A 57671-nucleotide genomic window follows, 5' to 3' on the forward strand; every position below is an offset into this window, starting at 1 on the left:
TTAGGGGGTTGAGTCAGGGAAATTGATCTAATCTCACGACTCTTCATTTCTGTTATCAGTGCCAAAATAAATGCTTCCAATGAAGCAGAACTTAGGTTCGATTCCGTCCAAAACCCTCCAAACGGCACTTGAGGAAGAGACAGAGCCAACCCCGAATCAGATAGTACAAAGGTGATACTAGCTTTGATTTTTTGATTTTTCTCCCAAAAGAAATCCAGCTCAGATGAAAAACCATCATAAGGGAAATTACTTAGAAAATAATCCTTCTTCTGCACCAATGCAGAAGTCACCCGAAGGCGATGAGAATCACGAGGTTCTTTGCTGAAGTTGTTCAAAATAATCTAAGTCTCTGATATAATCCTCTTCTGAAAATGCCCGATCTGACATCCCAAGAAGCACAGCCTCTGGTGAAAAACTCGCAACTAACCAATTCAAAGGCGGTATAAACACGGTTTGTCCTGAAGAAGAAAGCTCAAAATCAAAGTGCTCTCCCTGAACAGATTGAATCGCTAAGTGAATAGTACCAGCTACGGCCACGATCACCTGAGACTCTTGCCAGTGAGCATGAGTTGCACGTGTTTCTCCCGGTTGCACTCCAGATATCCAAAAGCATCGCTGAATCCCATCTGGAAAAAGTGCGAGATTTTCCCAGAAGTGGAGATTTCCTCTTGCAGTGGAACTACCTGGAAGGGTAAAGGCATAGGGCTTTTGGGCGGTATTAAAGTGGTGCATTTTACTATTTGTGACTATCAGCTTCTCTACCTGTAAAGAGCGAAAGCAATCTAGTAAATGTAAATCATACTAAGTGAGGCCACTTCGTTCATCGGTCTTCCATCCTGATGAGGAAAGAATCTAAGGCCTCTGATATCCTAACGGATGATTACATTACTGAATTACTCTTGTTAAAATTAAGATAAATCAAGTGGATTACCTGTTACACAAATGTTAATTTTCTAAATTCGCTGCTCATCTACACCCTCCAATCCATGTCCGATCTCGGAGAAGAGTCTGCATTCGAAGATACATTTTTTACCCTTTCCGGAAGCAGCGAAGGAATGTTCAAAGACAAAGGAAGTAAGTTTTTTTACTTTGCTTTTCCCGTGAAAAACGAGGAGGAAATCAAACTTCACTTGGCTGACCTTCGCAAGAAATATTATGACGCCAGGCATCATTGCTTCGCATGGATGCTGGGTAAAGATGGGGAACAATTCAGAGCCAATGACGATGGGGAGCCTAACCATTCCGCAGGAGATCCTATTTTAGGACAAATCCGATCTAATAACCTAACCAATGTGTTGATTGTAGTCGTCCGGTATTTTGGTGGCACCAAACTCGGAATGGGTGGTTTGATCCAAGCTTATAAAACTTCAGCCGTGATGGCTATCGAAGAAAATGAAATCGTAGAAAAACAGGTCAAGACTTCCGTAGCTATTCATTTTCCATACCCTGTCATGAACGATGTAATGAAACTTATCAAGACCTACGAACTGGAAATTACTTCTCAAAAGATGACCCTGGACTGCCAGATGACCTTGGAATTCAGGAAAGGATTGGAAGAGTTAATCGTCGCTTCTCTGGAAGAAATTGACGGTCTCAAGCTAACTATTGGTTAAAGAGTTCATCCAAATAACCCTCCGATTTGAGTTTTTTGAAGATCTCCAAACATCCCCATGCGTCCGTAGCAGCATAGCGTTGCTGTTTGGTAGTCAATGTTTCCGCCTCCCAATTCGATACTTGCTCTGACTTAGAAATGCGAATGCCAAGCACCATAGCACAGAGATTGCGCACGCCAATATTGATAAACCCCACTCGTTTCAACTCATCGTTCAAATCAAAAAATGAGTTGGGATAAAAAGAGTCCGTGAGTTTTGCAAGTCCTTTAATGTCGTCATGAACCGCTGCTCCAACTTTGACTATACTTTCTTTTTCCAAAATACTACGAATAGAATCCGGAAAGCCAATCTTATTCAGTCTGAAGAGAAAAGCCTGAGTAGAGGTAGAAAGCTGAAGCAAAGAAACCTGATTCGTCACTCCTTTTTGAAATGCGGGCTTAGTCTCAGTATCAAAACCAATTAACCGCTGCTGCACAAGAAAGTCCGCCACCTCCTCAACATCTTCAATTTTATCGATTAAAAACATCTCTCCCTCGAACTGTCCCAGTGAAAGTGAATTTACCTCTTCTTTCGTAATCTTAAATGGAATCATACCAACGTTTCTTCTTCTACTTCATCGTAATAAGAGATCCCAATTTTGAAATAACCATAAAGAATGGTCATAAAGGGGCTTATAACGTTAAAAAAACAATAGGGCGCATAAGTCAAAGTAGCTACCCCTAACACCGAAGCCTGAGTAGCTCCACAGGTGTTCCACGGCACTAAAACAGAGGTGACAGTTCCTGAATCTTCTAAGGTTCTACTTAGATTTTCGGGAGCTAGTCCTCTTTTCTTATACACGTCTGCATACATTCTGCCTGGCACCAAAATCGCCAGGTACTGATCGGAGGTTGTGATATTAAAGAAAACACAAGTAACAACAGTAGATGCTATCAAAGAACCTATGCTGTGCACTTTACGGATGATCGCCTCAGCCAAAACTCTCAACATACCGCTTTCCTCCATAATACCGCCAAACACCATCGCTGCAATAATCAACCAAATGGTATTCATCATTCCACCCATTCCGCTGGTGATTAATAATTCATTCACTACGTCATTGGTAGTAGTGATGCTGATTTCTCCGTACAATGACATCATTACTGCTTTGAAACTCTGATAGGCATAGGATGCATTTTCCGCTGCGATCAATCTGACTATTTCTGGCTGAAAAATAACGGCGAAAAGTCCTCCCAAAAGGGCTCCAGTGAGTAAAGCTGGAATTGCAGATACCTTCCTCACGATCATTACGATCACTAGAGCAGGCACAATAAACAACCATGCCGACACATTAAATTTCTGCCTAATAATATCAGAGATGATTTGTACATCGTTGACATTTCCGCTAGTCTCATAGTTTAATCCAATCACCATGAAGATGATCAGCGTAATGGAAATAGATGGAACGGTCGTCTTGGCCATATAGCGAATATGTGTAAACAAATCTGTCCCTGCCATGGCTGGAGCGAGATTAGTAGTATCCGAAAGCGGCGACATTTTGTCCCCAAAATATGCTCCTGAGATAATCGCTCCAGCGATAATCCCTTCTTCAAATCCCAAAGCCTTTCCAATTCCTAAAAGCGCCACACCTACAGTTGCTACGGTGGTCCAGCTACTTCCAGTTGCTACTGATACAATGGCACTTACGATACATGCTGCTACCAAAAATATGGCAGGACTCAATACCTGAAGCCCATAATAGATCATGGCTGGCACTATTCCACTAAGCAACCAAGTGCCTGCCAATGCACCTATCAAAAAAAGAATAAGGATACTTGACATCGCCGCGCTGATACTTTTTATAACTCCATCTTGGAGAGTTTCCCAATTGAATCCCAATCTAAAAATTGCCACCAAGGCAGCTACCATGGAGGAGAGAATAAGTACTATTTGGTTGGAGCCGGAAAGTCCATCAGTGCCAAATACCTGGATGTTCAATACCAAAAGGACAATCAAAAAAACCAGCGGAATCAGTGCGTCTAGCACTTTTGGCGTACGAGTTAAACCTTGCATTAATCGGGGTTTGGTGAATTTAGAGTCTGAATCTAATCAAAAAATATGAATTACATCTTGGACAAAACAAGGGATAGTTCCTTCCCTACTTGCCAACCTATCGCAACCCCCATTCCGCCAAGACGAACAGCTACAGCAGTTTTATCATCTACCTGCTGGATAATTGGAGATTTAATTTTGCCAAAGGCCATTATCCCAGTCCATTCCATCTCCCACTCCATTTTCCTATTGGGAAAAATCACCTCCCTCGCCAAACCTTCTAAATGCAATTTTATTTTTGGGTTTACCGAGAAATCCATGGAGCACTCACCCTCCAAATCTATATTTCTTCCTCCACCAAGTAGCAGCCGTCCAGCTAGCTGTCGAAAATACACATAGCCCCTGTCTAGATGAAAGCTACCATTCCACGGAATATCAAAATCCAAAGGCTTAGACAAAAGTATTAAGCCTCTACCCGGTTGCAAATCTGGAGCAGTCCAAAGCTTTTTAGTAAATGCATTGGTGCAAAGTGCGATTTTTTTCGCCTTGAACTCAAGGTGAACCTGATCAGCACCTTCCGCTAACACTTTCCCTTCCTCTCGCAAAAGCTCCTTCACGGAGACTCCGGTCAATATTCGAATGCCGGCTCGGTGAGCCAATTCCCAAAGCGAATTCATATACCTCCCAGGATCTAGCTCACCTTCAAATTTATTCTTAACAACTGCTTTCACCTGATCAGAAAAACCCATTGCGGCAGGTTTCTGAACCAAAGAAAAAACATCATCCTGAAAAACCGGATATAGAAATTCATTAATCTCACTCAGCCGAACCAATGCGCCCAACTGCCTGTCATCAATTAACTCGTAGCCAAAGAAATGAGAATACCCCAATCTTTTGTCCCCAAACTGCTTTCTAATTGCTTTCAGACCATTGTATCTACGCTCCACCAGCCCCAACACCTCATCCTTACTCATGTGCGTGAGATCATCTAGGATCTCTGTCAAACTTCCAAAACAGGCAAAACCTGCATTTTTGGTACTGGCCCCTGACGGAAAAACCCCGCGCTCCAACACCAGAACAGTTGCCTCTGGGTTTGCGACTTGGTAATGAATTGCGGTGGATAGTCCAACAAAGCCAGCTCCAACGACAATTAAATCATACTTAAAAAAGTGAGTTTTCTCCCAATAGCTGAACATTTCAAATTTTTGAAAAATGAGTTATATAATGATCCACAATTTTGCCAGTACCTAAAATCCCTTTGCTCAATGGACAAAAATCCGAAGACCGAAACGAGCTCAATTTTCAAGGGTAACCTACCCAACATGGCTCATGCTTCCAGCCCGGCAACATTGCGAATTTTCATCTAGATTTATTATTTTAATTCAATCTAAGCGATATAATTCCAATTTACCATGAGAAAAATAGATGTTTTATTCAACGAATATGGGCTGAGCCATCAAAACATGACTAATAAGCTCATTCACTGGTTCTGTGTTCCAGCAATTTTCTTTAGCATCGTCGGCTTGATTTTCAGTATTCCAGTAGGCCCGCTTCCTGAGTTGCTGCCTTTTCTCGGCAATTTTGCTAATTGGGCAACGGTGGTTTTGGTCTTAATCCTGATTTATTACCTGATGCTATCCACTCCACTTGCTGTTGGGATGTTTTTCTTCTCCGTACTCTGCCTGGCATTAGCCAACTTCATAGACCTCACCTTCCCTGGAAAATTATGGATGATTAGTCTCGGGATATTTTTGATCTCATGGGTTCTGCAGTTCTATGGGCACAAGATCGAAGGCAAAAAACCTACTTTTCTAAGAGACATTCAGTTTCTCCTGATTGGCCCGGCTTGGTTGATGCATTTTATTTATAAGAAGTGGGGGCTCTCCTATTGAATGCTATCTGCTAGGATTGCTTGATTTTTGGTAAAAAGCTCTTCCAATCGCTGTAGTGAACTTTGATTTTTTAGGGTATAGACACTTTCCAAAATCGACTTTTTTTCGCGCGCTGTTAACCGCCAATTCAACGATGCCCGCTGCATGGTTTCCTGAGTTTCTGTCAATTCTTCCGCTTGAACCTTTTCTGGTGCATATTCAAACTCAATTCTTTCCAGATCGAAAGGCATCGATTCAGCCATGTAATTGAAAAGAACTTCGTTTTGGATGGTCTGAATGTTATCCCAATTGGAATAGATATTTTTCAAAGGGGTAAATACTTTTTCGAATATTCTAGGCGGAAAACTAGGAGCTATTTCAGTTATTTTTTCTGAATCTCTGATCGTAATCAACACAACTCCACCTGTGTTTTCATTAATCCATGACTGGAAAACGTACATAAAGCGCAGTGCATCCTGAATCCCGAAATTATCAGACAATCCCGTGTCCATCGTTTTCATCACCGGATGAGTTGGTAATTCTATGTTTGGAGTGATAAAAGGAAAGGTAGCACTCATGCGCAAGGCAGAGAGAAACCTCAAATTTCCGGAGTCATGATTTTCGAAAAATCTCAAGAAATCTATGGTCTGTTTTTTCTCATCCGATCTGAACTTCCCTAGCATTGCTGTGCCAAAAAAAGACATGGAGTGAGGTGATATTACGAGTTTGCGACCATCATTAGTAATCAAAGTCGTTAGCGGAAGCAGGGGGATTTTGCCTGAAAACTCAGGTTCCCTATAGGCAGAAATTGGCTTGTCCATCACCCCTTCTGTATTTTGATTCAGCTGACTTTCAAACGCATAACCTCTATCTTTAAGGTACTTATGCCCATTGTAATGATAATATTGATTCCGAATCAGTAAGTCATTCACAAGCAAGGTGAAAATTATAGGATTGAGATTATCTGCAGAGATTTGATGCAAGTATTTTTCATCTAAAGGATCCACCTCAGGGTCTGTAAGTGATCTCAGGTAAACCTCTCTAAAAAAAGCTTCTCCCAACACGCCCCCTGAAGCTCCCGTGAACAGCTCTGTATGTTTTAGCACTTCACCGTCTTCTATTTTGTAGATTTCCTGTAAGACTTTTACTGTCCAGAGAGCAGCTCGCTGTCCGCCTCCACTTGCAGCCACCATCACTAACTTCGGCTTTTTTTCCTCCGGAAACTTTGCCTTCCAATTATCCAGGATTTTCATCACATGATCCCGATCCTTGGTTATAAGTTCAGGAGTCAATAGCGAATCCATGTGAGCGAGACTGTAAGTCACTGGAGGAACAGAATAATCCAAGCCATAGGCTTCATGAGGACGATTAAGGAAACTAAAATTACTGAAATAGTTCGCCAAAATAAGAAATGTAAACACTGCAAAAGTGGACCATTTTCTAAGCCAAAAACTCACTGCTCCTACTAACATAATGAGGATAGCAAAGAGTAATGTAGAGCTCATAGCAGCAGGAAGCTGCAGGTATGGATTCTCTTTGAAAAAGCCTAAAAACAAGACAAACAGGATCAATATGACCTGAATGATGAAGAGATTCAAATGATTTTGATCGAATACACGAAGCAACTTGGTGCCTTCAAATCTGGAGATATCAGGTCTTATTTTTTCAGGGCGAAGGTTAATTTTTAAGTAGTAAAGTACCTTGTATTTGTTTGTTTTTAATTCTTTATACTGACTCATCACATTAGCTCTGGTCAGCCGGACTTTGCGTAGGCGCTTGTCCACAGTTCCGGCAAAGAGGACAAAGAAATCCTTATTCGTCAGTGCAAAATACCCAAAGATAACTGTGTATGTGATCACACCTCCGGCAGCAAATCCTAGAAAATAGTAGAGCGCATCCCAATCATTGTCCAGGTTATTATCAAGTTGGAAACCAATGAATCTGACCGTATAGACCAAATAGAAAATAAGTGGGATTATCCCATTATTGACGCAGTAATGGATAAAGGGCCGATTGAGAACAGCCAGGAAAGGAAAATGTCTCCCATCCATAATGTAGGTGGACATGTGGAACGCCATAGTCAAGACAGCAAATCCCACCCCCATTAAAAAAAAGCTCACCCACGATACCTGATGTAAATATTCAGGGTCAAGAAACAGAAAAGGGATACCAAGCATCACCCCGAAATATTCCAAAATCACTCCCATGAGCACTACCCATATGAGCACTAGGCTTAGGTTTTTCCTGAGGTGTAAGAGAAGTAATTGTATAGGAAAGCTGTACCAGATTTTATCCCTCATGCAGTAGGTTTTGGGATAATTTACTGCTTTTCTTTCACTCCCCACAATTACAGGTGATTTCTATGAATTCAAATTATACAGTGATTTTTTCATCAAATAATTAAGCTTGACAATCAGTCATTTACTTCACCAGTTTACACTTTCAGGATTTCTTTGAGAAGAAATTGCCTTGCCCTTTTAAGTATAAATTTTACCTTCGAAATTCTAAATAGATAAATATGAGAACCTGGTTTTTGTGCAAAGTCAAATACGCGAAAGAAAACGAACAAGGATTGCTGAAGAATATTTCTGAGCAATACCTGGTAGATGCGGTATCCTTCACTGAGGCGGAGGCTATTCTATACGATAGACTAGCTTCGCAGATCAGGGGCGATTTCCAGGTCACTGGCATTAGCAAAAGTAATATTGTAGATGTGTTTTTCTACGAAGATGCTGATATCTGGCACAAGTGTAAAATATCCTACATGGTAGCTGATGGCGAAAGTGGCAAAGAGAAAAAAGTGACTCAATACATGATCGTGACAGCCAATGACGTCAAAGAGGCGTATGATAGAATTCAGGAAAGCTTAGGTAATATGCTCGTGAGCTTTAGAGTACCGGATATAGTGGAAAGTGCTATCGTAGAGGTATTCCCCTTTGAGAGAGATGAGGTAGCGGATCAATTACCCGCTGGGAATTTCAGACCTGTATCAGAAGTGAGACAAGAATCAGAAGTCGATCAAGAAACGGAGTAGAAACTACTTCTTAATCAAATGCAGAAAGGCCGCAAGTTGCGGCCTTTTTGTATTTGATCAGTGCTATCACTTAGCCTTCTTCTTCTACCTGGACGATTTCATACGCGTCCTTTCCATCCACTTGAACAGGCTGGTAATACGTATCTCCGTACTTAACGTAGGTTTGATCTCCCACTTTCACTTCTTCAGAACCTTCGGGTAGCTTATCTACAATTGCTCCTGCCGGAGGGGCAACCACAGTATATTCTCCATTTTCCTTTTCGTAGTAAGTCCCACCATAGTAATAATTATTTACTGTTGGGCTAACTTCTACTATCTGAGCATCGCTGGGGATTACTTTTACTGTTGCGCCTTGAGGAGCTTCTACCACTACATAGCCATCATTAGACTCTTCATAGAAAACCCCCTCATCGTAATGGTATTTCTGGTTCTCTACACTTACGATAATAGCTGTAGTAGCTAGAGTAGCTACGAAGAAGCCCCATGGATGCCACATTGGCCCCCAGTAAAAAGGTGTAAAAGGGTGATAGTAGTAAGGTCTGAATGCATAAAAACCGAAACCTCCGTATCTGTAAGGAGGTCGCACATAAGGTCTATAAGGAGGCCTGTATCCTATATTCCTATTGTTCCTCACGTTAATATTGTTTCTGTTATTCACATTGACATTGACATTCTTACTGTTGTCAATATTCACCTTATTTCCAATATTGGTATTGTTGCCAATCTTATTTCCAGAGTTGTTACCAATCTTATTATCCTTAATGTTGGCTACATTACTGGTATTTTTTGGTTTTTTAGTTACACGATTTGAGCCACCATTGACAGTAGGTCTGGTACTGCTGTTTTTAGGTCTGCTTTGAGCAGTAGGCCTACTTGCTGAGGGTCTGGAGGCAGGTCTAGCTTGTGGGCGAGCCATTCGATTAGGTGCGGCTCTAGTAGTAGTTGGTCTTGCTCCGCCTCTGGCTCCTCCTCCTCTCATACGTTGAGCTTCCACGATATCTGGCATGAGAATCATTGCAAGTACCCCCAGCAGTATGATTGATAACTTAATCTTTATAGCTTTCATAGTCTTTAATTTTAATCCTAATTAATTTTTCTTCAACCAGGTAATCTGTCTAGCGCCTGGAGGAGGCATAAATTCAAAAATTGACTCCGGATATTCTTGGTTTAATTCCCAATCTGTGAAATCTGTCTGAAATTGATGCGCATACTGTCCTTCCAAATAAGTGATTAGTGTTTTTCTGGGTAAATAATACGCATCATCAGAGATCCACAATTGGACTGTGATCTTGTCATTAGCACCTGCTATGTGGAAAACCCGCTCTCCATCAATGTGAGTGACTCCAAGAAACTCAATGTAATCCATATACTCTGCAAAATCAGCTGAGAAAGAAGGGTAGAAAAGATCTGCCGTAGCAAACTCAACATTAAAATCCGTGTATAACCAATCAATCGTCTCAATCACATTGTCTGGCGCATCGGCTACAGTATAGATGTTATTTTTGAACGAATAATAAACTACCTGACTCCCGTCATAGGCATATAAGTCGTCCTTATTCTCACCTGAAAGGCGTATGGAAAACTTATTCGGGCCAGTAATCCGCACTCGACTAGAAGTAAACTCTTTGATGAAAAGGTCTTCAGAGTAAGCAACATCATTGGCAATGGTGGAGGTAAAACCTACAGATTTTAACTCACCTAAAACCCCACTCATTTTATCCAAAATCATCAGAGCGGTAGTATCTGTCCTTGATTCCTGGGCTTGGGCTATTAATACGGATAAAAACAGGCCTAATCCAAAACAACATTTTTTATACATAAAATTTAAGTTTGATTAAAAACGACTACTAAATGTAATAAAAAGAACATACTAATGAGCTCCAGGCAGCTAATTTGGACATAGGAAAATTTGCTTCTGAAGATTAAACGTCCTATTGAAAATGTCAATTGAAACTTACATTATCCCATCCAAAACTCACCTTTCCTCTCTTTACAGATCAAAGTTTTTAATTCGACATCCTGTACTAAAAAATTTTATTTAAAATCACCAATTGATTTTTCATAATCTATAATATGCATTTCATACTATTTTTTTTGTTTTTTAAATCAACTAATGAAAGAATTCATACCTTTACAGGATGAACAATTATGATGCTATTCAGGCACTCAGTCACCTGGCAGTAATTTCCGAATATTTTCTCCAAATCACCTTGGACAAAACTGGCCGAGTTATCAATTCAGACTCAGGAATCGGGCCTGTCCCTACATTTTTCGACAACAAAGAGAAACCGATCCATTTTGCTGATTGTTTTGTAGCTTCAAATTGGGCCAAATACGAGAGCCAACGAATCAAAGCCTGGAAAAATTCTCACCAATCTTTCACCGTGGATCTTCAAAAGATTGTACATCCACAAGGAGACTTAGTTGATACTAAATGGGAGTTCTTTTTCATATCAGAAGATTTCGGTACATGCTTAGGGATCGGACACCCCGTCATGCAAACTATGCCCTACAATATTGGTCTAGGAGACTTTTTTGATAGTACAACACATGAAGGAAGAGAAATTATTGATAGCATTTTAGAAGACAAATTACTGGGCTTCTGGGAATTTGACCTGTTAAGTAAAGGAGATAAAATCAGCCAAGGTTTGGGGCAGATGCTGGGTTATACCCAAGATGAATTATCTGGTGCTACAAGTATCTCTTGGCAAAAACATATCCACCCAGAAGATTTCTCCAGTCTATTGAGAGACCTGAATGGACATTTTAAAACCACTGGAAACATCCCTTTCAAAAGGGAGTTCAGAATAAACCAGAAATCTAATCAGACAATCTGGGCTTTAGGTTTTGGTAAAACTATTGAGTGGTCAGGCGCTGGATTACCAACTAAGATACTCGGATGTATATTGGATATTTCCGATAGAAAAAAACAAGAAATTTGGCTGAAGGAACATCACTATTTCCTGAAAGAACTGGCATTCGAACAATCCCATACCCTACGCGCAAGAGTAGCTAACATCCTTGGGGTCCTAGAAATCCTAGACTGTGAACCTCAAAACGATGAATCAAAGAGACTCGTGCAATTAATCAAAAAAGAAACTAAACTTCTCGATCAATCCCTCAAAAAGAGCATAAAGGAGTCGGTTCAAAAAAATAGATCCATAGAAAATGAGCTATCCTCCGACACCAACTCCTCAAGTTTATATTCATAGAGCCCTCAGAAATTACAGATTCCTGATTTTCCATTTTGCTTTTAGATAGCCCCAAATCACTTTGGGGCTCATGCTTTTTTTCCTCTTGAGGCTTCCATCATGTCCCACATCTCATCCGGAATCGCATCCAGGTTATTGAACTCTCCCGCCCCCTTGAGCCATTCCCCTCCATCGATAGTCATCACTTCTCCATTGACGTAAGAAGAATAATCTGAAACCAGATAGGCAGCCAAATTTGCCAATTCCTGATGCTCCCCTACTCTCCCCACGGGTACTTTTTTGGCAGGGTCAAACTTCTTCACCAAATCCCCCGGCAATAACCTACTCCACGCACCCTCGGTAGGAAAGGGCCCAGGTGCAATAGCATTCGAGCGAATTCCATACTTCGCCCATTCTACTGCCAGCGAACGAGTCATTGCCAGAACTCCAGCCTTAGCCGCTGCAGATGGGACTACATAGCCAGAGCCAGTCCAGGCATAGGTAGTCACAATATTGAGAAAAGTACCAGCCTGTTTTTTAGCAATCCAATCTTTCCCTGCAGTCAGCGTTACTTGTGAAGTCCCTTTAAGGACAATATCCAACACAGTATTGAAGGCATTTGTAGATAGTCGCTCTGTGGGACTTATGAAATTTCCCGCAGCATTGTTCAACACCACATGAATCTGCCCCAGCTGAGCTGTAGCTTCCTTCCACACAGTCTCTACTTGTTCTATATCTCTCACGTCACACGCGATTGGAATTACCTTTCCACCTTTGGCAGCCATCATCTCCTTTGCAGTTTCTTGGAGGACATCTAGCTTCCGGGAGGTAATCACGAGATTCGCTCCTAGTTCCAAAAAGTACTCGCCCATAGATCGCCCTAGGCCTGTGCCACCCCCTGTTACCAGTATATTTTTATCTCTCAATGCTCCTGGTTTGAGCATCCCTTCTGCTAAAATCATAAATTTGTGGTTTATCGTCGATTTCGAAGATAGGTATTTCGGCTTGGTAATTGAAGAAGAAATAACTTATCCAATTCCGCTATTTTCAACTACCCGTTAATGAGAAAATTAATTTTAGGCTTCTTTATCCTTCTGCCTATTCTGATGAGCTGTGAGGAAGATGAGGACAAAATGATACAAACTGATTTGACCAAAGAAGCTGGAGAACTTTTTAGTATCACCCAAGATTGGAATGAAAGCCTTTATTTTGCGATGATCTCTTGGGAGCAATATCATCAATTCGATACGGTTGGCCTGCCCGGATGCCCCGATATTTTGCTGGATGAAAAATTCAAAAGAGTAACCTTGAGCTTTCCCGGGAGTTCAGCCTGTCTTCAAGCAGGACCTTATCAGCGAGCAGGTGAATTAATCATCCAATTTGACACGGCTGTAGCTTCGCCTAGGCAGAAGTGGACAATGGAGTACAACAACTACCTTTTTGAAGAAAATTCGCTTCAGGGAATCCGTACCTTTCGCAGTGATAATCAAGCAACTTTTGTGGAGAATTTCACCAATGTCTTTGAAAAAACTGAGACCGAATTGAGTACTGAGTTTTCGGGAACTTTCCTTCACGAAAGAAAATATACCAATGACTCTTTAACTAGTTTCTCTTCTACAGGAAAAATCAATGGAGTAAATGCTGCTGGACGAGAATTTGAAATCGATATATCCACCCCTCTCTATCATACAATTTCTTGCTACGAGCAAAATGAAATTCTACCTAAGACTGGAGCAGAGAATTGGAAAGTAGCTCGAGGTGCAAATTCAAGCGTGACGTATAAGGTCACCTATGACCCACTCACAGAGGAGTGCAAAGTTGCAGCTAATGCGATTTTGCCAGATGGAAAGAAGTTACTACTTAACCAAAGTAATTAGCTGATAAAGCTTACCCAAACAACACGTGATTGATGGATTAAAACGAGACAAGTAAGTTCTAATTCTCTCACCAGCTAAGTTTGCTACTCCTCGTAATCAAAGGTTCTTTACCTGAAGAAAATCTGCCGAACCGGCCCGGCTATTCTAGTTCTTCACCCAAACCCTCGGATCCTGCCGCATCAATCTTACCAAGGTCCCGTACAATTCGGGATTGTACCTAAAAAACTCTTGGGGCTTTTCGAAGAAAGTCTCCAAGGCAACGGCAAAAAATTCATCAGCATCAAAACCACCCCTCGAACGAAATACTGTAGGGACACCTGAATTGATCCTGACTATTTCCTCGTCCGCCAACAGCTGAAAGGAGTGATAAACTTCAGGGTTGAAGAAGTCACTCTCTTCATTATAGAATATTTGATTTTCCAGTTTTAAGGCATGGGCAATCTCGTGGATTCCTAGATTCACCCCATCTTTTTGATCTTCCATTCCCTCCAGAAAACAGCTCCAAGACAACACAATAATTCCATGCCGTGGATTAACCTCACCACGATGATATTGCTTAGAAATCGTGCTGTAATAAGTAGTTGGATAGATCAGGATCTTTTTGAAATGAGGCAAACGAAGGTCATTCCAGCCGAAAGTTACCATCACGATGGTCGCACCTATTAGTATTCTCATCTCAGTTGTTACTTCAGTCATAGCTCCCCGAGGCACAAAAGTTTTCCCAGCCAATACCAGTTCTAGTTTTTTAATGAATTCCTCCTGATGATTATGATTGAGCCGCTGGTAATAGATGAATTTATTTTCCAAAATAGTCCTCTCCAGATTCGTGATTCTGATCCTTCTCAAGTGAGTAACTCCGTCCGAGAGCCAATCGAAAATCTCTGATAAAAGCGAATGCAGAAAAAGCATATGGAAATAAATAAGGTGGCAGTTATCTAATCAATTACTAGTCTCAAAATAAGAATTAACTCCTAAGTTAACTTACGCCACTTACGTTTAGTATTTGCTTTTTTATAGATTATTACATCTCACAACCTAAAACAGCAATTGGTCTGTCTGACACAAACCAAGGTAATTTCGATAAAAAAAATGACAGCCACTTTTCAGTAACTGTCATTTTGATTTAAAATCTAGGTACGGCAAACGGTATAAGTATGGACATTCTTATGTCTCCTGTCTTCCAGCCCTATTTTATCTAGCGTAATTAACAGATCTCATCTCACGGATTACTGTGATCTTAATTTGTCCAGGGTACTGCATTTCTTTTTCTATTTTCTGAGAAATATCAAAAGAAAGCTTGCCTGCTGTGGAGTCATCTACATTGTCGGCATCCACCAACACACGCAGCTCACGTCCTGCTTGCATCGCAAAGCATTTGTTCACTCCATCAAAGCTCAAGGCTAGCTCCTCCAAATCTTTCAGTCGCTTGATATAACTATCCATTACTTCGCGTCTCGCTCCCGGTCTCGCACCTGAAATAGCATCAGAGGCCTGGACAATTGGTGAAATCATAGAAGTCATCTCGATCTCATCGTGGTGAGCTCCGATGGCATTGCAAATCTCCGGGTGTTCTTTGTAACGCTTCGCAAGCTCCATACCTAACACAGCATGTGGAAGTTCCTGCTCCTCATGCCATACTTTACCGATATCGTGAAGTAAGCCTGCGCGCTTAGCCATCTTCGCATTGAGTCCCATTTCGGCTGCCATGGTAGCACAAAGCTTAGCCACTTCTCTAGAGTGTTGCAGTAAGTTCTGACCATAAGATGATCTGTATCTCAAACGTCCAACCATTCTGATCAACTCAGGGTGAAGACCGTGAATACCGAGATCAATACATGTTCTCTCACCGATCTCGACGATTTCCTCTTCGATGTTCTTTTCAGTTTTGGCTACTACCTCCTCGATTCTAGCCGGGTGAATACGTCCATCCTGCACCAATCTGTGGAGTGAAAGCCTTGCGATCTCTCTTCGCACCGGGTCAAAACCGGAAATAATAATAGCCTCTGGCGTATCATCAACCACGATCTCCACACCGGTAGCTGCTTCCAGCGCTCGGATGTTTCTACCCTCTCTACCGATGATTTTACCTTTGATATCGTCGCTTTCTATATTGAAAACAGACACGCAATTCTCCACGGCATGCTCAGTGGCAGTACGCTGAATAGTATCCAACACGATCTTTTTTGCCTGCTTAGTTGCGGTTAGTTTTGCTTCGTCCAGAATGTCTTTGATCTGAGAAGATGCTCTTGAATTAGCTTCTTCAGTCAGCATTGTCACTAACTGATCACGGGCTTCTTCACGGGTAAGATTGGCCACTTTCTCTAGGTCTGTGATCCGCTGATTGGTGACACGATCGAGCTCTTCTTTCTTCACTTTTACAGAGTGTAGTTGCGCATTCAGATTCTCAGATTTGCTTTCCAATTCTGCTTCTTTTCGCTTTACCTGCTCCAATTCTTTGGAAACCTGCTGCTCCCTTTGCTTGACTTTATTCTCGTTGGTGATGATAATATTCTTTTTATTATTCATCTCCTCATCAAACTCCGACTTGAGTTTGAGGTACTTTTCCTTCGCTTCTAGAATTCTGTCTTTTTTGATAGATTCTGCATTGATTTCTGCTTCTCTAAGCATGGATTTCACCTTTTCACGGGTTTCTTCCTCCAGTTTAGCATTTTTATTCTTTATCAATGCGCCAGCAATCGCGGCTCCTACACCAGTCCCTACGAGGGCTGCGAGGACAATATATAGTATTTCTCCCATGGGTATTTTGGATATAATTTAAACCTGGGGGAATCTGAAAAATCTTCTGATGTTTGTGTGATGAATAATTATAACGCTTTGGTTAGAAGAGCGTTGATGTGAGAAATACTGGATTTTATGTGCTCGGAATCATCTGTATTTACTTGACTAGTTTCTAAGGATTCCACCATGCAATCGAAGGCTACCATCGCCAAAAGGTCTTGGTGGTCGTCTAGTCCGTACTCCTCTTTATACTTTTTTAATTTTTCATTAATCAACTTGCCCGCATGGCGGATTTTGGATTCATCCTCAATCTTTACGCGCATAGGATACTCTCTATCTCCTATTTTTAATCTGATGGCAAGTGTTTTCTCCATTTCACTCGGATAAATAGGTGATTAAATGATCGATTTCTTGTATATAATTATTGATTTGTTCACTCATTTCAGTTGACTGTTCCGGATTCACCGGTTGGTTGTCCACAATGTTACTAATTTTAATTTTATTTTTAAAATGTTCGATTTCCTGCTCTTTTGTATCCAAAGCACTACTGACTTCGGATAATTTTTTCTTCAATTGCTCATTTTCCTCGCGCATTTCAAGCAATTTACTACTAGCCAGTATTGCCAGTTTCTCTAATTTTTGCAGTTCCTCTTGAATCATTTCTATGTTCTTATCAAAGCACCTACCTCTTTCTCAAAGGCTTGAATCAATTTACTCATAGTTTTGTCAATTACCTTATCGGTCAGAGTATTTTCCTGATCCTGTAAGTGAAAACTTAACGCATAGGCCTTCTTGCCTGCATCAATTTTGTCGCCTTGGTACACATCAAAAACTCCAATTCTTTTTAATAATTTTCCTCCAAACTTCGTCGCAACGGCTTTTACTTGATCATAGCTCACCGTTTTGTCAATTACTAAAGACAGATCTCGACGCACTTCTGGGAACTTTGAGATCTCCTCAAACTTCTTCAATCCTGAAGCTTTTTTGCAAAGCAAATCCCAATTCAACTCGGCATACCACACTTCCTGACGTACTTCCGCTTGCTTCAAAATCTTCTCATCCAGCAACCCTATTGTGGCCAATTCCTTCTGACCTAGCATGATCTTCAAACCGTAGGCAAAAGGCGCTGCTTCTACCATTGAAATCTCACCTGCTGCAATATTTAGCTTCTCCAAAATGCCTTCAACCGTAGAATAAATATCTGCAAAGGAAAAGGCTTTGGTAGGTTCCAACCAGCTTTCAGCAGTCTTTTTCCCACTAAGAAAAATTGACAACCTTCTGCTCTCGGCATACCCCTCTACAGTCTTTTGATAAACGGTGCCAAACTCGAAGTATTTCAAATCTGTCTGTCGCCTATTGATATTCCTAGCCAAAACTTCCAGTCCAGAATACAGCAAACTCTGTCGCATCACATCAAGATCCTCGCTGAGTTTGTTGTAAATGACTACGTTTTGCTCAGGATTCAAAAAGCCGGATTTCTCGGCATAAGTTGATTTCGTCAAACTATTGGTGATCATCTCGTAATATCCCTGACCAGTCAAAATTTCCGTCAATCTATACTGCAACTTGTTCAGATCTTTCAGAGGATGCTCCGCCAAATAATCAGTCTTTAGATTCTCAGAAAGCTCCACATTATGAAAACCGTAGATTCGCAAAATCTCCTCAATGATGTCCGCTTCACGAGTCACATCAACCCGGTAAGGTTTTGCAATAGCAGTAAACCCTTCGGCAGTTTCATTTGTAACTTTGATCTCCAGACTCTCCAGAATAGATTTCACCCGCGAAGGCTCAATTTTCTTCCCGATCAGACGATCAATATGTCCATAAGTCACCTCAATCACAAAATCCTGAATAGGCTCTGGATAAATATCAATTAGCTCAGAGCTCACTTTTCCCCCTGCGATTTCCTGAAGTAGTTTCACCGCCATTTTCAGCGCATAAACGGGCATATTTGGATCAGTTCCCCTTTCAAAGCGGAAAGACGCATCCGTCTTCAAGCCATGAAACTGGCTACCCTTTCTAATTATATCTGGGGAAAAATAGGCAGATTCCAAGAAAATAGAAGTGGTGCTTTCTGAAACACCTGAGTCAGCTCCACCAAAAACACCAGCGATACACATCCCGCCTTTAGCGTCCTTAATCATCAACTCCTCACCGGACAACTTTCGTTTCTTTTCGTCTAAAGTCACGAATTCCGTATTCTTTGGAAGCTTGCCTACGATGATTTTCCCTTCGGAAATTTTATCTGTGTCAAACGCATGAAGTGGTTGACCCAAATCATGCAAAATGAAATTTGTGATATCGACCACGTTATTGATCGGTTCCAAATCCAAGGCTTTCAGGAAATTCTGAAGCCAGGCTGGAGAAGGTCCAACTTTCAACCCAGAAATCACCACACCAGCATAGCGCGGGCAATCAGAAGCATTTTCTACCTCCACCTGAATAGCAGGAGCAGAAGCCTCCATGATGAGCTCAGGAGCAGAGTCAATTACTAATTCTTTTCCCAAAAGTGCTTTCAAATCACGAGCAACCCCTAAGTGAGAAGCTGCATCGGCACGGTTTGGTGTCAACCCGATTTCTAAGACCTGATCCAGACCAATCTCAATGTATTCTGAAGCTGGAGTACCATTTGGCAAATCCGTATCCAAAACCATGATCCCTGCGTGACTCGCACCAATTCCAAGTTCATCTTCTGCGCAGATCATTCCTTCAGAAACTTCACCTCTGATCTTAGCTTTTTTGATCTGAAATGAATCGCCTGAGGAAGGATATAGCGTAGCCCCGACAGTTGCCACTAAGACTTTTTGGCCTTTGGCTACATTTGGCGCTCCGCAAACAATCTGAGAAGGCTCCTCGCCTCCAATATCTACGGTAGTCAAGCTCAGCTTGTCCGCGTCTGGATGCTTTTCGCAGTTCAACACTTCTCCAATCACTATGCCTTCAAGACCTCCTTTGATGGAAACAAATTCTCCCAAACCTTCTACTTCCAAACCTGATTGAGTCAGCAATGCGCCGATTTCCACTGGCGATTCTGTATGAGGGATATATTTTTTTAATCTATTGATTGAGATTTTCATTAAAAGCAACTATTACCAATTAGCACAAAACAGAAAAAGGGTTTGAAACCCTTTTTCTACAACTCAACAAATTTAGAAAAATCAATTCACTTATTCAGCTTTAAGCCTTATCGATCTAAAGGAAAGTCAGGCAGGCAAATCAAAAACAAAAATTTGTTTTGAACTCAGTCCCTGTGTATACAATTTACCAGCGTCGGAATCCACATGAAAATTAGACGGATGATACCCGTCATCCTCATTGCCGGTTTTAAATTTGTATATTTTCTCTAACTGACATTTAGTTTCATCAATATTGAATACCAAAAGATTTCTTGCTTTTGAACGGTCATACCCTACCCTGTCGACAAACGACATATAAAGCTTTCCTTTATCATACTGAACCCCCATAATCACCATTGGAATATTACTTTTAGAAACAGGACTTCTAATCAAATCATTTTCTAAAGAATCTAGTGCAAGTCGTATTGGCTCAACATCTCCTATATTAAACGTAGTTATACTTTCTCCTGAAGAATTTAACAACTCAACATACGGAAGGCTTGCTCCAACAATTATAAAATTTCCTTTTTCATCAAGTTGAAAATGTTTCACCTGCCGATTTTCTCCTATTCTTGAATTCCCCGGAAACGAAGATTTAAATCGATCAATCTGTTTACCATCTTTATTCACTTTTAAAACTACATTTTCATCAAAAGGCGAAAATATTGGATAATAAACATTCTCTTGTTCATCCACACTAATCTTAAAATCAAAAATCTGCTCAGGAATTTTAGTTGAAGACAAGAATTTGACCTTATCCGCATCAAAACGCTTAATACTTTGATTGCCTTGATCTACAATGTAAACAACTCCATCATAAGCCATTCCCTGAGTTGGAAAACTAAACTCATTAGGTCCAGCTCCACGATCAGCAGAAACCTTTAAAAGATTTAATTCCTTATCTGTAGCTGCCAAAAAGGCAGGACTATGACTAAGAAAATAGACATGATCCTTATCTGAAAATATTGTAACATTGGTAAAAAACAGCGTGTCAAGTTGAGAAATGGAATTGCTTGGCACCAATTCAACCACTTCAATTTTCTCTATCTCTTTCTTTTGGCAAGAAATAATTATGTAAACAAAAAATAGTATAAAAGCATTTTTCATAAATCAATGGAAAATAAAATTGGTCATTACAAATGTGCATGACCAATTTTAAGTTAATAATTTGGAATTATCCTCCTAAACCGCACCTATTATACTGGGTACCCCCACCTGATGACGTACATGACACCCAGTCGGGTCCTGAGGTGCAAGAATAATTTGCAGTACATGAAATATACTCTTCACCACACCAAACCTCAGCAGTACATGGCACTGCTTCGACGCTAAAAAGGAAAACGAATCCTAATCCGAGAAACAAAATTTTTTTCATGGTAGTAAAATTTTAAATGAAATAAGTATTTATGAATTAAATCTAAAAAAAATTAAAAACCAAATCTTTACCCTGATATTTAATCACTTACCGTAATCTTTCTCCCCTACTGGAATAGCGATTTCCAACAAATTTTCTCGAGGAGGTAAAGGACAACCATAATCAGGATTATAAGCGCAATAGGGATTGTAAGCCATATTGAAATCTATCGTAATACTGTTTTTGCCATCTTGGCGAGCATTGATATACCTACCGCCCCCATAGGTCTCTACTGCACTGGTGCTATCTGCAAATGCTAAAAAGAAATTCCGTTTATCTGGTTCATTGATCGCTTGAAGCAGTAAGAGTTTTTCAGGCTTGCCATTCAGCTCAAATTCAGCCCAGGAGTGCTCAATATATTTTTCTTTGGTACCGTCCGTCAACGGAACTTCTCGCACTTTTCTCCCCTCGATCTGCACCATTCGAGCCTTCACTCTATAAGCTGGATCAATAGGGTAAAAATTCAATTTCTTAAAAGATGCCTTTTGCTCATCCGTCAGAGGTGATTCAAAGTTGAACCGGATGAATTTGAACTGTCTTTCTCGTTCAGCCTCGATTTTCTCTATGTAATCCTCAGGGCTTTCAGTTGCCGTCAGGGTATAAACTACGGCTGCCAAAACTACGACTGAGATAATTAGAACTAAAATGGTATTGTTTTTCATGTGTATTTACTAGGTTTTTCCGCCCAATTCCGGCTAAAATCATAGTGTGCCGTCATCGGCGAAGCTAAAGTAGCCACTATCTGCAAAAATCACATGATCTAGCACGGTCAAATCCAATTCCCTACCTATTTTCACCAGTCTTTGCGTGAGTCTGATATCTTGCTCTGAAGGAGAAATACTGCCACTCGGATGATTATGTACTAGAATAATCGACTGGGCAAGATGCTCTAAAGCAATTTTAAACACGACTTTTGGATCTACAACTGTTCCGGCTGTACCACCTTGAGAAATCAATTGTTTTCTCATCACTCTATTGCCTCGATTCAGTAGTATCAAATAGAAATATTCGATTTGCTCACCTAGTAACTCTGGCTTCATCAAATCATATATATCATGCGAACAAGCGATAGTTGGTTTCAGAGCAGGCTCGGTATCTTTTCTTCTCCTACCCAATTCCATCGCAGCAATAATTGAAATCGCTTTAGCCTCACCTATTCCTTTAAATCTCTTAAGATCCTGAATAGACAACTTAGCCAACTCACGTAGATCATAATTAACGCTGGCGAGAATATATTTAGAGAGGTCAACCGCACTTACCGAAGGAGTGCCAGAACCTATCAGTATCGCGATGAGTTCAGCATCTGTGAGTGCAGATTTACCTTTGAGTAAAAGCTTCTCGCGAGGTCTGTCTTCTTCGGCTAATTGGGAGATTTTTATAGAGGAGTAAACATCCATAGCTTTCTATTAAAAAGTGAGCTATGAATTTAATTATTTCTAAGCACAAAAAAAACCCTGACCAGCAGGGTTTTAGAGATTATAAAAATCTGTACTAATTAACCTAGAGCAGTAACGAACTTGGCCAATCTTGATTTTTTGTTGCTTGCGTTGTTCTTGTGAATCACATTCTTCTTAGCCAACTTGTCCAACATAGAAGATACTTTCTTATAGAGCTCAGAAGCTTCTACTTTATCGGTAGTTGCTTTCAATCTCTTGATGAAAGTTCTGGTTGTCTTAGCCTGATATCTGTTTCTCAAACGCTTAGCTTCGTTTGCACGAATTCTCTTCAGAGCTGATTTGTGATTTGCCATATCTTAATTATAATTGAATTTCTTTTACGTGTCCCTATTCCGAATCGGAGTGCAAAGTTATTGTAATTTATTAATTCTGCCAAAGGAATTTTAAACATTCCTTGTGTTGCAAGATTTTTTCAAATGCAATATTCTTGACAAATCCCTGTTAAGGCTGCAAATATACCTTTTATCCAGGCATTTTCCTGATAAAGATTTTGATTATTTTTAGATATGAAAATTTTTATAGCCTCTGTTATTCTAATCTTTTTAATGTCCGTTACAACTTCAACATGGGGTTTTTATGCACATTCTCTTATAAATAGGCTTGCTGTTTTTTCTCTGCCCAAGGAAATGATCGCCTTCTATAAACCTCAAATCCAATACATTACTGAGAATGCCGTGAATCCTGACCGAAGAAGATACGCGGTGGAAGGCGAGGCAGAAAAGCATTTTATAGACCTGGATTACTATGGAGATTCAGCCCTGCAAATTCTTCCAAAATATTGGAATGAAGCCGTAGAAAAATTTTCTGAGGATAGTCTTAGAGCAAACGGAATCGGGCCTTGGTCGGCATATTTTACTTTTCTCAACCTAACAAAAGCTTTCGAAACGAAAAACTCAGCTGCCATTTTGAGACTTTCTGCCGACCTAGGTCATTACCTCGCTGATTTGAATGTCCCACTACACACCACGGTGAATTATAATGGGCAGCTCACTGACCAGGTTGGAATTCATGGCTTCTGGGAAAGTCGCGTACCTGAGCTTCAAGCTAAGGATTATCCTCTTTGGGTAGGTCAGGCAGATTATGTAGAAAAACCTCAGCTCGCAATTTGGGAGGCGGTGGCGGCGGCTCATGCGCAAGTGGATAGTGTGCTGAAAATAGAAAAGGAGCTGACTAAGAACTTTGCTCCAGATCAAAAATACAGCTATGAAGAACGAAATAACCTTACCGTCCGCGTTTACTCCCGAGAGTTCACAGAAGCATACGCACTTGCTTTGGATAACCAAATAGAGCGGCAAATGAAAAAATCCATTAAGATGATTGCTGATTTTTGGTTTACCGCCTGGGTCAATGCCGGGCAACCGGATTTGAGTAGTTTTTCGAATGTGGTAGAAGAAGATGAGAAGTTGGAGGCAAATCCAAAGATTAGAGTTAGAGACCATTGAAAGTCAGAAAGATGAAGTCAAAGAGCTAAAAAAGCAATCATCAAACAATTGAGGGTATTTATAATCAGATTGTTGAAATTTAGTACCTAAAAAATCAATCGCATGGATAAAGACCTAAAACAAAGAACAAAAGCATTTGCTTTGGAAATTATAAAGCTTGTTTCAGAACTACCCAAAAACACGGTTGGGTTTGAACTCGGAAAACAAATTGTCAGATCTGGCACCTCTATTGGAGCAAATTATAGATCTTCTCAGCGCGGTCGTTCTAGAGCTGAATTTATTTCAAAATTATCCATAGTTCAGGAAGAAGCTGATGAAACCGTTTTTTGGCTTGAATTAATCTCTGAATCCGGACTTTCTTCTGAAGAAAGGACAAAACCTCTACATAAAGAGGCTTGTGAGTTAACCGCAATTTTCACCACCATGGTCATCAACGCCAAGAGAAACTCTTAAGAGCTAAACAGTGGGGGTTTTGGATTTTTCACTTTAAAGTTTTGAATTCCATTCTATAAGGTAACATAACCTTCAGCTCCTAAAAGTGGTTTTAACGTTTTTAGATTTCTGATTTTATATTTCAGACTTTAACTTTAAACCTTTACTTCCGACTTCAAATACTCCTCAATCGCCCTTCCAATCCTCCTAAACGTACTTTTGAACACCTCCTCATTTTCCTCCAAAAGAGTAACTCGGAAACCTCGCAGATCTGAGCAAAAGGAAGAAATAGGGACTACGCAGATTTGCTCAGCAGCTAACAGGTTATAAACAAATCGCTTGTCCAAAGGCATATTATTTTCCTGCAACCAAGAATCCAACAGGTCTCGAAGTTTCTCATCTTCTATTAGAAGTGATTGCCCTTCTTTCAAAACTCCCTCATCAAATACGATCGTATTGTAAAAAGCTCCCTGAGTGGGGTTGAACTTGATCCCGGGAATATTTCCCAAAATCTCGCGCATCCAATCGCTCCGCTTGCCAATTTGGGCATTTGCCTCTTCCCTGTATTTGAAGTATGCTGGATGCTTCATGATTTTCGGAATTGCTAGCTGCGGCAATATAGTCGAACAAACTTCGATCATCTTGGCATTTTCCAGCGTTTGACAAAGCTTCGAAAATTCCTTCGAAGACTCACGGTTATAAAACTCCATCCAGCCACATCTCGAGCCAGGCCAAGGAAATTCTTTTGAGATTCCTTTAAGTGAAATTGCTGGACGATCTCCGATCACTTCAGAAAGCGGAACCGCTGTGATACCATTATAGGTGATATTCTGATAGATTTCGTCTGTGATCAGAAGCAGATTAAACTCCTCAGCTATTTTCACAAAAGCCTCCAAAACCTCCCGTGGATACACCATGCCCGTAGGATTATCAGGATTGATAATTAAGATTCCCACAATAGAGGGATTATAGCGGACCTTCAAATACAAGTCTTCCATGTCCGGAAGCCATTGATTGTCTGGATCAAGTTTGTAGGTAATTGGGGCAGCGTTAGCATGCGCAGCCTCAGCCGAACTATGCGTGGAATAAGCCGGTGAAGGACCAATAATTCTTGCAGTAGGGATCAAAAATTGATACAGCTTTGCGATCGCGTCCCCGAGCCCATTGAAGAACAAAATATCTTCCGCTGTGATCTGCGCGCCTCCACGTTCATTATTAAGACCCGCCAGGAATTTACGCGTCTCCAACACTCCTTTGGAATCCGCATATCCGTAGGTTGTATCCTCCTTCAATAAATCAGCAATGATTTGCTTCATCCAATCGGGCACTTTATTACTTTTTTGGATCGGATCTCCGATGTTTTCCCAAGTCATCGTATAGCCCAATGCTTCTACTTGACGGGCTTTTTTTACGATTCCACGAATTTCATACGTCAGTTCTTCGGCTCCGGATCTTAGGAGTTGCTGTCTCATAGGTTTGTTAGGCTGAATTTCAACTAATTCGGGTGTAAAGAAACAAAAAAGAGGAATGAATGTAAGGTTTGGAATAGAAATCCTGAGATATAAGATTTCACGAAATGATAAAATTAGCCTTACTTACTTTGATTAAAGGCTGGAAGACCGAATATGGGTGACCGAAGTGGCTTTGATATAGTGTTCATCTTCTATTGAGCTGTATTCACGTCCTTACTGTCAGTAAAGCAGATAATCCATTAGTGTAATGAGTATAAAAGGCTGCCAAATGTAATTTGGGCTTACTTTGTTACAACAATTAATAGAAACTACCCCGACTTTATAACAACACTGGTGAAATCTACCCTGACTTTGACAAAAAATATTGGTTTATATCAACTGATTCATTTTGTATTCTTAGAAAGGGCTGTCTGGAAAAAGCGTCAGTTGGGGCTGTATGATCATGAATATCAGGGGACACAGCCGACGACAAATTAGAGCAGAGAATTAATAATTAGCGCTTTGACCTACACATGTATTCTGAAATTCCTGTAGCTATCACAATCATTTAGCCATTTTCTTCCGTTGCGTGTTTAATCTATATTGGCCTCCCTAGCAAGTCATCTTAATACCACAATTAAACAAATTTCACTTGGTTCGCATTGCAATCGTCCTAGTCATCGTAATCCTTATCGACTGGTATTCCTATCAGGCTTTCAAAACAGTATTTACTGAGCATAGCTGGATTAAGATCGGCTTTTGGGTGTTTTCTATTTCACTATATCTATTTGTCGCCTATGGTTTTCTGACATTCAGCAGAAGTAATCTGGGTCCCAACTTTGGAAGACTGATCTCCCTGCTGGTGTTATCGTTGATTCCTAAGCTCATCGTCCTGGGCTTTATGTTTGGAGAAGATATCTTACGCTTTTTAACCGGGATCTTTTATTCAGTCGCTGGCCATCAGGAAGGGGGTTTTCTAGCGGATAGAAGAAAATTTGTAAGCCAAACTGCACTGATAATTTCTGCTATTCCTTTTTTGGGAATATTGCATGGCGTATTAATAGGCAAATACAGATACCGGGTAATAAACCATACCCTTGAATTTGACGATTTACCCGAGGAGTTTGATGGCTTCAAGATTACCCAGATTTCAGATATACATTCCGGAAGTTTTGATAATAAAAAGAAGCTGGAATATGGCATTGAGCTGATAAATGAACAAGAATCGGATATTATCCTATTTACGGGTGACTTGGTGAACAACCAAGCAACAGAAATGGAACCTTGGATCGACACATTCAAAAAGCTGAAAGCTCCCATGGGCAAGTATTCCATCTTAGGAAATCATGACTACGGAGATTATGTTTCCTGGCCGAGCAAGGCAGCCAAAGAAGCCAATATGCAGCGTCTGTATGATATTCAGCGGGAATTGGGATTCAAGCTTTTACGGAATGAAAACGTAAAAATCGAAAGACTAGGAGCAACCATAGACCTTATTGGTGTGGAAAATTGGGGAAAGGGATTTGGGCAATATGGAGACCTAAAGAAAGCTGCTGCAAACTTGAGTGATCAAAGCTTCAAAATCTTGATGAGCCATGACCCTTCCCACTTTGACGAGCAGGTAAAAAATTTCTCTCAATTTATCCATCTTACTCTAAGTGGCCATACCCATGGAATGCAGTTTGGGATAGAGATTCCGGGTTTTATCAAGTGGAGTCCAGCTTCTCTTCGTTATCCGAAATGGGCTGGACTGTACGAGGAACTAGGCCGCTACTTACATGTCAACCGTGGATTTGGATTTTTAGCCTTTCCAGGAAGGGTAGGGATCTGGCCTGAGATTACGGTGATTAAGTTGAAGAGGAAGTAGTGATGTTGGCTGAAGGGTGTTTTTGAGAAAGTAGTTTAAATTAAAAAAAGAATACTTCTGATTGGATATCAGAAGCCAATTATAAATTACTCAAGATATGAGGGTGGAATAACAAATCCCACCCAGTCCAACTTGACATTTGACTTCACCCAGAGGGGCGTAAAGTAACAAAAAAGTGAAATGAAAGCGTGGCTTGGATTAGATTTCTTGAGTTTTTCTTTGGTCAATTGCAAATAGCCAACTATAATTCGGGTCTATTTTGTGGGAAGAAATACAGAATAACTTTCTGTCTTTTTGATATAAGTCTTCTACCGCAATAAACTTTAGAAATATCTACAAAATGAAAACTTCTTTAAGTCTCGGCCTGGCATTTATGCTTTTTCCATTTTTTAGCTTCGCTAAAAATGATTCTACTTTGAAGAAACCAACTCATTATAACCTAGTATTGATCGTAGCAGATGATCTGGGTTATGGTGATTTGGGATTTACGGGAAGCACCCAAATCAAAACACCTCATATAGATCAACTTGCAGCAGATGGAGTCACCTTTACCCAAGGCTACGTTTCTTCGGCAGTTTGCAGCCCTTCCAGAGCAGGATTTATCACTGGAATCAATCAGGTGGAATTTGGTCATGACAATAATCTAGGAGGGGTTGAGCAAGGTTTTGACCCTGAATACAACGGGCTTCCTTTCACCCAACAAACAATCGCTGATCATTTAAACAAGCTTGGCTATGTGAATGGCCTGATTGGGAAATGGCATTTGGGAAAAGAACCTCAGTTCCATCCGCTAAAGCGAGGTTTTGATGAGTTCTGGGGATATACGGGAGGTGGACATGACTATTTTGAATCCCATCCAGATGGTAAAGGATACAAGGAGCCTTTGGAAAGTAATTTCAAAACTCCAGATCCTATCACCTACATCACAGATGATGTTGGAAATGAAAGCGTGGACTTCATTACTAGACACAAAGGCGAGCCATTCTTCCTCTTTGCAGCATTTAATGCACCCCATACGCCCATGCAAGCGCTGGAAGAGGATTTGGCATTATACCAAAATATAGAAGATAAAAAGCGTCGCACCTATGCAGCAATGGTTCACAGACTGGATCTGAACGTCGGTAAAATCATGCAATCATTAAAAGACCAAGGACTTAGCGAGAATACACTAGTCGTATTTTTCAGTGACAATGGAGGTCCTGCAGATAGCAATGCTTCTATCAATGCTCCTTATCGGGGACAAAAAGGCATTTTGCTGGAAGGCGGAATCCATGTTCCTTTTGTGATGAATTTACCAGGTTTACTTCCAAAAGGCATGATTTACAATGAGCAGGTCACTTCATTGGATGTAGTCCCTACATTTCTTGCATTAGCTGGAGACAAAGAAACCGACATGAATATGTTTACTGGAGTGGATTTACTCCCTCACCTGACTGGAAAATCTGCTCCGCTTGCCAATCGGGAAATGACGTGGAAATTCACCATCAGTCGTGCTATTCGGGAAGGCGACTGGAAACTGGTAAGTATTCCAGATAGACTTCCTATGCTTTATAATCTTGCGGACGATCCTTCAGAGGAAAATGATTTGGCACTGAAGAACATAGACAAGACTACTTACTTATTGAAAAAGTTAGGTACCTGGGATGTAAACCTTCCGCATCCTGTATTCTTGGAAGGAGCTGCTTGGAAAAAGCGACAGTTGGAATTGTATGATCATAAGTATCAGGTGAGGCAGCCTGAGGTGAAATAATATTGTAAAAAAACCACCTCCACAGACTTTATAAAAGTAATGGAGGTGGTATATAATTTTGATCTTTAAATCTGCTTGATCTTTACTTCAAATTCTTATACCGTATCCGCTTCGGTTCCACATCGCCCAATCTTTTCTTCTTATTCTCTTCGTAGTCGGAGAAGTTACCTTCAAACCACACCACCTGAGAATCACCTTCAAAAGCCAAAATATGTGTACAGATTCTATCCAGGAACCATCTGTCGTGGGAAATTACCACAGCACAACCACCGAAGTTTTCTAATGCTTCTTCCAAAGCTCTCAACGTGTTCACGTCCAAGTCATTGGTTGGCTCATCGAGAAGCAACAGGTTTCCGCCTTCTTTCAGCGTCAAGGCTAAATGAACTCGGTTTCGTTCTCCCCCGGAAAGTATTCCTACTTTTTTCTCCTGATCACCTCCACCGAAGTTGAATTTGGAAACATAGGCTCTGGAATTCACTTCTTTATTTCCCAATTTCATTAATTCGTTTCCTTCGGAAATCGTCTGGTAAACTGTCTTATTTGGATCCAAGATATCATGTCCTTGATCTACGTAAGCCAATTGAACAGTCTCCCCCACTTCGAAATTACCAGCATCAGGTTTTTCCTGTCCAGTGATTAGTTTGAAAAGGGTTGATTTACCCGCACCATTTGGCCCGATCACTCCGACGATTCCACCTTGTGGCAAAGCAAAAGTCAAGTTTTCAAAAAGTAATTTATCACCATAGGCTTTGGAAACCCCATTTACTTCGATCACCTTCGCTCCTAAGCGCGGTCCTGGAGGAATAAACAATTCCAGTTTTGCTTCTCTTTCTTTGGATTCCTCTCCGACCAATTTATCATAAGAATTAAGACGGGCTTTGCCTTTTGCCTGACGGGCTTTTGGAGACATTCTAATCCACTCCAATTCGCGCTCCAATGTCTTCTGACGCTTAGACTCTGTTTTCTCTTCCTGCTTCAATCGATTCTGCTTTTGATCCAGCCAAGAAGAATAATTCCCTTTCCACGGAATACCTTCACCCCGATCCAGTTCAAGAATCCAGCCGGCCACGTTATCCAAGAAGTATCTATCGTGAGTTACGGCAATGACAGTTCCCTTATAGTTTTGCAAGTGTTGCTCCAGCCAATGCACAGATTCCGCGTCCAGATGGTTGGTAGGCTCATCGAGTAACAGCACATCTGGCTCTTGAAGAAGAAGTCGGCAAAGCGCAACTCTTCTTTTTTCACCACCGGAAAGGTTAGCCACATTGGCGTCACTAGGCGGCAGTCGAAGTGCATCCATAGCTTTCTCCAACATCGTATCCAATTCCCACGCGTTGGCAGCGTCTAGCTTGGTCTGTACTTCACCTTGCTTTTCGATCAGCTCATTCATCGCATCCGGATCTTCCATCAAAGCTGGATCCATGAATTGCTCATTGATTGCCTCGAATTCCTTTAGCAAAGCTACCGTCTCAGCAACTGCCTCTTCCACTACTTCCTTTACCGTTTTGGTAGGATCAAGCTTGGGTTCCTGCTCGAGCATTCCCACCGTGTAGCCGGGAGACCAGACTACTTCGCCCTGGAATTCCTTATCCATGCCTGCAATGATTCTGAGGAGAGAGGATTTGCCAGAGCCGTTCAAGCCTAGAACACCGATTTTGGCTCCGTAGAAAAATGAGAGATAAATATCCTTAAGAACTTTTTTCTGTGGAGGGTAGATTTTAGAAACCCCTGCCATAGAAAAGATGATTTTTTCTGAACTCATACGTTATATTTTTACTTTAGAATTGCACATAAATTTCAAAGATGGCAAAAAAACCGCTTTCTTAGGATAAGTGCTTTTGAATTAATTAATTTGCGGAAATTTGAAAACCGCCACCTAACCTATTGTAGAAGAATGGAGCATCCGTACGGATATATCAAGAACGACAAAGTTTATTTGAGGGGTTTTTTGGGTCAAGAAGATCGAATTATTGGCGAGGTAAAAGAAGATGAGGACTCTACACTCAAGTATTTTGAAGATCGATTTGTACTACTCCAGGAGAAAGTAGCCAAACTCAAAAGGGACATTCAGGAAAATCAGAACAAAGGATCTTTCCTGATGAAGCTGATTCACCTGAGAGAATCTTTATATCAATCCGATGCACTTGGCGATTTTGAGCCGCTTATAGAAGAACTCAAAGAACAAGAAGAAGCCCTCAACGAAATAATCCAACAGAATAGGAAAAAAAATCTGGAGGTAAAAAGAGAATTAATCCTGGAAGCTCAGGAGAAAAAAGACGATACAGACTGGAAAGAAACGACTGAGTTCTATAAGGATCTTAAGCTTCGCTGGATCAAAACCGGACCGGTTGACAAAGAATATCAAGAAGAAATAGAGAACACGTTCAATGAGATCGTGCAACATTTCTTCGAAAACAGAAGACATTTCTTTGAGGGACTGGCACTTCAGGCTGATGAAAACATCAAAGTCTATGAAGCTCTTGTACTTCAGGCCAGAGAAGCGCATGATTTTCCGGACGCAAAGACTGCCTTTGATATCTCAAAAAAAATCCAAAAGCAGTGGAAAGAGGCGGGAAAAGTGCCGGCAGAAAAACGTCAGCCTCTCTGGGACGAGTTTTCCAAATTGAACAACCGGATTTTCTCCAGATATAAAAGAACATTACAAACAGGCCCACAAATGAATCCTAGGGAGCTCATGCGGAAAGTGGAGACCCTGACTGAGGAAATCAAAAATCTATCGGGAAAACCAACCTCCTATGAACTGATAGGAAGAGCAAAAGAGATTCAGGAAGAATGGAGAAAATTGCCGCCTCGTAAGCCCAAAGAAGCAAACCTGATCGTTAGATCATTCCAGTTTTTCTCTGACATCGTCTTTGAGAAGGCTTTTCTAGAAAAACTTGTCCATGGAAAATATCCTGATTTTGACGAAAAACCAAAGGCAGAACAAATTCAGATAAAATCTGCTTTATTAAAAGATTTATTGCGTAGAGATCAAACTGAGCTGGAAGCGGCACAACAAAATACGGAGAATTTCCGCGTTCAGTCAGCTGATTTTGATATCATGATGAAGAAAAAACTATTTGCGGTAAAGCGTAAAGTGGATGTTAAAAATTATATTTTGAAACAACTTTCTTTTAATTAGTCTTACACCGCTGATAATTATAAAAAAAGAATAATTTTGCACCCTTTAAACTCCGGAACTCCTTTAAAATAAACACTATGTACTGGACACTCGAATTAGCATCCTATCTAGAGGACGCACCATGGCCAGCCACCAAGGATGAATTAATTGATTATGCCATCCGATCCGGCGCACCTATGGAAGTAGTAGAAAATCTACAAGAATTAGAAGATGATGGGGAACCTTATGAGACCATCGAAGAGATTTGGCCGGATTACCCGACTAAAGACGACTTCTTTTTCAACGAAGACGAATATTAATGGAAAGCCCTGAGTGATCGGGGCTTTTTTTCTTCTATACTAATTTCTCTGTTTTAAGCGCGGAGTACCCAGAGGTTTCGCAGAGCACACTATTTTTCCATACAAATCTTGATAAAGGCTAAGTAAGGTTATAGTCTCATGCTTTTGATCCCTTTCATTCAATGTCCTCAGAAATGCCTGCCGCTTGGCAGTCTCGGACCAGAGATAATGAAGCCTCCTGGACTTCTATCTCAATTTCTCAACCTAGCAACCTGAAGAATGTATTAAAAAAACAAAGGACTGAATACCTTCTCTCAAATCCAGGAATGATCAGGGCAACTGAATTATTGGGAATATAAAATGGGACTGATCACTGAAAATTATACCCCAAGCACCTGTCTCAGCCTACTATACCCCGTTTTACTCACTGGTACTTTTGCGCCAGCTCTCAGTAAAACCAAATAAGTATCTCGCTCGTAAGGCTCTATTTTGGTAATTTCATTGAGGTTGATCAGATAAGATCTATGCACCCGGACAAACTTCGCAGGGTCCAACGCTTCCTCAAGCGACTTCATCGTCATTTTCTTAAGGTATTTCCCTGCTCCGGTATGTATGGCGATGTAATCATCTTCTGCTTCGAAAAAACTAACCTCGTGTGTGGGAATAATTTTGATTTCATTCTTGACTCGGACGACTAGTCGATTGCTCTTTTCCGCTAACTCATTGAATCTCTGGGTAGATTGACTCGTAGAGCCTTTTTGCACCAAAAATTTATCTAAGGCTTGGGCAAAACGCTCTTGCGAGAAAGGTTTTAGCAGATAATCAAGTGCCATCGCATCAAAAGCCTTCAATGCATACTGATCAAAAGCTGTGGTGAATATCACCGCAGGTGGCTCATCCAATAATTCCAGCATCTCAAAACCCGTAATCTTCGGCATCTGTACATCCAGAAATATCAAATCTGGCTCATGCTCTTGGATAGCTTTGAGTCCCTGAAACCCATCGCGACACACAGCCACTACCTCAAACTTGGGGTTGTCAGCTAAAAACTCTTGGACAATAGAGGCTGCCAAAGGTTCGTCATCTATGATTAAAGTCTTGATCATTTATGTTGGGGGATTTTTAAAATTACCGTGAAAACTGACTCCACAGCTTTCGATTCTAACAAGTCTTTTCTACCAAAAAGCAAAAATAAACGGCGTCCGACCGAGCTCAATCCGAACCCGGTGCCCTTGGGTGCTGCGACCTCAGGGTCAAAAGGATTCTCTATTTGCACCATTAGATAGTTCTGCTCTTTGTATGCCCGAAGGATAATTCTCACATCTTCTGTGATACCGTAGAGGCCATGTTTTATCGCATTTTCCAAAAGGGGTTGTATCAATAGCTGAGGCAAACGCAATTGCTTTACTTCATCCGTCACATCGAAAACAACTTCCAAACGATGCCCAAATCGGACATGCTCAATATCCAGATACATTTTCAGGTAAGTCAATTCTTCCTCTAAAGAGACCCACTGCTGATGATCCTTTTCCATAGTCCCTCGCAAAAAGTCCGATAACTGAAGAACCATTTCCCGGGCTTTTTGGGGTTGGGAGATGGTCAGCGCAGAGATCGAGTTGAGACTATTGAACAGAAAATGAGGTTGCAGCTGCTGACGAAGCTGGCTCAGCTCAGCTTCTCTGGAAAGCTCATGCATCATCACTTCCCTGTTTTTGATTTCTTTTTGCTCTTCGAGTTTGGATACAGCTAAAGCCAGTAGGGCTACGAGGATTTCTGCCATTCCCAAAACGGCCCAGCGAAGCAAAAAAACTTCACGCAAAAAAACCAAATAGAGGCTTTCTTCATCAAAAATCCACCTCAACAGTTGGAAATGAAAGTAGCTAGCCACCAAGCTGAACAACAAAGGAAATATCAATAACATGCTGTTGTTTCGCCCTGAAGGAACGTAAAAATTAAATGTTTGATCGATGATATTCACTCCGAAAATAAAAAACAAAGCAAAAATTAAGGCATCAACTATGGCTACTGCCTGACCGACTCCATAGTACATAAGTAATCCGAACGTACCAAGGAACCAGATTATTCCGGCTCCTTGGACGATCCATTTACTGATATAAGGATTTGAAAATGCTCTTGAAAACAATTGGCTAGGGTTCTATAAAGGAATTTCGTTAATAAGATTTGATTTCCAAACCACCAAAGAAGACTGTACCTCTGATTACTAATATTTTATCAGAGTCAGTTTCTGCTTGGCGATAGACTCTTTTGTCCTCCACACCCGCAGCGATATTTGTCACCTCTACTCGAATATCCCAATGCGGAGGAACCACCAACTTGATCGCACCGAAGATGACATCTACCTGGAGGTTGATCATTCCCGAGAAATCAGATTGGGTAAGGTCTAAGTCGATGCCTCCGAAGGCAGCAGTCAGTTTACCACCTTGAAAATTCTTTGTAAGCATACGCTTATTAATTCCGCTCAAAATCGAGTCTATCGAGACACTGTCAGAGTAGCTTGCGCCAGAGGTGCCAGACATTCCTGAGAATGACTTATTTCCCGTCGTTTGTCTTGAGAAAGCAGTCTTTTCTTCCTTATGGTATGCTTGATCTGAGACTTTATCATCAGTGGAAGTTTGATTAGCAGCATTTTTCGCGTTCAGTTTATCCTGAATACTCGTCAGTGCCTGCCGTTCTTGTTGCTTTTTGGTAATGAGGTAGATACCCACTAAAATCAGCGCTATCGGGAAAATGTAATTTTGCAATCCAAAGTGGAAATCAAATTCTCTTTCTAACAGGAAGAACACCCCTAATCCGAGCATTAACAGTCCAAAAAAACTTTTGAATTCATGCTTGACCAAAGTGATCACTCCAATAGCAATCAAGATCATAGGCCACGACAGCAGCCAGTCAGGGTAGAAAATATTAAGTTTTCTGAGTAGTATTAGTACACCTACTGCCAGGATAATGAATCCGAAGATCATTCCTCCGTCATTGTTGTTTATGCGATTTCGTTTCATTGAGTTTTGATTTAAATGATACTCGAAAGTAATTCAAGCACCTAACCTCTGAAATACACAAAAGGTCAACACTAGCAAAAAGTCGGTGAAACCGCCTAAAAAGTAGGTGAATTTTCAAGCTGAGGTTTTACCGATCTGAAGATTTTCCAGAAGCAATAAACTCCGCAAAATCCATGTCAGCCGGGGTCGTGATTTTGATATTCTCTTCGTTTCCGGCGATTAAAGTCACTTGCCAGCCTTGGTTTTCATAGACAGTGGCATCATCCGTAAACTGCGACTTTTCGCTGGCGGTGAAGGCCTTCTTGATTTTCTCTACTTGAAAAGTCTGAGGAGTCTGTACCAATCTATAGAACTGTCGCTCCTCGAAAAAAGAATGTCCCTCGGAATTAACCTTTCGGATAGAATCCTTCAAATGGATCACGGAAATAGCGCTACCGGTACGTTCTGCTACCTCAAAGCTTTCTTCAATCACTTCTCGTTTTACAAAAGGCCTGACTCCATCATGGATTGCAACCAGCTTCGCATCTGAACTGAGAGCATCCAATCCATTCCTAACCGATTGAAATCTTGAATTACCTCCCGCAACGAGACGATGAGGAAGTTCGAATTTATATTCCGCACACAATTTTTCCCAGTAGAAAAATTCACTTTCAGGCAAAACTAGGATCAAATCGGTGGAAGGATCAGCACCATAAAAAACAGAAAGCGTTCGCATCAGAATCGGCTGTCCCGCAACAGGTAAATATTGCTTAGCTATAGGGCCTCCCATTCTTGTTCCTTTTCCGCCTGCTACCAGGATCGCTGCTTTTTTTGCCATACTTATTTTCCGCAAACGTAAGAAATCATACTCCTCAGTATTTTTTTTGTAAAGTTATGCCGAAGTGAAAATAAACCAACTACGAATCAGGCAACAAAGCAGGGTTCGCAGACCATTACTTCGAGTGACAGGGAAATTACCTAGAAGAAAAGCACAGTCAGCTCCACTTCTAGGGTAGCTGATGCCAAGCTGCAATCTCTGCAAAACTTTGCGACACCCATGTGGTAGTTACTTTTTCGCATAAAAAAAGCTCCTTTCGGAGCTTTCTAATATTAAAGAATCAGCATTGCATCTCCATAAGAGAAGAAACGATACTTTTCTTTTATGGCTTCTTTGTATGCTTTCATCACTAAATCGTATCCTCCAAACGCCGCTGCTGTCATCAGCAAGGTGGATTCCGGTAGGTGAAAATTGGTGATCAAAGAATTGGCAATTTTGAAATCATAAGGAGGAATGATAAACTTATCAGTCCAACCGTTGCTCGCTTTCAATCGACCATTGGCAGTCACCGATGACTCTATCGTCTTCAATGCGGTGGTACCTACAGCTACCACTCTCTTTTTAGCATCCAAGGATCTATTGACCAACTTTACGGTTCCATCTGGGATCTCGTAGTTTTCCGAATCCATTTTATGCTTAGTGAGATCTTCTACGTCCACTTGACGGAAAGTTCCTAGTCCAACATGAAGCGTAATTGGAGTTACGTCCACGCCCTGAAGCTCCAGTCTTTTCAGCAAATGAGGAGTAAAGTGTAAACCAGCAGTAGGTGCTGCTACAGCGCCTACGTTCTTGGCGAACACAGTTTGATATCTCTCTTTATCTTCAGCTTCTACTTTTCTTTCGATAAATTCCTTCAAAAGTGGGGTCTCACCTAAGGTATCGATCGTCTTGTGAAATTCTTCATCTGTTCCGTCAAACAGGAACCGGATTGTACGACCTCTTGAGGTGGTGTTATCAATGACTTCCGCCACTAGGTCCGAATCTCCAAAGTAAAGTTTGTTACCCACTCTGATTTTACGAGCTGGATCTACTAGAACATCCCAAAGTTTCAATTCAGAATTTAATTCTCTCAAAAGAAACACTTCTATCTCAGCTCCTGTTTTTTCCTTATTGCCGTAAAGCCTAGCTGGGAAAACTTTGGTGTCATTGGTCACAAAGACATCGCCCTCACCGAAGTACTCGATAATATCTTTAAAAACCTTGTGTTCAATCTTACCAGAATCTCGATGGATAACCATCAACCTGGATTCATCCCGGTTTGGAGCAGGATAATGAGCTATTAGTTTTTTTGGAACGTCAAATTTGAAATCCGATAATTTCATAAGGTTATAATTTGTCTTTTAAAGGCCATCCCGATATATACCGGGAGAAATCTCACATGGCTGATATTCATACCAGTAGTTGTCGTATTCGACATGCTTGATTTCATAGATAAGTTTTAGATGTCTTGAGAGATTTAGAATTACTCTAAAAAAAGCAAAGATACTAACAATATCAGGTAATTACCGCTAACTTGACGAATTGTTTTAAACCAACTAAAGTCACATGCTATTTCTTAAACTCTCATGGGAAAGTTTTCGCTTCGCAGTATCGGCACTAAAGACTAGTCTCACCCGAACCATTCTGTCCCTTTTGGGGGTAACAGTGGGCATTTTCGCAATCATCGCGGTATTTACTCTAGTAGATTCGCTAGAGGCAAATATCAGATCATCCTTTTCATTTCTGGGCACCAACGTGATGCGCGTGGACCGGTTTCCTTTTCAAGAAGGCCCTTCAAACTTCCCTTGGTGGAAATATTTTCAAAGACCTCCCGGCACAGTGGAGGAATATGAATTCCTACAGCAGCGACTGACTACTGCGGAAGGAGTGACTATCTCTGCTTCCTCAAACACCCTAGTGAAAGCTGGCAGCAATGCCTATCAAGGAATGGCTTTGACAGGCGTAATGTATTCGTATCAGGATGTGTATGATGTCGCGATTGAAGAGGGCCGCTTCTTCACTCAATCCGAAATAAAAGCATCTCGAAACCTTGCTATCATAGGTAGAGAAATAGCCAATACGCTATATCCCATGCAAACTGTAATAGGGAAGCAAATTAAAATCAAAGGGATGAAGTTCGTAGTAATAGGCGTTTTTGAAGAAGAAGGCGAAGGTCTCTTTGATGCTCCTTCCAAAGATGAAGCATGTTTGATTCCTTATGGCGCATTTGGAAAAATGTATAATACTGGAAGAAAAGGCTTAGAACCAACTATCGCTGTGAAAGGCATGGAGTCAGATATTGGCCTAGTGGCATTAGAAAACGAAATGACTGGCCTTCTGCGTGCCAAAAGAGGCCTAAAACCTAGAGAAGAGGACAACTTTGCACTAAACAAAACTGAATTTATTCAAAATGCTATCGGATCTGTGTTTGATGTGATCTCTGTTGCAGGATGGGTGATTGGAGGTTTTTCTATTCTTGTCGGTGGATTTGGTATTGCTAATATCATGTTTGTATCTGTTCGTGAGCGAACCAATATCATTGGAATTCAAAAGTCATTAGGTGCAAAGAATTACTTTATCTTATTTCAATTCCTTTTCGAATCAATCTGTCTAAGCTTGATCGGTGGAATAACGGGCATTATCATCGTTTTCTTCTTAACCTTTATAGAATTAGGTTCCTTAGAGATCGTGCTTTCCTTTAGCAATATCATGCTCGGACTAGGTGTATCTACCATTATTGGAGTGGTCTCTGGAATTGTTCCAGCAACCCTGGCGGCAAGAATGGATCCAGTAGAAGCAATTCGAACAAATTAATCCTTTCATTTTTAGTAAAAAAAAGAGGTTGCCCAATGGATGGGCAACCTCTTTTCGTAGATATTCACTCGATAAACTTATTCGCTTTCCTCTTCTACCTTCGCACCTTTGGAAGACAATCCAGACGCTGCTTTGATTTTCACCTCTAGTTCTTCCATCAACTCAGGATTGTCTAGAAGTAAAGTTTTCACAGCTTCTCGTCCCTGTCCTAGCTTCTCTCCATTATACGAGAACCAAGAACCAGCCTTTTTAATGATATCTAGTTCTACACCTAGGTCAATGATTTCCCCCACCTTGGATATTCCTTGCCCATACATGATGTCAAATTCAACAACTTTGAATGGAGGTGCTACTTTATTTTTCACCACTTTTACCTTGGTTCGATTTCCTAAGATATTATCAGCACTCTCTTTGATCTGACCAATTCTACGGATATCCAGACGAACTGAAGCGTAAAATTTCAACGCGTTACCGCCAGTGGTGGTCTCAGGATTACCGAACATCACTCCGATCTTCTCACGAAGTTGATTGATGAAAATACAAGAACATCCCGTCTTATTGATGGCTCCTGTAAGCTTTCTCAGCGCCTGAGACATCAATCGAGCTTGAAGACCCATTTTGCTATCGCCCATATCGCCTTCTAACTCACCTTTTGGCACCAAAGCAGCCACCGAATCAATCACTATAATGTCAATTGCTCCTGATCTGATCAAGTGCTCAGCAATCTCAAGTGCTTGCTCTCCATTATCAGGCTGGGAGATGAGAAGATTCTCTGTATCTATGCCCAACTTCTCCGCATAGGTCTTATCGAAAGCGTGCTCTGCGTCAATAAAAGCGGCCAAACCTCCTGCTTTCTGCGCCTCAGCGATGCAATGCATCGTCAGCGTGGTTTTACCTGAGGATTCTGGACCATATATCTCGATCACACGACCTCTCGGGATGCCCCCAACTCCCAAAGCAATATCCAACCCTAATGAGCCGGTGGAAATAGCTGGAATATCCTGCACCTTATTATCGCTCAGCTTCATCACGGTTCCTTTACCGTATGTCTTCTCCAACTTGTCGATCGTCAGTTGCAGTGCTTTTAGTTTTTCAGCGTTATTACTCATGCTTTTATTTTGTTAGATTCTATAGTTATATGAAAGTAATTAAACGGTAGTCTATAAGCAAGACAGCACCTACTATTGTTTTGGAAAGCCAAATTCGTAATTTTAATCGCCTTTCGGCACGTTTTTTCGTAATACCTATAGAATACCGCCCTTTTCGTCAGGTATTGTCATTAAAATTTATGAAAAGAATCTTCGGATCACTTCTATTCTTATTTTTCTTCATCCACTCATGTCTTCAAGCTCAGGAGGCATACAACCAAGTACCCTTTACTTTTGGCGAGGAATTATCATTTGAAGTATCCTACGGATGGCTCAATCTTGCTGACGCAAAAATGCAGGTATCCAAAAGAGCCCAAGATCAAAATAACAGACCCCACTATAAAATAGATGTGTATGGGAAAACAAAAGGGGCTGCTACTATTTTTGGTAAGGTAAATGACAATTGGGGTACCTACTTAGACGTAGAAACCAATCTACCTTCCTTGTCCTACAGGCATATTGAGGAAGGAAAATACCGCAAGCACGAATACGTTCACTTTGATCAAAAAAACAGAAAAGCCACTATGAAGCTTTTCGACAAAGAGAATAAAAACATAAAAGACACCAAAGACTTCGATTTACCCGGGCAAGTACAGGATCTGGTGAGCGGTTTTTACTATTTGAGAACCCAAGATCTACGAGGATTGAAACCTGGAGAGGAGATTTTAATTCGTGGATTTTTTGATAAAGAAATATATAACATAAAGTTAATCTACGAAGGTACAGAAACCCTCGACACTAATCTCGGCAAGAAAGAAACCTACATTTTCTCTCCTCAACTTCCCAAGAATAAACTTTTCAGGGGTGAGTTCCCTGTGAAAGTCTGGGTCACAAAGGATCAGAACAAAATCCCTGTAAAAATCAAAGCAAATCTCTTCATCGGGTCCTTAAATTTAGACATCATTTCTGCCAAAGGTCTAAAAAACAACTAAGGGTAAAAACGCGTAACATTGTGATAACACAGCGCTAACACCACCAAAGAATCTACCCCGCCCCGACTTATAGCCATCCTCCTGCAATCATTTATTTGGCACCAATCTTCAAATATTTCTTAATTTTAAAACAAACATTAAGAAATCACTGATGAGCGAAAAACAGAAAATCAAAGTTCTGGTAGTTGATGACGAACCTGATATTGTTGAAATACTGAAATACAACCTCGAAAAAGAAGGCTATGAAGTAGCCACTGCTGAGGATGGAATAAAAGCTGTAAAAAAAGCTTCAAAATTTTTACCCGACGTGATTCTATTGGACATTATGATGCCTAATCAGGACGGGGTTGAAACTTGCCTACAGATCCGTCAGATTCCTGAGCTCAAAAACACCTTCATTATATTTCTCACTGCACGCATGGAGGAGTACTCTGAAGTGGCAGCATTTGATGTAGGAGCCGATGATTATATCACCAAACCGATCAAGCCAAGAGCATTGATGAGCAGGATTTCTGCACTTTTCAGACGCGAATCCAAAAAAGAACAGGACCAAAGCCAGGTCAAAATTAAGGACTTGACCATCGACCGAGGAAGCTACACCATAGATCAGGGAGGCAAAACTATCACGCTGCCAAAGAAGGAATTTGAACTATTGTTTTTCCTAGCCAAAAGCCCTAATATAGTTTTCAGTAGAGATGAACTTCTCCAAAATATCTGGGGTACAGATGTGTTTGTATTGGCTCGCACGGTGGATGTGCACATCAGAAAAGTCCGCGAGAAAATCGGCGAAGACTACATCACTACTGTGAAGGGTGTAGGATACAAATTCGAATTAGGCTAATACATGTTCAGTACCTCCAGAGGAATATCCTTGATTCTGGCTTTAGCCATCTCAGCTTTAGTTACGGCATTTTTATCGTTGATGGATGGAGCAGGCTTATTGATTCTGCTGGTAGCTTGGGGAGTGTCTTTTTCATCCGCCTATTTACTTATTTCCTTTACCCTGGAATTTCTGATTTTCAAAGAAATCGGAGACATCTATTCTCTTTTGGAGAAGATCCAGCGAAAAGATCTTTCAGAGATCAATGAAAAAGGAATAAAAGGATCAATCTCCCCGCTTCGCAAAATCAACAAGGTCATCAACTCCTATGCGATTGCACGCCAAAAGGAAATTGATACCCTTCAGAAAAATGCTGAATTCCGACGGGAATTTATCGCTGATATTTCTCATGAGTTAAAAACCCCGATTTTTGCTACTCAAGGCTACATTCACACCCTATTAGACGGAGCGATAGACGACAAACAGGTTCGGATGCGCTTTCTAAAGCGCGCTGCAAAAAGCCTAGACTCCCTCGATATCCTTGTCCAAGATCTCCTCACACTGAACCAAATGGAAAGTGGCGTGATCAAATTCACCTTTTCTGAATTTGATCTAAGGGAACTCATCGAAGAAGTGATAGAGGAGCTGGAGCATAAAGCATCCAAACGTGACATCCAGGTTAAGTTTGAAGTGGAGGATGGGAAAACCTACTGGACAAATGGGGATCGCCAAAAAATATACCGAGTGTGCCAAAATCTGATCTTTAATGCCATGAAGTACAATCACAATGGCGGCGAGGTGCAGGTGTTATTAAAAACACATAAAAATACCATCCAAGTAGATGTAACCGATGATGGCCCCGGAATCCCACCGGAGGATTTGAAGCGAATTTTTGAGCGATTCTATCGGGTGGAGAAAAGTAGAAATAAAAAAGAAGGCGGCACAGGTTTAGGACTAGCTATTGTGAAGCATATTCTGGAAGGCCATAAAAGCAGGATATCCGTAAGTTCAACTGTGGGCAAAGGGTCTATTTTCAGTTTTTATTTGCCTTTGGTGAAAAACGAATTAACGGAGTAGAGATAAAAGTGCTAACTCACTAAGAATAAATCACAGGAAGTTTTTTACCCATCCTTTTTTCCCTACTTTTGCAGCCTCAATTGAAGAGGCAGGAGAATCCATGAAGAAAGTAGATTTTGACAATCTTATTCTGTTTGAAAACGAGGATTACCTGGTAATCAATAAACCGCCGTACCTGTCAAGCTTAGACGACAGGCACGAAGCGCAGAACATCCTAGACTTAGCCAAGGCACACACACCCGATTCCCAACTGTGCCATAGATTGGATAAGGAAACTTCAGGATGTCTAGTGATTGCCAAGAATCCAACGGCCTACAGGCATTTGGCTATGCAGTTTGAAAGCAGGAAAGTGACTAAAATCTATCATGCAGTGGTGGAAGGGATCAAGGAATTCAGCGATGAGCTGGTGGACCGCAATCTCTCAGCCAGCAACAAAGGAATCGCCAAGGTAAGTAAAGACGGCAAGCCCGCGCAGACAGTATTCAATACATTGAAGACCTACTACGCACATACGCTGGTCGAGTGCAAACCCATCACTGGGAGACTGCATCAGATCAGGGTTCATTTGGCTTACCTGAAGTCACCCATCTGTGGTGACATCTTATATGGTGGTAACCCTCTATACCTATCTTCTATCAAGCGTCGCTTCAATTTAAAAAAAGAGACAGAAGAATTACCGATTATGCAACGGGTTTCGCTTCATGCATATTCGATTGGGTTTCAGGGTTTGGATGGAGCAGAATTGTTCATAAAAGCCCCCTATCCGAAAGATTTCAAGGTTTTGGTGAATCAGCTAGAGAAAACCAGCTAAGAAGTTTACATCGAAAAAAGAGCGAAAAACGAGCAGTTAAGATTGGTAGTAAAACGCTAAGCCTGTGAAAATTAGGACTTAGTATTGGAAAAATTTTGCATCAAAAACAAAATACTCCTATCTTTGTGTCCCTTTTTGAGGGTGAAATAAATTTAACAAGCTAAATATTAAACAGTTACACAGTGGATACTTTGAGCTATAAGACCGTATCAGCCAATGCCGCAACTGTAGAAAAGCAATGGGTGATAGTGGATGCCCAGGCTGCAGTTTTAGGTAGATTGGCTAGTGAGGTAGCAAAAATCTTAAGAGGTAAGACGAAGCCAAGCTTCACTCCTCACGCAGATTGTGGTGACAACGTCATCGTAATCAACACAGACAAAATCAGACTAACTGGTGACAAGTGGGACTCCAAAGTTTATGTGAGACACACAGGTTATCCAGGAGGACAGCGTATCTCTACGCCAAGATTGTTGAAAGAGAGATCTTCTACCATCTTGATCGAGAAAGCTGTACGAGGCATGTTGCCTAAGAACAGATTGGGAAGAAAATTATACGGCAATTTGTACGTGTATGAAGGATCTGAGCATCCACATGCAGCACAACAGCCTAAAGCCATCAACCTTTAATCGTCTATTATGGAAATGATCAACAAAATCGGTAGAAGAAAAACCTCTGTAGCCAGAATTTACATGTCTCCAGGAAAAGGTGAAATCACCGTTAACAACAGATCTCTAGAAGTACACTTCCCTTTTGAACTTCACCAGATCGTTGTAAAGCAACCATTGACACTAGTAGGTGTAGATGGCAACTATGACATCAAGATCAATGTAGATGGTGGTGGAAGTACAGGTCAGGCAGAGGCAGCTCGTATGGCTATCTCTCGTGCATTGTGCGAATTCGATGCTGAGCACAGACCAGCATTGAAAAAAGAAGGCTTCCTTACCCGTGACCCTAGAATGGTGGAACGTAAGAAGCCAGGACGTAGAAAAGCAAGAAGAAAATTCCAGTTCTCAAAACGTTAATCTGGATTTACTTCAGAATATACAACTTATATTATGGCAAAATTAGAATATAAAGACTTACTAGATGCTGGTGTTCATTTTGGACACTTGACGAGAAAGTGGGATCCAAGAATGTCTCCATACATTTTCATGGAGAAAAATGGCATCCACATCATCGACCTTAACAAAACGCTTGTATGCCTCGACGAAGCATCTAACGCAATCAAGCAAATCGTACGCTCAGGCAAAAAAGTGATGTTCGTTGCTACTAAGAAGCAAGCGAAAGATCTTGTAGCTACAGAAGCAAAGAGACTTAACATGCCTTACGTAACCGAAAGATGGTTAGGTGGAATGATGACTAACTTCGCGACTATCCGTAAATCATTAAAGAAAATGTCTGGCTTGGACAAATTGATGAAGGAGGAAGCTTATAAGAACCTTGCGAAAAAAGAGCGTTTGATGGTTTCCCGTCAGAAGGACAAAATGGAAGATGTTCTTGGCGGTATCGCTGACTTGAGCAGACTACCTGCTGCACTTTTTATCGTGGACATCAAAAGAGAACACATTGCAATTGCTGAAGCAAAAAAGCTTGGTATCCCTGTTTTCGCATTAGTAGATACGAACTCCAACCCGAACGAGGTGGACTTCCCTATCCCTGCTAATGACGATGCTTTCAAGTCCGTATCTTTACTAGTTAAAGCTTTCGGCGCAGCTATCGAAGAGGGTCTTTCAGAACGTAAGAGAGACAAAGAAGACGCTAAACTTACCGAAGAGGAAGAAGCGAAAAAAGCTGTGGACGCTGCTGAAACAAAAGATTAATCCACTACTTGATTGAAATAAATTAAAAATTGAACATCTGGTTTCGGCCTATGTTCAATTTTTTTGTTTTACCTGCATCTGGCACCTGAATCACTTGATTCAAACCTATGCAGCCCATTTCCAAATACAAAACCTCTATGTTCTTCGCTTAGAACAAGAAGTTTTTTCAAGAAAATTATATCGTTTAATCATACAAACTGACAATACAATGGCAATTACTGCACAAGAAGTAAACAAACTGAGACAAATGACCGGTGCCGGTATGATGGATTGCAAAAAAGCACTTACCGAATCAGAAGGTGATTTTGAAAAAGCTGTGGACATCCTCAGAAAGAAAGGTCAAAAAGTATCTGCTTCAAGAGCTGATCGTGAGACCAAAGAAGGTGTAGCTGTAACTAAAGTGACTGAAAATGGCGCTAAAGGGACAATGCTAACCTTGACTTGTGAAACTGACTTCGTTGCTAAAAATGAAGAATTCGGTGCATTTGCAAACACACTACTTGATCTTGCTGTAGAGAACGGTGCAACATCTGTAGAAGAAATCCTTGCCCTTCCTTTCGAAAACATCACAGTAGCTGAGAAAATCACTGAAATGACAGGTAAGATCGGTGAAAAACTTGAGATCTCTCATTACGAAGTGATCACTGCTGAGACTGTTGTTCCTTACATCCACTCTAATGGCAAATTAGGTGTATTGGTAGGATTGACTAACACTTCTGGAACTGACGTAGAAGAAGCTGGGAAAGACGTAGCAATGCAAATTGCAGCGATGAACCCAGTAGCTCTTGACAAAGACGGTGTAGATTCTTCTGTAGTAGAAAGAGAAATCGAAGTAGGTAAAGAACAAGCAAGAGCTGAAGGTAAGCCTGAGGAAATGCTTGAGAAAATTGCTTTGGGTAAACTGAACAAGTTTTACAAAGAGAATACGCTCCTTAGCCAATCTTTCGTGAAAGACAACAACAAGACCATCGCTCAGTACCTTGACAGCGTAAGCAAAGGAATGACTGTTTCTGCATTCAAAAGAGTATCTATCGGTTAATCAATTCCGATCAGCTTAGTACTAACAACCCTCTTGGAACGATCTGAGAGGGTTTTCTTTTTTTCAAGAAGACTGTTAAAAGTTTTTCATGAATTAATTAGCTTAATAATAATAATAATAATAATATGTTAGTAACATCTAACTAATCGGTTAGCCACTTTTGGGCCAAAAGTTTTTCAAATTGTAAACACTCTTATTCTTATGACAACAATGAAAAAGTTCTTTTTTACTGGTCTTTTGGGACTAGGTTTAGCCTTATTTGCATTTCCTGACACAGCAGATGCTATGGAGATGCTACCGTGCGATAATTATGATGTAACATATCCATCCAAATATTGTGATCCTCAAGGCTTTGGAAGGTGTTCTAGAATCTGTTCTCCACCTGAAGAGGAAGAGGAAGCGTAACTTTAATCCGCAGGAGCATTAGCTCCTGCTTTTCTATTTAGTATTGTTCCTTATGAATACATCACTTGCAAAATGAATACCTCATATACAAATAAAACTATCCTCCTGATTCTAACTTTTGGGCTTTTAGCCTGTGAATCTGGCCATAAGGAAGCCAAATTTTTTGAGCTTCAATATAAAGGTAAAAATTTGTCATTGCCAATTGATGAAAGCACCTCAAATTTAAGTGATGGATTGACATACTTTGCTCAAGGAAATCTGCTTTTTAGCCTCAATTGGATTGAAAACGGTTTTCAAATTTATGATTTAGATGAAAAGAGAAAAATTGCCGATGTTACGTTTGACTACGAAGGCCCAAATGGGGTATTGGACGTCATGGGAATCTTTGTTCAAAGCTTAGACAGTATCTTTCTTTTCAATCAACTGGAGTCACAAGTTACCCTGATCGATTCGTCAGGTAAAATAAAAAGTAAGATAAAATACCAAACTCCTGAAAAATACAGTCCAGCATTTGTCCACAATGCTTATTTTAACAGCCCTCCTCTTCTCCAAGGGAATAAGTTGACGGTAAAAACTCATTATTACGGTCCCCTTCAAAATATGACTCAAGAGGAACTTTTAAAAAAGGAGTTAGTTTACGAAATAGATTTAGAAACAGGAATAACCTCATTTTTAGATTTCAAATTCCCAATAGATTATATGCTCGGTGGATTGAAGTTGTTTGAAGCCTCCATAGCCCACGGTGCGTCGAAACATGTATATTCTCTCTTTGGAGACCATCGCCTATTTTACGTATCAGAATTTGGTGACTCTTTGAAATGGAAAGATGGGAAAAGCAATTTTGTACCACAGACTTTACCTCTTTTCCCGCTACAGGGTGACGGATTAGACTTTAGAAAATATTCCTATTACAGCCCACACTACGAAAGCTTAGTATATGACCCTTACAGAGAAGTATTTATCCGATTTGTTTTTCATTCTTTTGAGCAAGATGAATCTGTTCCTGTTTCTGATATGCGAAATCACTCTGGCCCTTTCTCAATCCAAATATTTGACATAGAGCTTAATTTAAAATCAGAAACTGCATTTGAAGCAAATCACTATCATCCTTTTGACTATTTTATTACTAAAGAAGGAATCTATCTTTCAATAAATCATCCATTAAATCCCCAAAACAAAGAGGATCAAATGACCTTTGAACTTTTGGAATTTATTCCAATAAAAGAGTAAAGAAAAAGGGAATAGAGGTAGTATTTCGGGGTAAGGTACCCGTTTTAATGAATGGTAGAGGCACGCCAATCGTCGATCCGAGAGGTTGGTTGATGCTGAAAAAATAAGTCATTACAAGTTAGAATCTCTTTAAGCTGATAAGATTTTTAATCATAAAAACCTCTTCAATTGATTTTGAAGAGGTTTTTTTGATTTTAAGAAAGGGTAGAATTTAATATGCTCACCAAAAGTTAAACATCCAAACGCAAAAAGCGACTTAACCTATAGCCAAAATTCCTATTTCCGGGACTTCGGTCATCCTCCATGGGTCTTCTGACCGGTTGTGCGAGGAATTTAAGCTATTGGCATAATTGCAGATAATAATATTTCAATCAAAAATGTTTCCAGCCCTGAGCTTTAATCTTTACGGCAGTTCCACTTTTAGTCACGAGGAATTTTCCTTCGTCTGACTTCGTGATATGGCCGATAAAGTGGATATCAGGATGCTTTTCCAGCTTTGCAAAGTCCTTCTGATCAATCGTAAATAGCAATTCATAATCCTCTCCCCCATTCATCACGCAGGTGATAGGATCAAGATTCAGCTCCACAGCCGTATCAAAAGTTTGCTTATCGATTGGCAGCTTATCTTCATAAATAGTCGCTCCAACTCCTGAAGCTTTGCAGATATGAAAAATCTCGGAAGCCAAACCATCAGAGATATCCATCATACTTGTCGGTATTACTTCCATTTCGCGAAATTCATGAATGATATCCACCCGAGCATCGGGCTTCAATTGACGCGCGGTAACAATCGTATATTTACCTAAATCAGGCTTCATATCCGGATTGGCAAGAAACACCTCCTTCTCACGCTCCAATACCTGCAAACCAACTAAAGCAGCTCCCAAATCACCCGTTACACAGATAATATCATTTTCTTTGGCGCCAGATCTATAAGTAATCTGCTCAGGCTTAGCCTCGCCTATGGCAGTTACAGAGATTACCAATCCACTTCGAGAAGCCGTAGTATCACCACCAATCAAATCCACTCCGTAATGTTCACAAGCCGCGTGGATTCCTTCGTACAGCGCATCAATGGCCTCCACAGAGAATCGGTTGGATAGCGCGATGCTCACAGTGATCTGCTTTGGAATCGCATTCATCGCAGCCACATCGGATACATTCACAGCAATAGCCTTGAAACCTAAGTGTGGCAAAGGAGCATAAGACAAATCAAAATGAACGCCTTCAACCAATAAATCAGTGGTCACGACTTTCACTAATTCCCCTGCTTCTATGACTGCAGCGTCGTCTCCAATGCCTTTAAGTGTACTTGGATTTTTAATAATAACTTGCTCACTCAGATGATCGATCAAACCGAACTCACCCAAATCGCTTATTTCTGTTCTCTTTTCTGACATAATTTTTTGTCTCGCTTTTCAGCTTCTCCACTTGAAGGCTAAAGAAATCCTTCTATAGCCCTTATACATTTCTCCCCTACGCAACTCTGACTACACTATTCATAGACGACAAGGACTGACTTTCCCACTTCAATGATCTATCAAAGAGACAAAAGTCAGATGATAGCAATTAATCCAACTTCAGCACCGCCATAAATGCCTCCTGCGGTACTTCTACATTGCCGACTTGCCTCATTCTCTTCTTACCTTTTTTCTGCTTTTCGAGAAGTTTACGTTTACGGGAAATATCACCACCGTAACACTTAGCCAATACATTTTTACGCATCGCCTTCACCGTTTCTCTGGCTATGATCTTCTGACCAATCGCCGCTTGGATGGCAATTTCAAACATCTGACGTGGAACCAACTCTTTCAACTTCTCACAAAGTCTCCTTCCCCAGTCGTAGGCTTTATCCCGGTGAACTACCGCAGAAAGTGCATCGACTGGTTCGCCGTTTAGCATCACATCCAATCTCACCATGTGAGACACTTGGTATCCAATCAACTCATAATCCAAAGATGCATAACCTCTAGAAATGGTCTTCAGCTTATCAAAAAAGTCAAAAACTATCTCTGCCAACGGCATGTCGAAGGTCAACTCCACACGCTCGGAAGTTAGGTAAACTTGATTTTTGATCTGTCCACGCTTGTCCATACAGAGGGTGATCACTGCGCCCACATACTCTGAGGCAGTGATGATCGATGCCCGCACATACGGCTCCTCGATGTGCTTCATCTTGGAAGGATCAGGCATATCAGAAGGCGCATTGATCAACTGGACTTTGTCGTTTGTCAAAAGTGCTTTGAACTGCACCGAAGGTACAGTCGTGATCACAGTCATGTCAAATTCTCTCTCCAAACGCTCCTGGATAATCTCCATGTGGAGCATTCCCAAGAATCCGCAGCGGAATCCAAATCCCAAAGCCATGGAAGTCTCAGGTTCCCAGACGAGCGAAGCGTCATTCAGCTGAAGCTTCTCCATAGAATAACGAAGCTCCTCGTAATCCGTAGTTTCTACCGGGTAAATACCTGCAAAAACCATAGGCTTTACGTTCTCGAAACCCTGAATAGCGGCCTCGCATGGACGCTTTACATGGGTAATGGTATCACCTACTTTGATTTCCTTGGCGACTTTCACCCCAGAGATCAGGTACCCCACGTTACCCGCACTCATGGTTTGCTGAGGAATTTGATTTAACCCCAAAATCCCGATTTCATCCGCCTCGTATTCCTTACCGGTATTGACAAATTTGATCTTATCGCCTTTGCTGAATGTACCGTTGAAAATTCTAAAAATCACTTCAACCCCACGGAAGGAATTGTACACCGAGTCAAAAATCATCGCTTGAAGTGGCGCATCCGGATCTCCTTTAGGAGCAGGAATTCTATTTACAACGGCTTTCAGGATATCGTCAATACCGATACCTGTTTTGCCGGAGGCCAAAATAATATCTTCCCTATCGCAACCGATCAAGTCAATTACCTCATCGGCAACCGCTTCTGGATCGGCTCCAGGAAGGTCAATTTTATTGAGAACTGGAATGATTTCCAGATCATGGCCTAGGGCTAAGTAAAGGTTGGAAATGGTCTGTGCCTCGATCCCTTGAGAAGCATCCACAATCAGCAATGCACCTTCGCAGGCTGCAATGGACCTAGAAACCTCATAGGAAAAATCCACGTGACCGGGGGTATCTATCAGGTTGAGAATATATTCCTCGCCCTCATGCATGTATTTCATTTGGATCGCATGAGACTTGATCGTGATTCCACGCTCGCGCTCCAGATCCATATTGTCCAACAACTGATTCTGCATATCTCTGTCTGCAACTGTCTGCGTTTCCTGCAGCAAGCGATCTGCGAGTGTACTCTTCCCATGATCAATGTGGGCGATGATACAGAAATTCCTTATTTTTTTCATATCCATTTCGGGCGCAAAAATAGTAAATAACTAGGAGATAAGAGTAAGATCAGGTTTCAATGTTCAAATTCAGGCGTCAACGGGCGTCATTGCGAGGGAGGCACGACCGAAGCAATCTCGTTTACTTGAAAGATTGCTGCGTCGTTCGTTCCTCACTTCTCGCAATGACGCAGTAATCCCTACATTTGCGTCTCCAAACACCAATTTCATGCAGTCAGTAGCCGAAAACAAAAAATCCAATAACATCGCCGAATACATTATTTACATGTACCAAATGGAAGATCTGATCCGATCCTATCAGGGTAATCGGGAGGAAATCAATACCTTCATCGTGGAGAAATACCCGGTGTCAGAAGAGGACAAAACTGAAATAGCTGATTGGTATTTGGCACTTCTGGATAAGATGGAAGCTCAGAATATTCTGGAAAAAGGTCATTTGGAAGAATTGAATTCCTTGGTTGCAGACCTAGCTCAAATTCATTGGAATCAACTCAAAATCGATCCTAAGTACTTTGAAGCCTATAGCAAAGCCAAACCATTTATCATCGACGCAGTGATGCAAGCAGATGGTGAAGACCTGGGAAATGAAATTCAAATCTGCCTCAATGGTGTTTATGGCTTATTGCTTTGCCGACTTCTGGGAAGAAAAGTATCTGATGAGCAGCTAAAGTCAGCAGAAGCTTATGGCGATATTCTCAGCACCTTGAGCTATCATTATAAGGTGAAGAATACGATTTCGAAGAATTGAGGACTGGATTGGAAGATTGGAAAAGCTGATAATTAATTTACTGCAAATTTTAGCAAAACTGGTGTATCATAATCGCCCTTTTCCATAATCTTAATCTCAGGAAATTCAGCCATCAATCCCTTCCATTTTTCGTCAGAAGCTATAAGTTCTGATAATTTCAACTTTGAAATATAAGCGTAGAAAGAGTCACCATCAGTAGCTATAGGTCCTTTCAAATTCATTAAAAACTTCTCACTGTTGCTCAGGTAGCCTTTACCTGTTTTTATATTGTAATAACCCATTCTGGGATCTACTACATATAGTCTTCCACCCTTCTTTTTGGCATTGAGGTTAAAGAAAAAATACGATTCACTTTCCTCGTAATATTTCGACAAAAAAGAAAGTTCACCTGTTGAAAGCTTTTCGAAATAGGCATTCAATTCATGACGATCTTTTTCTGGCCAAAAATCGTCAGCAGCCACAAATTTATATCTAGGCTTCAAATTCATTTCAGCATCCAAGTGATACACAATTGATGAGGCTGGCTCATTCACCAAGACACCGTCGGTATTTGATTTCGTCAAATTTCCAGATATATATTGAAGACCAATAGGGAAAGTCTCTTTCGGGAAAGGGAATGCTGTTTTTAAGGTGTCTCCAGCTTGATCTAAAATACTTAAATATTTGTAGTAAGGATTGAAGTAGGTAAGGGTCAAAACCGGCTTATTGCCTAGTATAGTAATATGATCTGCTTGGCTTTCAATTTTAAAGTTTCTCACAAATGTCCCATCAGGTTTAAAAATCTTAACCTGCATATTACCAGGGCTAATCACGTAGATTTCATCTTTATCAGGATCAAAAGCAAAATCTGAAATCGCAGGCATTTCTGTAGGGCCATCTCCTTTCTTGCATATTCTATTAAGGACTTTACCTTCAGAAGTGAATCTAATTAAATCTTCCAATTTTTCATCCAGCACAATAAAATCACCTTTTGAAAGTGCTATCTTGCTCACCTCGCCCAAATAAAAATCAGACTTGAATTCTAATTCATTAACCCCAATCAATTTAAATATTTCCAGAAAGTTAGCTTCCTCGAAGCTATTAGGATCATCTATAGAAAGAACTTTCAGAGATCCTTCAATATCATTTACTTCACTTTCCTTTTTTTCTGAACATGAAAATAATATTAAGGGGATCGCGATAAGAACTTTCCTCAATAACACAGGGTAATTAGTTTTAATTATACTCACAAATAGTTTATTATAGTCAATTTATAAAAATAATTTACCTCCTTAAAAGGAGGATTAAGTACAACTAGGAGTAGCATTTACTACCCCTAGCTTACTGGTATTATTCTACATCATCATGGCACTCATCAGGATTACACCCCATACCCCATTGTTTACAAGCAGTATAGTAGGACATACCACTATCACAAAGAACTGCAACAGCCATGAACTCTGAAGTATCATAAACAGGCACTTCAGCTAAAGCTGGCTTGTGGATAGTAGTACTTAAGACAAAACCTAATGCAATCATTGCTGTAAAAACTAGTTTTTTCATAAAAGTTAATGTTTAAAGTGAACTGATTAATTATTTCGATTGTAAACTACTCAGGTAATTCAGAAAAAAAAGGATACCTTAATATTTCTTTTTCAATCAGGTATAAGTAGTTGATTTTCAAGATTAAAAATTTAATTCATTTATCTCAACCCAAAAACTCCCACACAGATCTATACCCTTCCTTCTCCTCGAAGTACTTCAACAATCTATCAAAAAAGGCATTTTGAGCCAACGTGCTGCTATCTCCGACCAAAACTAATTTACGCTTCGCGCGCGTCAAGGCCACATTCATCCGGCGCTCTTCGGATAGGAAACCTATTTCCCCACTATCGTTTGATCGAGTCAGAGAGATCAATATAAAGTCCCGCTCCTGACCTTGGAAACCATCTACTGTGTCTATAGTGATTTGCTCGCCGAGGGACCTCAAGTTCGGGAAATCGTAAGACTCAAAAACCAAGCTTCGAATCAATCGAACTTGTGCACCATAGGGAGCGATCAACCCAATCGTCCAGCCTTGTTCTTTGAATTTGACCAACCCAATAGAAGTAATCAACCTATTGAGATGAGTACAGGCGAACCTAGCCTCCTCGGGATTGAAGGTGCTTAGGCTTTCCTCCTCCACTTGCTCGGTATAACCAGATCCTGCCGTGTCGATCCACTCTATCGCAGTTTCGCCTTCGAAGGTATGAGTTAAGGTATTTTCCGCTGCTTTTAGATTGCCCTGATAAAACCACTCATTCGAAAAACCCATAATCAGTTCGGGCATTCTATACTGAAGCTTCAGCATGTGCGCGGCCTGAGGCTTGCGTTTGATTACTTTTTCGAAAAGCGTTTCCGCCAAACCTTCTTTCGCTGCCAGTTTGGACTTGATTGTTGGTGGAAGTTGAAAATGATCCCCTGCGTAGACGACTTTCTTGGACTTCAAAATCGGAATCCAGGTGGCAGCTTCTAAGCCTTGCGCAGCTTCATCAATAAATACCACGTCGAATTTCATTCCTTTCAGATGGTAGGAAGAAGCACCCACCAAGGTACTTGCAAAGACTTTTGTCTTCTGAAAAATATCAAACTGTATGTATTCTTCCAGCGCTTTTGAGGCGTCCCGAAGTCGGGAAACCTCCTCGTACATCAGCTTTCGCTGCATCCGCTCCTCATGTCCAAAGTTGCGCTTGTATTGCTTCGCCAGCTTCAGGTATTGATCCGTCTCTTTGCGCAGCTTCTTCAGATCCCGGTAGCTATCATGAAAAGCAGTCTTGGCATCCAAGGTCTGATTCAGAATCTTCTCCTCCACCCGGGCTGGATGACCGATTCGCAGCGTTTCAATCCCATTATCCAAAAGCTTTTCCACCAGTAAATCTACCGCGGCATTGCTTGGCGCACAGACCAAAATAGTTTGTCCGGCTTCCACCGCATCCTGGATGGAAGCGATCAAGGTCGTGGTCTTTCCCGTACCGGGAGGCCCGTGCACGATAGCCACATCTTTGGACGTTGAGATAAGTTCGCAGGCTTGATTTTGGGAGAAATTGAGATGAGGCTTTGGGGAAAAATGGCTGGCAGAAAGCTGCGGTGCTTTTTGTCCCAAGAGAATCTCTGTCAATTCCTGAATGCGCTTATCTTCGGAAGAAATCACTTTTTTCAGCGCAAATTCCATTTCTCTATAGCTCGCCTCGTCAAAGAGCAAATCTACACCAAGTCTATTGCCATGCATCCAATCGGGGATTTCATCCACTTGTAGGGTCACCACCATGGAGTCTTTGCGCACCTGATTGATCACGCCATGCACTCTGTCGTCGTTGGATTGATAACTGTCTTGAGTAGTGAAAAAAGCGACAGATTTCCCTGAGCCAAAGGAAGAAGAACTCTCCTGACTCATTCGCTCTACTTCCACCAAAATCCGCTCTCCCATCCCGATTTTGCTCTTTTTGAGCTGAACCGGATGCCAGGTGATACCAGCTTTTTTCTTTTCCGCCAGGGAAGTAGTTAGAAATTTCTGCTTGTATTGGGCAAGGTCTTCCTGCCATTCGATCTTCAGCAGTTTCAATCCATTCTTTAATTCTTCCGTGATATTGGGCATCAATCCGTATTTTAGACGAAACTAATAAAAACCCTAAGAGTTTACCCAACTCTAGTCCCATGAACTACCTCGCACACGCATATCTTTCTTTCGGTCAGGACGAGGTACTGGTGGGGAATTTTATCGGAGATTTTGTGAAGGGAAAAATGATAAAAACCTATCCTGTGGACGTTCAGCATGGAATAATGCTGCATCGGGAGATCGACAAATTCACCGACACACATCCGCTTGTACGCGCCGGGCAAAGCTATCTGAGAGAAAAGTACAGGCTTTATTCCACGGTAATTACAGACATCTACTTTGATTATTTTTTAGCAAAAAACTGGAAGAGGTATTCAGATATTCCTTTGGAAGCTTTTGTCCAAAACACCTTTGCAACGCTGAACCATCACCGAATACTCTTTCCTCCGCGCTTTTCGGCTATGTTTCAATGGATGGAAAAAGACAACTGGCTCATCAAGTATCGAGAGATGGACGGGATACGCCAGACCCTCACCGGCATGTCCCGACGCACACGATTCCCTTCCAAAATGGAGTTGGCACATCTTGATTTGCTAGAAAAAGAACAGGAATTTCAGGTGATATTCTTCGCTTTTTTCGCAGATTTGGAGACTTTTGCACGACAGAAATTACTAGAAATCCAAAATCCCCATGTTGGTCATTAAACCAAAAGTATCCACATACATTTCTCTGAGCCTCGTAGTTTTAATCCTGATTGCAGGCTTGGTTTATATTCTGCGGGACTTTGCTTACACCGGTAGCTTTGGAATTTGGTTTTACTTGATCGCCTGCACGATCATCACACTGGTGATTTTGATGCTCTTGGTGAAAATGCTGGCAGGCTATCGATTTATCACCGCAGGACGAGATCAGATCATCGTCAAACTACCGCTTAGGGGATTCAGTAAAGCTTATCCCGTCTCTCAAATTCTGGCTTGGGAAGAAGAAATCGTCTTAGCTAATAAAAAAGAATTTCGACAAGTGACTATTGCATTTTCCGATCATCAGTCTATCTCAGTTTCTAATCACGAGCACGAAGCTTATACTGATCTAGTGGCATATTTGGGCAAAAAAGCTGGGAAGCAGAAGGTGAAGAAGTGATGGTGAGGTGTCAGATGTGGGATGACCGATGCTCTTGAATGTGGTGAGTGGGTGTACGATGCTGTAGAAAGTAAAATGCGGTAAGTAGTAAGTAGAAAGTGGAAAAATTGAAAGGTTGGAAGCCTGAATTTGCTACACCACCGATCTTATCTCACGAATGGTCAAAATAGTCCAGCTTCTGGAGAATCAGGTCAACCATTGAAGTAGGAAAACTAGCTTAATTTCCACACTGTGTTCT

Annotated in this window: 55 protein-coding genes (1 of these 55 only partly in view); 24 read left to right on the plus strand and 31 right to left on the minus strand. The window is 41.0% G+C overall.

The annotated features are described in order from the left end of the window. A protein-coding gene (locus tag ABJH64_RS14210) for a hypothetical protein (protein WP_348275734.1) crosses the window boundary here: on the minus strand, positions 1–335 show its 5' end (the start). 595 nt of this gene lie to the left of the window's left edge; 335 of the gene's 930 nt are visible here — the first part of the coding sequence; the start codon lies at positions 333–335; its stop codon lies off the left edge, out of view. Continuing rightward, complete coding sequence (locus tag ABJH64_RS14215) at positions 307–732, minus strand: FdtA/QdtA family cupin domain-containing protein (protein ID WP_348275733.1); 426 nt, start codon at positions 730–732, stop codon at positions 307–309. The genes ABJH64_RS14210 and ABJH64_RS14215 overlap by 29 nt, the downstream gene beginning before the upstream one ends. A gap of 254 nt (positions 733–986) precedes the next feature. Here ABJH64_RS14215 and ABJH64_RS14220 point away from each other — a divergent pair, with 254 nt between their 5' ends. Then, on the plus strand, positions 987–1613 hold the full coding sequence (locus ABJH64_RS14220) for a YigZ family protein (protein ID WP_348275732.1): 627 nt from the start codon (positions 987–989) through the stop codon (positions 1611–1613). Here ABJH64_RS14220 and ABJH64_RS14225 read toward each other — a convergent pair. From ABJH64_RS14225 to ABJH64_RS14235, 3 genes are read right to left on the minus strand one after another with little or no spacing between them, the layout of a single operon-like run. Beyond that, positions 1603–2205 (minus strand): 3'-5' exonuclease, encoded by a 603-nt coding sequence (locus tag ABJH64_RS14225; protein ID WP_348275731.1) that lies wholly within the window; start codon positions 2203–2205, stop codon positions 1603–1605. The two genes, ABJH64_RS14220 and ABJH64_RS14225, sit on opposite strands and share 11 nt — an antisense overlap. Beyond that, positions 2202–3665 (minus strand): Na+/H+ antiporter NhaC, encoded by a 1464-nt coding sequence (gene nhaC / locus ABJH64_RS14230; RefSeq protein ID WP_348275730.1) that lies wholly within the window; start codon positions 3663–3665, stop codon positions 2202–2204. Before nhaC ends, ABJH64_RS14225 begins: the two co-directional genes overlap by 4 nt. 50 nt (positions 3666–3715) lie before the next feature. Beyond that, positions 3716–4840 carry an FAD-dependent oxidoreductase gene (locus ABJH64_RS14235; protein WP_348275729.1) on the minus strand — a complete coding sequence of 375 codons (1125 nt, stop codon included), beginning with the start codon at positions 4838–4840 and terminating at the stop codon, positions 3716–3718. A gap of 216 nt (positions 4841–5056) precedes the next feature. On the opposite strand from ABJH64_RS14235, the gene ABJH64_RS14240 reads away from it, so the two are divergent. Further along, entirely contained in the window at positions 5057–5536 is a 480-nt protein-coding gene (locus ABJH64_RS14240; RefSeq protein WP_348275728.1) for an Mpo1-like protein, read from the plus strand. Here the strand turns inward: ABJH64_RS14240 and ABJH64_RS14245 are convergent. Further along, positions 5530–7815 (minus strand): patatin-like phospholipase family protein, encoded by a 2286-nt coding sequence (locus tag ABJH64_RS14245; protein WP_348299347.1) that lies wholly within the window; start codon positions 7813–7815, stop codon positions 5530–5532. The genes ABJH64_RS14240 and ABJH64_RS14245 overlap by 7 nt on opposite strands. A gap of 218 nt (positions 7816–8033) precedes the next feature. Here ABJH64_RS14245 and ABJH64_RS14250 point away from each other — a divergent pair, with 218 nt between their 5' ends. Further along, positions 8034–8549: a DUF4494 domain-containing protein gene (locus ABJH64_RS14250; RefSeq protein WP_348275726.1), complete on the plus strand. Its 516-nt coding sequence runs from the start codon at positions 8034–8036 to the stop codon at positions 8547–8549. Positions 8550–8619: 70 nt separating this feature from the next. Here ABJH64_RS14250 and ABJH64_RS14255 read toward each other — a convergent pair whose 3' ends face one another. Then, positions 8620–9615, minus strand: a complete 996-nt coding sequence (locus ABJH64_RS14255) for a DUF6515 family protein (RefSeq protein WP_348275725.1) — start codon at positions 9613–9615, stop codon at positions 8620–8622. Between the two features lie 21 nt (positions 9616–9636). Continuing rightward, positions 9637–10368 (minus strand): DUF2092 domain-containing protein, encoded by a 732-nt coding sequence (locus ABJH64_RS14260; protein WP_348275724.1) that lies wholly within the window; start codon positions 10366–10368, stop codon positions 9637–9639. A 319-nt stretch (positions 10369–10687) separates the two neighbouring features. Between ABJH64_RS14260 and ABJH64_RS14265 the strand changes: the two genes are divergently transcribed. Next, positions 10688–11761, plus strand: a complete 1074-nt coding sequence (locus tag ABJH64_RS14265) for a PAS domain-containing protein (RefSeq protein WP_348275723.1) — start codon at positions 10688–10690, stop codon at positions 11759–11761. Between the two features lie 68 nt (positions 11762–11829). Here the strand turns inward: ABJH64_RS14265 and ABJH64_RS14270 are convergent, their stop codons facing one another. After that, positions 11830–12702, minus strand: coding sequence for an SDR family oxidoreductase (locus ABJH64_RS14270; protein ID WP_348275722.1), 873 nt, complete (start codon positions 12700–12702; stop codon positions 11830–11832). 99 nt (positions 12703–12801) lie between these two features. Here ABJH64_RS14270 and ABJH64_RS14275 point away from each other — a divergent pair, with 99 nt between their 5' ends. Continuing rightward, positions 12802–13617, plus strand: a complete 816-nt coding sequence (locus tag ABJH64_RS14275) for a hypothetical protein (RefSeq protein WP_348275721.1) — start codon at positions 12802–12804, stop codon at positions 13615–13617. A gap of 144 nt (positions 13618–13761) precedes the next feature. On the opposite strand, the gene ABJH64_RS14280 is transcribed toward ABJH64_RS14275, so the two are convergent. The 9 genes from ABJH64_RS14280 to rpsT form a co-directional block, all read right to left on the minus strand. Further along, the gene (locus tag ABJH64_RS14280; protein ID WP_348275720.1) at positions 13762–14526 is read right to left on the minus strand and encodes a zinc-dependent peptidase; all 765 of its coding nucleotides are present in this window, start codon (positions 14524–14526) and stop codon (positions 13762–13764) included. Between the two features lie 282 nt (positions 14527–14808). Continuing rightward, positions 14809–16374 carry a ribonuclease Y gene (gene rny / locus ABJH64_RS14285; protein WP_348275719.1) on the minus strand — a complete coding sequence of 522 codons (1566 nt, stop codon included), beginning with the start codon at positions 16372–16374 and terminating at the stop codon, positions 14809–14811. A gap of 68 nt (positions 16375–16442) precedes the next feature. Continuing rightward, positions 16443–16730 carry a cell division protein ZapA gene (locus ABJH64_RS14290; RefSeq protein WP_348275718.1) on the minus strand — a complete coding sequence of 96 codons (288 nt, stop codon included), beginning with the start codon at positions 16728–16730 and terminating at the stop codon, positions 16443–16445. Position 16731: 1 nt separating this feature from the next. Beyond that, a complete protein-coding gene (locus ABJH64_RS14295; protein ID WP_348275717.1) occupies positions 16732–17016 on the minus strand; it encodes a hypothetical protein in 285 nt (94 codons plus the stop codon). A gap of 2 nt (positions 17017–17018) precedes the next feature. Then, on the minus strand, positions 17019–19433 hold the full coding sequence (gene pheT, locus ABJH64_RS14300) for a phenylalanine--tRNA ligase subunit beta (protein ID WP_348275716.1): 2415 nt from the start codon (positions 19431–19433) through the stop codon (positions 17019–17021). Between the two features lie 126 nt (positions 19434–19559). Further along, positions 19560–20579 (minus strand): hypothetical protein, encoded by a 1020-nt coding sequence (locus ABJH64_RS14305; RefSeq protein ID WP_348275715.1) that lies wholly within the window; start codon positions 20577–20579, stop codon positions 19560–19562. A 351-nt stretch (positions 20580–20930) separates the two neighbouring features. Beyond that, on the minus strand, positions 20931–21548 hold the full coding sequence (locus tag ABJH64_RS14310) for a DUF1684 domain-containing protein (protein ID WP_348275714.1): 618 nt from the start codon (positions 21546–21548) through the stop codon (positions 20931–20933). Positions 21549–21587: 39 nt separating this feature from the next. Further along, positions 21588–22283: a DNA repair protein RadC gene (gene radC / locus ABJH64_RS14315; protein ID WP_348275713.1), complete on the minus strand. Its 696-nt coding sequence runs from the start codon at positions 22281–22283 to the stop codon at positions 21588–21590. Between the two features lie 98 nt (positions 22284–22381). Further along, complete coding sequence (rpsT, locus tag ABJH64_RS14320) at positions 22382–22636, minus strand: 30S ribosomal protein S20 (RefSeq protein WP_348275712.1); 255 nt, start codon at positions 22634–22636, stop codon at positions 22382–22384. A gap of 213 nt (positions 22637–22849) precedes the next feature. Between rpsT and ABJH64_RS14325 the strand changes: the two genes are divergently transcribed. Both ABJH64_RS14325 and ABJH64_RS14330 read left to right on the plus strand, forming a co-directional pair. Beyond that, on the plus strand, positions 22850–23785 hold the full coding sequence (locus tag ABJH64_RS14325; RefSeq protein WP_348275711.1) for a zinc dependent phospholipase C family protein: 936 nt from the start codon (positions 22850–22852) through the stop codon (positions 23783–23785). Positions 23786–23887: 102 nt separating this feature from the next. Then, positions 23888–24238, plus strand: coding sequence for a four helix bundle protein (locus ABJH64_RS14330; protein ID WP_348275710.1), 351 nt, complete (start codon positions 23888–23890; stop codon positions 24236–24238). A 134-nt stretch (positions 24239–24372) separates the two neighbouring features. Here ABJH64_RS14330 and ABJH64_RS14335 read toward each other — a convergent pair whose 3' ends face one another. Next, positions 24373–25689 carry a pyridoxal phosphate-dependent aminotransferase gene (locus tag ABJH64_RS14335; protein ID WP_348275709.1) on the minus strand — a complete coding sequence of 439 codons (1317 nt, stop codon included), beginning with the start codon at positions 25687–25689 and terminating at the stop codon, positions 24373–24375. A 631-nt stretch (positions 25690–26320) separates the two neighbouring features. Between ABJH64_RS14335 and ABJH64_RS14340 the strand changes: the two genes are divergently transcribed. After that, positions 26321–27535, plus strand: a complete 1215-nt coding sequence (locus ABJH64_RS14340) for a metallophosphoesterase (RefSeq protein ID WP_348275708.1) — start codon at positions 26321–26323, stop codon at positions 27533–27535. Between the two features lie 340 nt (positions 27536–27875). Further along, on the plus strand, positions 27876–29285 hold the full coding sequence (locus tag ABJH64_RS14345; RefSeq protein ID WP_348275707.1) for a sulfatase-like hydrolase/transferase: 1410 nt from the start codon (positions 27876–27878) through the stop codon (positions 29283–29285). 82 nt (positions 29286–29367) lie between these two features. Here the strand turns inward: ABJH64_RS14345 and ettA are convergent, their stop codons facing one another. Beyond that, positions 29368–31047: an energy-dependent translational throttle protein EttA gene (ettA, locus tag ABJH64_RS14350; protein ID WP_348275706.1), complete on the minus strand. Its 1680-nt coding sequence runs from the start codon at positions 31045–31047 to the stop codon at positions 29368–29370. A gap of 132 nt (positions 31048–31179) precedes the next feature. On the opposite strand from ettA, the gene ABJH64_RS14355 reads away from it, so the two are divergent. Beyond that, on the plus strand, positions 31180–32427 hold the full coding sequence (locus tag ABJH64_RS14355; RefSeq protein ID WP_348275705.1) for a DUF349 domain-containing protein: 1248 nt from the start codon (positions 31180–31182) through the stop codon (positions 32425–32427). 77 nt (positions 32428–32504) lie between these two features. Beyond that, the gene (locus ABJH64_RS14360; protein WP_024284896.1) at positions 32505–32726 is read left to right on the plus strand and encodes a DUF2795 domain-containing protein; all 222 of its coding nucleotides are present in this window, start codon (positions 32505–32507) and stop codon (positions 32724–32726) included. Between the two features lie 359 nt (positions 32727–33085). Here the strand turns inward: ABJH64_RS14360 and ABJH64_RS14365 are convergent, their stop codons facing one another. The 5 genes from ABJH64_RS14365 to queA form a co-directional block, all read right to left on the minus strand. After that, a complete protein-coding gene (locus ABJH64_RS14365) occupies positions 33086–33811 on the minus strand; it encodes a LytTR family transcriptional regulator DNA-binding domain-containing protein (RefSeq protein ID WP_348275704.1) in 726 nt (241 codons plus the stop codon). After that, positions 33808–34848 (minus strand): histidine kinase, encoded by a 1041-nt coding sequence (locus ABJH64_RS14370; RefSeq protein WP_348275703.1) that lies wholly within the window; start codon positions 34846–34848, stop codon positions 33808–33810. Before ABJH64_RS14370 ends, ABJH64_RS14365 begins: the two co-directional genes overlap by 4 nt. Positions 34849–34876: 28 nt before the next feature. Next, positions 34877–35722: a DUF5668 domain-containing protein gene (locus tag ABJH64_RS14375; RefSeq protein WP_348275702.1), complete on the minus strand. Its 846-nt coding sequence runs from the start codon at positions 35720–35722 to the stop codon at positions 34877–34879. Between the two features lie 127 nt (positions 35723–35849). Beyond that, complete coding sequence (locus ABJH64_RS14380; protein WP_348275701.1) at positions 35850–36539, minus strand: 2-C-methyl-D-erythritol 4-phosphate cytidylyltransferase; 690 nt, start codon at positions 36537–36539, stop codon at positions 35850–35852. A gap of 272 nt (positions 36540–36811) precedes the next feature. Further along, the gene (gene queA, locus ABJH64_RS14385; protein WP_348275700.1) at positions 36812–37861 is read right to left on the minus strand and encodes a tRNA preQ1(34) S-adenosylmethionine ribosyltransferase-isomerase QueA; all 1050 of its coding nucleotides are present in this window, start codon (positions 37859–37861) and stop codon (positions 36812–36814) included. Between the two features lie 223 nt (positions 37862–38084). On the opposite strand from queA, the gene ABJH64_RS14390 reads away from it, so the two are divergent. Next, positions 38085–39332: an ABC transporter permease gene (locus ABJH64_RS14390; protein WP_348275699.1), complete on the plus strand. Its 1248-nt coding sequence runs from the start codon at positions 38085–38087 to the stop codon at positions 39330–39332. Positions 39333–39409: 77 nt separating this feature from the next. Here ABJH64_RS14390 and recA read toward each other — a convergent pair whose 3' ends face one another. Continuing rightward, positions 39410–40441: a recombinase RecA gene (gene recA, locus ABJH64_RS14395; RefSeq protein WP_348275698.1), complete on the minus strand. Its 1032-nt coding sequence runs from the start codon at positions 40439–40441 to the stop codon at positions 39410–39412. Between the two features lie 179 nt (positions 40442–40620). On the opposite strand from recA, the gene ABJH64_RS14400 reads away from it, so the two are divergent. The 9 genes from ABJH64_RS14400 (at position 40621) to ABJH64_RS14440 (ending at position 48614) form a co-directional block, all read left to right on the plus strand. Next, a complete protein-coding gene (locus ABJH64_RS14400) occupies positions 40621–41412 on the plus strand; it encodes a DUF3108 domain-containing protein (protein ID WP_348275697.1) in 792 nt (263 codons plus the stop codon). 151 nt (positions 41413–41563) lie between these two features. Continuing rightward, positions 41564–42253 (plus strand): response regulator transcription factor, encoded by a 690-nt coding sequence (locus ABJH64_RS14405; protein WP_348275696.1) that lies wholly within the window; start codon positions 41564–41566, stop codon positions 42251–42253. A 3-nt stretch (positions 42254–42256) separates the two neighbouring features. Beyond that, entirely contained in the window at positions 42257–43309 is a 1053-nt protein-coding gene (locus ABJH64_RS14410; protein WP_348275695.1) for an ATP-binding protein, read from the plus strand. 100 nt (positions 43310–43409) lie between these two features. Beyond that, complete coding sequence (locus ABJH64_RS14415; protein ID WP_348275694.1) at positions 43410–44120, plus strand: pseudouridine synthase; 711 nt, start codon at positions 43410–43412, stop codon at positions 44118–44120. Positions 44121–44302: 182 nt separating this feature from the next. Further along, on the plus strand, positions 44303–44746 hold the full coding sequence (rplM, locus tag ABJH64_RS14420) for a 50S ribosomal protein L13 (RefSeq protein WP_348275693.1): 444 nt from the start codon (positions 44303–44305) through the stop codon (positions 44744–44746). Between the two features lie 9 nt (positions 44747–44755). Continuing rightward, complete coding sequence (gene rpsI, locus ABJH64_RS14425) at positions 44756–45142, plus strand: 30S ribosomal protein S9 (protein WP_348275692.1); 387 nt, start codon at positions 44756–44758, stop codon at positions 45140–45142. A gap of 33 nt (positions 45143–45175) precedes the next feature. Next, positions 45176–45940 carry a 30S ribosomal protein S2 gene (gene rpsB / locus ABJH64_RS14430; RefSeq protein ID WP_348275691.1) on the plus strand — a complete coding sequence of 255 codons (765 nt, stop codon included), beginning with the start codon at positions 45176–45178 and terminating at the stop codon, positions 45938–45940. Between the two features lie 208 nt (positions 45941–46148). Further along, entirely contained in the window at positions 46149–46979 is an 831-nt protein-coding gene (gene tsf, locus ABJH64_RS14435; RefSeq protein ID WP_348275690.1) for a translation elongation factor Ts, read from the plus strand. Positions 46980–47456: 477 nt separating this feature from the next. Beyond that, positions 47457–48614: a DUF4221 family protein gene (locus ABJH64_RS14440; protein WP_348275689.1), complete on the plus strand. Its 1158-nt coding sequence runs from the start codon at positions 47457–47459 to the stop codon at positions 48612–48614. Between the two features lie 371 nt (positions 48615–48985). Here ABJH64_RS14440 and thiL read toward each other — a convergent pair whose 3' ends face one another. Then, on the minus strand, positions 48986–50014 hold the full coding sequence (thiL, locus tag ABJH64_RS14445; protein ID WP_348275688.1) for a thiamine-phosphate kinase: 1029 nt from the start codon (positions 50012–50014) through the stop codon (positions 48986–48988). 169 nt (positions 50015–50183) lie between these two features. After that, positions 50184–51971, minus strand: coding sequence for a translation elongation factor 4 (gene lepA, locus ABJH64_RS14450; protein ID WP_348299352.1), 1788 nt, complete (start codon positions 51969–51971; stop codon positions 50184–50186). A gap of 208 nt (positions 51972–52179) precedes the next feature. Here lepA and ABJH64_RS14455 point away from each other — a divergent pair, with 208 nt between their 5' ends. After that, complete coding sequence (locus tag ABJH64_RS14455; RefSeq protein WP_348274707.1) at positions 52180–52719, plus strand: DUF4924 family protein; 540 nt, start codon at positions 52180–52182, stop codon at positions 52717–52719. 32 nt (positions 52720–52751) lie between these two features. Here ABJH64_RS14455 and ABJH64_RS14460 read toward each other — a convergent pair whose 3' ends face one another. The 3 genes from ABJH64_RS14460 to ABJH64_RS14470 form a co-directional block, all read right to left on the minus strand. Next, the gene (locus ABJH64_RS14460; RefSeq protein WP_348274706.1) at positions 52752–53948 is read right to left on the minus strand and encodes a 6-bladed beta-propeller; all 1197 of its coding nucleotides are present in this window, start codon (positions 53946–53948) and stop codon (positions 52752–52754) included. Positions 53949–54048: 100 nt separating this feature from the next. After that, the gene (locus tag ABJH64_RS14465) at positions 54049–54261 is read right to left on the minus strand and encodes a hypothetical protein (protein ID WP_348274705.1); all 213 of its coding nucleotides are present in this window, start codon (positions 54259–54261) and stop codon (positions 54049–54051) included. Positions 54262–54406: 145 nt separating this feature from the next. Next, on the minus strand, positions 54407–56332 hold the full coding sequence (locus tag ABJH64_RS14470) for an AAA domain-containing protein (RefSeq protein WP_348274704.1): 1926 nt from the start codon (positions 56330–56332) through the stop codon (positions 54407–54409). Between the two features lie 59 nt (positions 56333–56391). On the opposite strand from ABJH64_RS14470, the gene ABJH64_RS14475 reads away from it, so the two are divergent. After that, positions 56392–56997 (plus strand): ACP phosphodiesterase, encoded by a 606-nt coding sequence (locus ABJH64_RS14475; RefSeq protein ID WP_348274703.1) that lies wholly within the window; start codon positions 56392–56394, stop codon positions 56995–56997. Continuing rightward, the gene (locus ABJH64_RS14480; RefSeq protein WP_348274702.1) at positions 56984–57433 is read left to right on the plus strand and encodes a hypothetical protein; all 450 of its coding nucleotides are present in this window, start codon (positions 56984–56986) and stop codon (positions 57431–57433) included. The genes ABJH64_RS14475 and ABJH64_RS14480 overlap by 14 nt, the downstream gene beginning before the upstream one ends. The last annotated feature ends 238 nt before the right edge of the window (positions 57434–57671 follow it).

The sequence above is a fragment of the Algoriphagus sp. genome (genome assembly GCF_039969895.1).
In the GTDB taxonomy this organism is placed as follows: Bacteria; Bacteroidota; Bacteroidia; order Cytophagales; family Cyclobacteriaceae; genus Algoriphagus.

Excerpts from the sequence above, each read along its gene's own strand:
- ABJH64_RS14215 (WP_348275733.1), bottom strand. The coding sequence starts at position 732 with ATGCACCACTTTAATACCGCCCAAAAGCCCTATGCCTTTACCCTTCCA.
- ABJH64_RS14220 (WP_348275732.1), top strand. The coding sequence starts at position 987 with ATGTCCGATCTCGGAGAAGAGTCTGCATTCGAAGATACATTTTTTACC.
- ABJH64_RS14225 (WP_348275731.1), bottom strand. The coding sequence starts at position 2,205 with ATGATTCCATTTAAGATTACGAAAGAAGAGGTAAATTCACTTTCACTG.
- nhaC (WP_348275730.1), bottom strand. The coding sequence starts at position 3,665 with ATGCAAGGTTTAACTCGTACGCCAAAAGTGCTAGACGCACTGATTCCG.
- ABJH64_RS14235 (WP_348275729.1), bottom strand. The coding sequence starts at position 4,840 with ATGTTCAGCTATTGGGAGAAAACTCACTTTTTTAAGTATGATTTAATT.
- ABJH64_RS14240 (WP_348275728.1), top strand. The coding sequence starts at position 5,057 with ATGAGAAAAATAGATGTTTTATTCAACGAATATGGGCTGAGCCATCAA.
- ABJH64_RS14245 (WP_348299347.1), bottom strand. The coding sequence starts at position 7,815 with ATGAGGGATAAAATCTGGTACAGCTTTCCTATACAATTACTTCTCTTA.
- ABJH64_RS14250 (WP_348275726.1), top strand. The coding sequence starts at position 8,034 with ATGAGAACCTGGTTTTTGTGCAAAGTCAAATACGCGAAAGAAAACGAA.
- ABJH64_RS14255 (WP_348275725.1), bottom strand. The coding sequence starts at position 9,615 with ATGAAAGCTATAAAGATTAAGTTATCAATCATACTGCTGGGGGTACTT.
- ABJH64_RS14260 (WP_348275724.1), bottom strand. The coding sequence starts at position 10,368 with ATGTATAAAAAATGTTGTTTTGGATTAGGCCTGTTTTTATCCGTATTA.
- ABJH64_RS14265 (WP_348275723.1), top strand. The coding sequence starts at position 10,688 with ATGAACAATTATGATGCTATTCAGGCACTCAGTCACCTGGCAGTAATT.
- ABJH64_RS14270 (WP_348275722.1), bottom strand. The coding sequence starts at position 12,702 with ATGATTTTAGCAGAAGGGATGCTCAAACCAGGAGCATTGAGAGATAAA.
- ABJH64_RS14275 (WP_348275721.1), top strand. The coding sequence starts at position 12,802 with ATGAGAAAATTAATTTTAGGCTTCTTTATCCTTCTGCCTATTCTGATG.
- ABJH64_RS14280 (WP_348275720.1), bottom strand. The coding sequence starts at position 14,526 with ATGCTTTTTCTGCATTCGCTTTTATCAGAGATTTTCGATTGGCTCTCG.
- rny (WP_348275719.1), bottom strand. The coding sequence starts at position 16,374 with ATGGGAGAAATACTATATATTGTCCTCGCAGCCCTCGTAGGGACTGGT.
- ABJH64_RS14290 (WP_348275718.1), bottom strand. The coding sequence starts at position 16,730 with ATGGAGAAAACACTTGCCATCAGATTAAAAATAGGAGATAGAGAGTAT.
- ABJH64_RS14295 (WP_348275717.1), bottom strand. The coding sequence starts at position 17,016 with ATGATTCAAGAGGAACTGCAAAAATTAGAGAAACTGGCAATACTGGCT.
- pheT (WP_348275716.1), bottom strand. The coding sequence starts at position 19,433 with ATGAAAATCTCAATCAATAGATTAAAAAAATATATCCCTCATACAGAA.
- ABJH64_RS14305 (WP_348275715.1), bottom strand. The coding sequence starts at position 20,579 with ATGAAAAATGCTTTTATACTATTTTTTGTTTACATAATTATTTCTTGC.
- ABJH64_RS14310 (WP_348275714.1), bottom strand. The coding sequence starts at position 21,548 with ATGAAAAACAATACCATTTTAGTTCTAATTATCTCAGTCGTAGTTTTG.
- radC (WP_348275713.1), bottom strand. The coding sequence starts at position 22,283 with ATGGATGTTTACTCCTCTATAAAAATCTCCCAATTAGCCGAAGAAGAC.
- rpsT (WP_348275712.1), bottom strand. The coding sequence starts at position 22,636 with ATGGCAAATCACAAATCAGCTCTGAAGAGAATTCGTGCAAACGAAGCT.
- ABJH64_RS14325 (WP_348275711.1), top strand. The coding sequence starts at position 22,850 with ATGAAAATTTTTATAGCCTCTGTTATTCTAATCTTTTTAATGTCCGTT.
- ABJH64_RS14330 (WP_348275710.1), top strand. The coding sequence starts at position 23,888 with ATGGATAAAGACCTAAAACAAAGAACAAAAGCATTTGCTTTGGAAATT.
- ABJH64_RS14335 (WP_348275709.1), bottom strand. The coding sequence starts at position 25,689 with ATGAGACAGCAACTCCTAAGATCCGGAGCCGAAGAACTGACGTATGAA.
- ABJH64_RS14345 (WP_348275707.1), top strand. The coding sequence starts at position 27,876 with ATGAAAACTTCTTTAAGTCTCGGCCTGGCATTTATGCTTTTTCCATTT.
- ettA (WP_348275706.1), bottom strand. The coding sequence starts at position 31,047 with ATGAGTTCAGAAAAAATCATCTTTTCTATGGCAGGGGTTTCTAAAATC.
- ABJH64_RS14355 (WP_348275705.1), top strand. The coding sequence starts at position 31,180 with ATGGAGCATCCGTACGGATATATCAAGAACGACAAAGTTTATTTGAGG.
- ABJH64_RS14360 (WP_024284896.1), top strand. The coding sequence starts at position 32,505 with ATGTACTGGACACTCGAATTAGCATCCTATCTAGAGGACGCACCATGG.
- ABJH64_RS14365 (WP_348275704.1), bottom strand. The coding sequence starts at position 33,811 with ATGATCAAGACTTTAATCATAGATGACGAACCTTTGGCAGCCTCTATT.
- ABJH64_RS14375 (WP_348275702.1), bottom strand. The coding sequence starts at position 35,722 with ATGAAACGAAATCGCATAAACAACAATGACGGAGGAATGATCTTCGGA.
- ABJH64_RS14380 (WP_348275701.1), bottom strand. The coding sequence starts at position 36,539 with ATGGCAAAAAAAGCAGCGATCCTGGTAGCAGGCGGAAAAGGAACAAGA.
- queA (WP_348275700.1), bottom strand. The coding sequence starts at position 37,861 with ATGAAATTATCGGATTTCAAATTTGACGTTCCAAAAAAACTAATAGCT.
- ABJH64_RS14390 (WP_348275699.1), top strand. The coding sequence starts at position 38,085 with ATGCTATTTCTTAAACTCTCATGGGAAAGTTTTCGCTTCGCAGTATCG.
- recA (WP_348275698.1), bottom strand. The coding sequence starts at position 40,441 with ATGAGTAATAACGCTGAAAAACTAAAAGCACTGCAACTGACGATCGAC.
- ABJH64_RS14400 (WP_348275697.1), top strand. The coding sequence starts at position 40,621 with ATGAAAAGAATCTTCGGATCACTTCTATTCTTATTTTTCTTCATCCAC.
- ABJH64_RS14405 (WP_348275696.1), top strand. The coding sequence starts at position 41,564 with ATGAGCGAAAAACAGAAAATCAAAGTTCTGGTAGTTGATGACGAACCT.
- ABJH64_RS14410 (WP_348275695.1), top strand. The coding sequence starts at position 42,257 with ATGTTCAGTACCTCCAGAGGAATATCCTTGATTCTGGCTTTAGCCATC.
- ABJH64_RS14415 (WP_348275694.1), top strand. The coding sequence starts at position 43,410 with ATGAAGAAAGTAGATTTTGACAATCTTATTCTGTTTGAAAACGAGGAT.
- rpsI (WP_348275692.1), top strand. The coding sequence starts at position 44,756 with ATGGAAATGATCAACAAAATCGGTAGAAGAAAAACCTCTGTAGCCAGA.
- rpsB (WP_348275691.1), top strand. The coding sequence starts at position 45,176 with ATGGCAAAATTAGAATATAAAGACTTACTAGATGCTGGTGTTCATTTT.
- tsf (WP_348275690.1), top strand. The coding sequence starts at position 46,149 with ATGGCAATTACTGCACAAGAAGTAAACAAACTGAGACAAATGACCGGT.
- ABJH64_RS14440 (WP_348275689.1), top strand. The coding sequence starts at position 47,457 with ATGAATACCTCATATACAAATAAAACTATCCTCCTGATTCTAACTTTT.
- thiL (WP_348275688.1), bottom strand. The coding sequence starts at position 50,014 with ATGTCAGAAAAGAGAACAGAAATAAGCGATTTGGGTGAGTTCGGTTTG.
- lepA (WP_348299352.1), bottom strand. The coding sequence starts at position 51,971 with ATGAAAAAAATAAGGAATTTCTGTATCATCGCCCACATTGATCATGGG.
- ABJH64_RS14455 (WP_348274707.1), top strand. The coding sequence starts at position 52,180 with ATGCAGTCAGTAGCCGAAAACAAAAAATCCAATAACATCGCCGAATAC.
- ABJH64_RS14465 (WP_348274705.1), bottom strand. The coding sequence starts at position 54,261 with ATGAAAAAACTAGTTTTTACAGCAATGATTGCATTAGGTTTTGTCTTA.
- ABJH64_RS14470 (WP_348274704.1), bottom strand. The coding sequence starts at position 56,332 with ATGCCCAATATCACGGAAGAATTAAAGAATGGATTGAAACTGCTGAAG.
- ABJH64_RS14475 (WP_348274703.1), top strand. The coding sequence starts at position 56,392 with ATGAACTACCTCGCACACGCATATCTTTCTTTCGGTCAGGACGAGGTA.
- ABJH64_RS14480 (WP_348274702.1), top strand. The coding sequence starts at position 56,984 with ATGTTGGTCATTAAACCAAAAGTATCCACATACATTTCTCTGAGCCTC.